The following is a 54,534-nucleotide window of genomic DNA, read 5'->3' as shown; positions in this document are numbered from 1 at the left end:
TAGAATTCTACCCTATCGACTTAAATTTCATTTTGACATACTATACATGGCGAGGCACTATCATATCTGCTGAATCAAAGAATGCTTTGAGGAAGTTGACAGATAGTTAGGAAAACACGAAAAGAGATGTCATACATCTAACGATTCGTTTCATCGTTTTCCATAATACCTCGTCTCCTAATTCGTTTACACACCAAAGGATTGGGATTTTTTTTCACATTTAGGACATCTAAGCCCTCGAGTCTCAGTACCGCATCTTTTGCAAAACGAATCAATGCCTACAACTTCTCTGGCACCCGTCTTTTTTGCCTTTACAACTAAGATGGCAACAATTAGTATTCCTACTACTATTCCAACCCATAATAATACCATGTAGACTAACTAACACTCCATTGTATATAGACTCTCAATGATCTGGGCTTAAATACAATTTTTGCAATATGGCTCATGGGAAATTTCATCGACAAATTCCTTGACTTTATTACATCTCTTTTAGGATAATTACAACAATCCAAATTTTCTTTTTTATTTTCTACGTCTTCTAGGGTTATTTTCATAGAATTTTTCTATATTTTCAATCCATTGTTTTGATTCGGAAAGTCTAGAGCGAGCATGTGGTCTTTTTCCATTTCTTGATAGAACGTCACTGTTATCCTCATAGAATCTATCAATCTCATTTACTAGAACATCCAAAAATTCTGAAGCATCTTTTGCCTCTTGGCTCTTTGGATCTCTGTGTCTGATAATTGAATTTGCCAGAGTATCAACTTTAGCAACTTTTAGTCTGAATTCACTTAGGACTCATGCTCAAAAGAAATCATAATCAAAAATCCTTTGAATCCACTAATGTATGTTCATATTGATTTCTCACAGAAATATCTAAATCACAACTATTCTTCAAGTAATTGACTTGGAATTACCTAGAGGAATGAAGGACTTTGAAGAGCAAGAGAATGCAAACATTGAGCATATTAGGTATCATTTCAAGAAACTATCAAATTTGTATGGCTTTTCATTTATGGATCCATCACCAATTGAATTACTATCAGTCCTGGAGACAAAGTCTGGCCCTGCAATCAAAGATGAGATTTATTATTTCAAAGACAAAGGAGACAGAGAAGTTGCACTTCGATTTGATTTTACAGTTGGATTAACAAGATATATCTCGTCGCAAAAATCAATGAAACTTCCTGCAAAGATTTCTAGTTTTGGAGGTGTATTTCGATATGATGAGCCACAAAAGGGTCGATACCGATACTTTCACCAATGGGATGTCGAAGTTTATGGCAAGGCAAATCTAGAATCAGAGGCTGAAATTATTGAATTGACATCTAGGCTGTTTGATTCACTATTGCTCAAAGATATTACAATTGATATCAATCACAGAAATCTTGTAGAGTCTTACATCAATCAACTATTTGATTCAAATGATTCACAACTAGTAGGGGATATTCTAAGGGCAGTAGACAAGATTGCAAAAAAATCAAAACAAGAAATTATTGATGAATTCAAAGACAGATACGATACTGAAAAGCTAGAAAAGATTCTAGAGTTCTCACAAATTAAGGGACCAATTGCAGAAGTTGAAAAACAATTTGATACATCAATACTTGCATCTTGGGATGAGCTAAAGAAATTATTTGAATCACTTGAGAATAGAGGAGTATCAAATGTTAGAATAAACTTTGGAATTGTAAGGGGACTTGATTATTATTCTGGAATGGTCTTTGAAGTATTTGATAAAAACTCAACACTTGGTGCACTTGCAGGGGGCGGTCGTTATGATTCGCTAACCAAAGCATTTGGTAGAGAAGACTTGGGTGCTACTGGTGTTGCAGGTGGAGTTGAAAGAATAATTCTTACAATGCAAGAGCAAAAAATTCTTGCAGAATCAAAACCAAACAGAGTTGCAGTTCTTTACATAAATGATGAAATGCAAAAAGTTGCAATGTCTATAGCATCGCTATTAAGACTAAACAACATTCCAACTGATATTGATTTGGTAGGACGTAACCTAAAAAAGCAAATGGAGATTGCAAATAATGCAAGAATATCTATCATAGTTGGACCACAAGAGCTCGAAGAAGGAAATGTTGTGATGCGAGATATGCAAAATGGAACTGAAGGAACTATATCATTAGAAAAACTAACTGAAGATCCAAATTCTGTTCTTAATTTAGAAAAGCTCTAGTTAACATCATAATCTCAGGACCAGTAGTCAATGATCCCACTACTACGCTGTGATTATTTACCAAAATTCCTGATGTAACATATGGAATTCCATTATTAATTGAACACTGTTCTATTTTTACGCCTAAAAGATTGGCAAATGTCTTCATATCTTCCTCATCAGCTTCAGGATGAATTGCAGCACCGGAGTTATTTGCAACCATTACCACTCCTGTCTGATTATATCCTGCAATTTTTTTTTGAATTACTTCTACTCCTAAAATATCTTTAACTGTTTGACAGTCCTGTGGTGATAACCAAGGTGATACTACTGCTCCTTTGTCATTTGCACAAATAATATTTCCAAGTGCAGATAGTTTAGAATCTAAAACTCCAACCTCCAAATCAGTTTCTTGTTTTAGAATTTCATACTCATTTTCATATGCTGTCTTTGGAAGTAAGATTCCTTTGTTGTTCATTACAGATAATGCACCAATCAATCTAGTGTTTGCCATTGATGTGTAAAGATAATCCACTTCAAGATATTTTGAAAGTTTTTCAGCTTTGGTTTTTGCAAAACCCATTGGAAGTAAAACTACACTATCGTTTACACTAAGATAAACTCCAAGGTTAGGTCCCCTATACACGTCATACTTGAAAATATCCATATCCACCAAATTGATCCTTGATCGTTATGAACGTAAGGAAATTTCTTGTTCCTATTTGATCCAAAAAACTACTTTATTCATAAATTATTCTATCTATCTTTAAATAAAGTCTGAGAGAAAGTGTCACCATGCCAATAGCAGAAAATTTCCCAGAAGGCCTAAAACCAATTGGGAAGATTATGAATGCCGATGGACAGTTCCATTTCATGTGGGGTCCAGGCAAAAAAACAAACACAGACGGCTCACAAGCCGAAGTGTTTGCAGATGCTGATGTTGTAGCTGCATATGCTGCAAGAGGCGAAGAACAAGTTCCTCTTGGTGTAAGTGGTACAATGGTTGCAGTTGACTGGGATTCTTGTGTTGCAGATGGTGCATGCATTGAGGCTTGTCCTGTACAAGTTTTCCAATGGTATAGAACCGAAAAAGACATTCCAGCAAAAGATGTTGTTGGTCAAACTTTTGAAGGTACAGGAAGCTCAGTAAAAGACGAACGAAAAGATCTTACAGACAAAGCAGATCCAATCAGAGAACATGATTGTATCTGGTGTATGGCATGTGTTTCTGTTTGTCCTCCTCAAGCAATCAAGGTTGATCAGTCAAACTTGGAAGCTCATGAAAAAGCAGCTGGAACTTACGTTAAGATGGAAGCTGGTTCTGAGAATCCTCACGCACACGATTAGAAAATTATTTTCTTTTCTTTATTTATTACAAATTTTTTGTTCCCAAACCCACGATCTGATTTTGTTTAGTCGCGACTAATTTTGTTTAGCTTTAAATATTATTTGAAACTAGTTTCATCATGCCAATAGATGAGAAATTTGTTGAAAATCTAGAAGTTGTTGGAAAAACAAGCCACAGTGACGGTGAAAATAAACACTTTATCTGGGGTAAAGGCAGAACCGATGGCAATGCATTTTCAAATGCTGAAGTAAAAGCAGCATATGAGGCACGCGGTGAAGAACAAGTTCCACTTGGAATTCACGGAACAACTGTCGCAGTTGACTGGGATGATTGTACCGCACAAGGTTCTTGCATGAGTGTTTGTCCAGTACAGACTTTCCAGTGGTATAGAACAGAAAAAGACATTCCAGCTGCAGACTGCTTGAATGCAACTTTTGATGGAACTGGTTTAACTGAACAAGACGAACGACTAGATTATACAGATAAGTCACAACCAATTAGAGAACACGATTGTACACAATGTATGGCTTGCCAAGAGGCATGTCCTGAAAAGGCAATCTTGATTGAACCATCTTACTTAGAGTACCACGAAAAAGCAGACGGTAGCTATGTAAAAATGGAATCTGGTTCTGCTAATCCACACGCACACGATTAAAGAAATTTTTTCTTTTTTCTTCTTTTTAATTTTTAATTTATGGAATCCTCAACAAATTTTAATCAGTTATCTTCAACAATTTTCGCAGAGGTCGCCTAGCTCGGTAGGGCGCGGGCCTTGAGAGCCTGTGTGCGCAAGCATACGGGGGTTCAAATCCCTCTCTCTGCGCTTTCACTTTTCTATTTTAGCTAATTCTGCTAACATTGCAGATAGTTGAATCTCTGAATTCGCTCCAACTAAAATTCTATAATCATACTTTGCAATTACTTCTAGAATATCTGCTAGTTTTTCATGCTTTGATTTGAAGACAGCAGAATTGATGTATTTGAGAAAATCAGATTCTGACATTCCATAAACTTTGATTAGCTCAATCATTTTCTCTCTAGCTTCTGGAACTTTTCCAGCTAGTGCAATCTTTAGGACTTCATCAACATCACTAGTTTTTGTAAGACCAGCTGATGCTTTGACATGCTCTTCTGTAACTGCACCAAGACTTGCGGTTGCTTGCAATAGGTTAATGGCATGTCTCAAATCCCCTTCTGAATAATCATAAATTGCCTTTAATCCTTTTTTGTCTGACTTTACTTTCTCTTTTTTTGCAATCTCTTCTAGTCTGGCAATAACATCCTCTTGAGGAATTGATGTAAACTTGAAGGTTGCACATCTACTCTGAATAGGATCGATGATTTTTGATATATTGTTAGCTATTAGGATAAACCTGCAAATCTTTGCAGTGTCTTCAATAATTCTTCTTAGCGCAGTCTGAGCATCTGCAGTCATCTCGTCGGCTTCATCTAAAATAATGATCTTAAATGGAACATCACCCATTCCTGCAAATCTTGAAAATTTCTTTACTTTTTCTCTGACCATCCCTATTCCTCTCTCATCAGATGCGTTTAGCTCAAGTGTGTAGTCCTTGGCATTCTCACCAAGAATCTGTCTTGAAATACAAATCGCTGCAGTTGTCTTTCCAACACCTGCTGATCCTGAAAACATTAGATGTGGCATGTCAGTTGGATCTTTAATCAAAGCTTCTAAACTTCCAATAATTTCTGTTTGATTAACGATCTCAGAAAGTTTTGTTGGTCGATACTTTTCTACCCACATACCTGTTGTAGACATGAGTACCTAAGGCTCAATCCCCATTAATAAATCCGAATTGGTTATTGTGCAATACCTAGTAGTACATAACAGAAATTATCATAATCTTATCAGCGATCAGCCTGAAATTAATTAGGATCAATTGATCTCACTAAATGGTTAATAGAATTGATCGATCCGATACTTGTGGATCTAATGGAAAAAAAGTGATCTCGAATGGAAATTGAAAAAGTAGAAAAAGTGCACTCTATAGGATACCGTCTAAAGGATGCTAAAGTCACCTTAAAACAAGATATCAAATTCAATGTGGCAGGAGTCAAGACTGAAGGAACCCAAGGTGAGGTAAATAATGTGCCTCAGTATGTAGGAAAAATTTTAGCTGATAATGATTTGGGAATTTTAGATTCACCTGATATGGTTACAGAACTAAAGCAAGCATTATCAAAAGAGAAGATGGTCGGAGAATATCAAATTTCAACACTTGATCCACACTTTTACATCAAGCTAAAAGAGTCAATAAGAGAATTACAGGGAAATGATTTTGATAAAGTAGAAAGCATGATGCTAGAATTATTTAGAATGAGAAGAGGAAAACTAGTAAAACTTGCAGACTCTATCAAACTAAATTCAGATTTATACAACAAACTAACAGTTGAAGAAGTAATTTTCTACAAAACAATTTATGAAAACAGTGAAGAGTTTGAAAAACAAATTAGAGGAGATCTAAATGAGTAGCGCACAAAAAAGTACCTTTACAGACTCGGCATTATCTGATAGAGTAAAGGATTTTCTTACTAGATTCAAAGACAAAGAAGGCGTCTACAAGTATGTAGAGGCAATCGATGAGATGATGCCAAAGAATGCAAAATTCATTAATGTTGATTACAATGACTTGGTAGTAGAGCCAGAAATTACAGTAATATTTGCAGAGAATCCTGATAGAATCTTTGATGCATTTGCTAGAGCAATCAAAGAAGCACTACAAACAAGATTCCCTGATTATGCAGAGAAAATCAAAGACGAAGTAAGAGTCAGGTTAGTTAATTTTCCTTTAGAGCGAAGTCTCAGACAAATCAACGCAGAAACAATTGGACATCTTACAAGCGTTTCAGGAATGGTAGTTAGAGCTTCAGAAGTAAAGCCACTTGCCAAAGAACTTGTCTTTGTTTGTCCTGATGAGCATCCAACAAAAGTAATTCAACTAAAAGGAATGGATGTGAAAATTCCAGTTGTATGTGATAATCCAAATTGTAAACACAGAGACTTTGAGTTAAAGCCTGAAGCTAGCAAGTTTATTGATTTTCAAATTCTAAGATTACAAGAATTACCTGAGGACTTGCCACCTGGCCAGCTTCCACACTATATTGATGTCACAATTAGGCAGGATTTGGTAGATAATGCAAGGCCAGGAGATAGAATTATCCTTACTGGCATTGTGAGAATTGAGCAAGAATCAGTTGCAGGAATACAGAGAGGTCATAGTGGATTATACCGATTAAGAATTGAAGGCAACAATATTGAATTTTTGGGTGGACGTGGAAACAAGTCTGATAGAAAAATTGAGAGAGAAGAAATTTCCCCCGATGAAGAAAAGATGATCAAAGCACTAGCTCAGACTTCAGATGTTTATCAGAGATTAATTGATTCATTTGCACCACATATTCAGGGTCAGTCATTAATCAAAGAGGCTATCTTGTTACTAATTGTTGGTTCAAACCAAAGATTACTTGGTGATGGAAGTAAGATTAGAGGAGACATCAACGTCTTTCTAGTTGGAGATCCTGGTACTGCAAAAAGTGAAATGCTAAAGTTCTGTGCAAGAATTGCACCAAGAGGTTTGTATACTTCTGGTAGAGGTTCTACTGCTGCAGGTTTGACTGCTGCTGTAGTTAGGGACAAGACAGGAATAATGATGCTCGAAGCAGGTGCTGTTGTTTTAGGTGATCAAGGATTGGTCAGTATTGACGAATTTGATAAGATGAAACCAGAAGATAGAAGTGCATTACACGAAGTCATGGAACAACAGTCTGCAAGTATTGCAAAAGGTGGTATTGTTGCAACACTAAACGCTAGAACATCAATCTTGGCTGCTGCAAACCCTATGTATGGAAAATATGATCCATTCAAAAACATTACAGAAAATGTTAACTTGCCAATTCCATTGCTTACAAGATTTGACTTGATATTTGTTGTAAGAGATATTCCAACTAAAGAAAAAGATGAAAAGATTGCAAGACACATCATTCAATTGCATACACCACAAGGAACCGACAAGCGTTCTGTAATTGATGTTGATTTGCTTACAAAATATCTTGCATATGCAAAGCGTTCAGCTCCGGATTTAACAAAAGAAGCTGAAGAGAAAATTCTAGCTTATTATCTTCAGATGAGAAATGTGGAATCTGAAGAAATGATTACAGTTACGCCTAGGCAATTAGAGGGAATCATCAGATTATCCACTGCCAGAGCAAGATTGCTCATGAAAGATAAGGTCGAAGAAGAAGATGCAGATCGTGCTATTTTCCTAATTGAGAGTATGCTCCAAGATGCTGGTGTTGATGTCAATACTGGTAAAGTCGATCTTGGAGTTCTTCAGGGAAGACCAAGAAGTGAGGTATCTAAGATGCAACTCTTCATGGATATACTCAAAGGATTAGAAGGTGACAACAAAGTTCCTGTAGAAGAGAAGGCATTTGTCAAAGAACTAGAAAAGACTGAGAAATTCACTGAAGAGGAGGCAAGAAACTACATCAGAAGAATGCTCAGAGAAGCATCTATTTATGAATCAAAACCCGGTCACTATAACCGAGTATGAAGATAGAGAAACTAAAACTTCCTGAATCAGCAATTGAATTTTTAAAATCTCAGGGTTTTGAAAAACTTTATCCACCACAAGAAGATAGTGTAAAGTCAGGATTACTAGATGGAAAAAGCATTCTAGTTTCTGCACCTACTGCAAGTGGCAAGACACTCATTGCAATGATTGGGATTCTAAGTTATTTATCAAAGAATGATGGTAAAGTAATCTATCTTAGCCCACTTCGAGCATTAGCTGCTGAAAAGTTTTCAGAATTTAAAAAATTAGAAAAGATTGCACTAGGAAAAAAGATCAAAGTTAGTATCTCTACAGGAGATTTTGAGAACATTGAAAAGAACCTAGAGAAAAGCGATGTCCTAGTTTTAACAAATGAAAAAATGGATTCAATTATTCGTCATGGATCTGAATGGGTTGATGAGATTGGCCTTGTGATTGCCGATGAAGTTCATTTGATTGGAGACGAAAGCCGTGGTCCAACACTAGAGATGATACTAACACAGCTAAAACTATTAGAATCAAAACCACAAATCGTTGGACTTTCTGCAACCATTACAAATTCTGATGAGATTGCAGATTGGCTTGGATGCAAACTAGTCAAAAATGACTGGCGACCTGTTCCACTTACTGAAGGAGTATGTGATGGCGGAGAGGTTACAATGAATAATGGAAAATCCTTTGAAGTTGAGCGTAGTTTGTGTGGAACGCCCATTGATTTAGGCGTGCAATCCGTAAAACAAGGAGGACAATCTCTAGTGTTTGCAGAAACTAGAACTCGCTCAAAATCTCTTGCAACAAAGGCTGCAGATGTTATCTCTCAAATGCTTCAAAAAAAAGAGATAACAGAGCTAGAAAAAACATCAAAAAAAATTTTATCAGAGAATGAACATACAGAACTAGTCAAGACATTAGCATTTTTAGTAAAAAAAGGAGTTGCATTTCATCATGCGGGACTTAATCAAAACTGTCGAGAAGCAGTTGAGACAGAATTTCGAAAGGGAACGATCAAACTATTGTCATCTACCCCAACATTAGCTGCAGGAGTTAATCTTCCAGCAAGACGAGTAGTCATATCTAACATCAACAGGTATAATGCCAAAGTTGGTGCAAACCGGCCAATCAGTATTCTAGAATACAAGCAACTATGCGGTAGAGCAGGAAGACCTCAATATGATGATTTTGGTGAATCAATAATTGTTGGTAATGGTAACACCGAAGAACTAACTGATTACTACATTAACGGAGAACCAGAACCAATCATATCAAAAATTACTGAAGACAAATCACTGAGAACTCATATACTATCTGTAATTGTAACGCATCCAGGAATTAAAAGAGAAGAGATACTTGAATTTTTTATGCAGACACTTGGTGGTTTACAATCACGAAAACTAACAGTAAAGTTTGCCTTAGATATCTCTCTGAGATTTTTATCAAGTGAATTTTTGATTGTAAAGAAAGGTGAGAGATACGCTGCAACAGAATTTGGTAAAAAGACATCAATGCTTTACATTGATCCACTAACTGCAACTTATTTTCGAGATGCAATTGAAAATGTTTCTCAAGACAGAATTCACACATTTGGGTTTTTACATCTAATCACAAACTGCGAAGAATTTTTTCCAAAGTTTGGAATGCGAAATAAGGATTACGAAACTGCAAGCTTGGAGATTGAAAATCATAAATCTGAACTACTAGAGCCGATTTCAGAGTATGATTGCTCTAGAAGCCTTTTGGCACTTCAGGCCTGGATTACTGAATCCTCAGAGTTGAGCCTATCTGATAGCCTCGGAATAGAGTCTGGTGACATGCATAGGATGGTAGAGAATGGAAACTGGTTGTGCTACTGCCTCAGGGAGATCTCGAAGCATGTGGAAAGGGCAGATTTACTAGAAGAACTGGATAATTTGGCAAGAAGAATTGTTTATGGAATTAGAGAAGAATTACTTGAACTTGTTAAAGTCAAGGGAATTGGTCGTGTCAGGGCAAGAGCTCTCTACAAACACAACATTAAGAATTTAGATGATTTGGCAAAGATTCCAGTGAATAAATTAGCAGAAATAGATAAAATTGGTTCAACCCTTGCAGATAACATAAAGTCTGAATTACGAAAGGTAAGATATTGATTGAATTAATAATTCCAGCAGTTGCATCATGCATTATTGCATTTGTTATTGTTTTTGCATTAACCCCCCCTTTGATAAAATATCTAGAAAAAAGAAATCTTGCAGTCAAAGATATGAACAAAAAAGAAGATGTTATGGTAGTTCGACCTGGTGGACCATCAATAATTATTGGAATCATTGCATCTGAGTTAGTTCTTTATGCATTTTTACAACTAAATGAAATACTTGCACTAGTCATTACAACTACTGCAGCATTTGTAATTGGATATGTAGATGATAGAAAAGTAATGGGAGGATGGTTTAAACCAGTTGCACTAGCAGTTGCAGCAATTCCAATTATTGCACTTGGTGCATATGATTCAGATTTGGCATTTCCGTTATTTGGAACTGTTCAAATTCCAGCATTATATCTTGCTTTGATAATTTTTATGATTCCAATTACCGGCAATACAATAAACTCAATTGATGTTCTAAATGGTGTTGCAAGCGGATTCATGGTAATTGCAAGCTTTTCACTATCAATTTGTTTATTCATTATACAAAATTATGAAATTGCAATTGTTAGTTTACCATTAGGGTTTGTTTCATTGGCATTTTACAAATACCATAAAATTCCAAGTAAAATATTTCCTGGAGACTCTGGTGCATTAACACTTGGTGCAATGTATGGGTGTATTGCAATTATTGGAGGAGTAGAAATTATTGCAGCAGTTGCATTATTGCCTGCAATTATCAATTCATTTTTGTTCCTATCCAGTGTCAAGAGAATTGTTGAGCATAGAGAGGTAAAAGGCAAGCCTGTAGACCATACTGAGGATTTCAAATTACAAGCTACAACTGATAAAACTGCACCTGTAACATTGGTGAGATTAATTCTTGCAGGAGGACCCATGTCAGAAAAACAAGTTGCATTTGCAATCTTCAAGTTAGCATTATTCTCAGGGGTTTTGGCAGTGATTACTGCGTTCATGATGGGAGTAAAGATATGAAGTCTGGTCTTTTCATATTCTTATTTGCAATGTGGCTTTTGATACTTGCAGGCGGTGCAATTGTTGTGACTATTTTAGGGCCTATCTCTGTTTCAGGTTATGGAGAACTTGATTGGTTTATCTCATCAGTAATTAAAGCAGTAATCGCAATAATTCTAGTTATTATTTGGATATTGATTTTATCAAAAGTAAAGAACTGGATTTTCAGAAAAGAAATTAGATCCTAACTTTCTTTCCATTCTCGTTGTTTCTTGTCGTACTCTTCTCTTGTATATCTGATAGTAGCAGGTGATCCAATAACTACTGTATTCTCAGGAACATCTCTAGTTACTACTGCACCCATTGCAACAACACTGTTCTTACCTACCGTGACTCCTGCCTTAATTACTGCACGTGCACCAATTATTGCATTATCTTCAATTGTTACTCCAATCATTTTATCACACATTGGATAAGGATCATTTGTTAATGCAGCTGCTGGTCCAATGAAAACATTTTTTCCAATTCTAGAAAGTGGTGGAATGTATGCTTGCCCTTCTATCTTTGTGTTCTCACCAATCTTTACATTATAATCAATATGTGCAAGGGATCCTATCTTGACATTATCGCCAATCTCTACATCATCTCCAACATATGTAAAATGCCAGATCTGAACGTTTTCACCAATTTTTGCTTTATCTGAAATATAGTTAGTAACCATTATCTCACAAATGCCATGGGTTTGCCTTTGTAATAATTTTTTCAGGAAGTTTGTCTTTGTTATTATTTAGAAATTCCATCTCTTGTTTTTTGTCTCTTAGCTCATCTGGAAGCATAATTGGTATCTCTTCAATAATTGGATAAAATCTAGAACATTTTGGGCAAAAAATTGCACCTTCAGAGACTATGCTGTCTTTTTGATTTATCTCAAATAATTCCAAAGGATGAGTTTTGTCAATTGGACAAGCCAAAATATCCATCATTGTTTTGTTCATTTTAGATCCAGATAGATTGGTATTCCTTTTTGACTAGATAAAAGTGCAGCTTCGGCAATCATTGTGACATTGACTGCCTGCTGAGATGTAACAATATGCTCATTTTTCCCTTCAATAGCTCCAAGAAAACTTTTGATCTCAAGTGATAATGGCTCTTCTTTTTCGTTTTGAACAGTTTGTGCATCATCATCTTTCTCAACAATAATTTCTTGTGTGATAAAGTCCGATGAGATTATTGCATCAGTGCACACTGCATTGAATTTTCTCACTCTTTTTGGAGTTATCCAGTTTGATGAGATGATTGCTATTTTATCATTTTTGTATCCAAGCATTATGCTTGCAAAATCTTCGTGTTCATGTCTAATTTTTCCCGCTCTTGCAAATACAACATTTGGCATCTCATCAAAAAGCCAATTAGCCGTATCAATGTCGTGAACTGAAGTATCATAAATTATGCCTACATCTTTGATATGAAGCGGCATTCTGTTTTCACGATGAAATTCAAGCATTACTAGTTCACCGTATTTTTTTTCTTTGACTAGATTTTTTACTACGCCTACTGCTGGATTGAATCTCTCAATGTATCCACATGTTAGAATTACCTTGTTTTTTTCTGCTAGTTTTGCAAGTGCTTGACCATCTTCAGATTTGTAAGTCATTGGTTTTTCTACAAAGACATGTTTTTTTGCTTGTAATAGTCTTGTTGCAATTTGCGCATGTGTTGATGTTGGAGTTACAACAAATGCTCCATCAAATTCTTCATTATTTAGTAATTCATCTAATGAATCATGATGATTGACAGAATATTTTTCTCCATATTCTTTGCTTTTCTGAGAATCAGCATCACAGACAGCAGTAAGTACGCCTAACTGTGATAGAATTCTGGTGTGGTTCTTACCCCAACCACCAGTTCCAATTTGCACAATTTTCATCTAATATACCTCAGTTAACCAATGAGAATAATCATTATTTTTCTTCATTACTATGTCTGTATACTCTTGCATCATCTTTTTAGTAATATCGCCAGGTTTACCATCACCGATCTTCTTTGAATCCATTGAAATTATTGGGGTAATCTCTGCTGCAGTTCCTGTAAGAAATATTTCTTCAGAACTTGTTAACTCACTTCTTGTGACCTCTCTTTCTACTACATCTAGATCCAAATCTTTTGCAATTCTAATTATTGCATCTCGTGTAATTCCTTCAAGGGCAGATGATGCTAATGATGGTGTAATTAGCTGACCATTTCTAACAATGAAAATATTCTCACCTGGTGCCTCACTTACATTTCCATTATGATCTAGCAAGATTGCCTCATCAAATCCATTTCTCTTAGCTTCCTGAGTTGCAATAATTGAATTCAGATAATTGCCACCCATTTTGGCTTGTGGAGGAGTAGACATATCTGAGAACTTTCTCCATGATACCACACCTGCACTGATACCATTTTTGTTAAACAAATCGCCAAAGGGAAAAGTAAAGATTGCAACACTTGTTGGAGCTTTTTCTGTAACATGAAGATTAATTCCATAATCTCCAATAAAATAAAATGGTCTGATGTAGCATGATTTTTTTAAATTATTTTTTTTACAAATTCCAGTAATTGCATTTGTAATTTCCTTGTCTGTAAAGTTTAGTGATATGTTGTAAAACTGACCAGATCTTCTAAACCGCTTTACGTGTTCATCTAGTCTAAATACATGGAGATTTTTTCCATTCCAGTATGCTCTAATTCCCTCAAAGATTGATGTTCCATAATGAATTGCATGAGTTGTAATTGGAACTTGTGCTTTCTCAGTTAGTACATACTTTCCATCAAACCAAACATATTTTGAGAGAGGAAGTTTCATAAGAAAATTCCAGCATGTGTGTATTAATTTATTTTCAATTCTGTATTTTAGCTAGTCTTATCAAAAACCAATTATTATTATGACCATCCTTCTTTGGGGAATTTCATTCCTGCAACCCTTGTAGTCAAATCCTCAGAATTTGCAAATTTCTCTACTGTTTTCCATTCATTTTGAATAATCTCAACTATGCTTTGCGGAACATCCTCCCTCCATGATGTTTCTTTTCCAAGTGCTGCATCATACAATTTCTCTTTGACTGCAGCAGCAGATATTTTCCTTCTTTGCCCTACCTTTGGTTTTAATCGATAAATCCTCAACATTATCCCTTCAGCTTTATCACCAGTGTATGAAAAATAATCTCCCTTGACCCCTCGTAGTACTTGTTTTCGCAACTCCCATGATTTTGGTGCCAATAAGGGAGGCATGTATTTTTTGAATGGAGCAAAGAATGCATAGTCTTCTGTAATTTGAATAGAATCTCCAAATACAGACTCTAACATTTTTTTTCTGATTTGAAAATTAAATGGAAAACTCTTACTATTGATCTCAGTATTTCCATCCTTGAAAACTACAGGCATGACTTTTACAATATCAGCTTCTTTTTGTAAATCTGAAATTATTTCCACATGAGCTTTAGTTACAGGATTTAGGTGTGCAAGATACAGTGCAGTAATCAATTAGATCATCTAGATAAATCTCATATTTCAATGATTGATTCTTGAAAAATTCTATCCGTATGATTCGTATTTGACTTCGAAGCTTCCATCTTCACGTTTGTCATGTTCTGTGACAAAGCCTTTTGGATTCAAAAAGTCCATAACACCATCAATTGTTCCTTGCCATCCACAAACATAGAATATGGTATTCTCCTTGGTAATTTTATCTCCAATTAGTTCTTCTAGTGGTGACAAACCATTTTCTCTTGGTCGTAGGAATGTTTCTACTCTTCCAACTTGACCTGACCAAGATCTGTTAAACCATTCTTGAGGTCTACTAATTGCTGCTCTATATCTGAAGTTCCATTCTTCTTTTCCTCTTTTAATACTCTCATTTTCAAGATTAGTTAGCAAGTCTTTGTAACTTAACTCATCAACATAACTGGCACCATGAAGTACAATTATCTCTCGTTTGTCTCCTGTATCATGAAGGTGCTGTGCAAAGCTTACAAATGGTGCAAGACCAGTACCGCCACCTATACAAACAATTCTTCTGTTGTCTTTTTGACCGTTAGGTAGTTCTTCATTAATTAGTAATGCACGACCTGTTGGCTTTAACCAAAGTATCTCATCGCCTTCTTTTGCGTTAAACAATTGCGTAGTTAATCTTCCTGGAAGTGGTTTTCTTACCCATCTAATTACAAGTTCAATGTAATCTCTATTTTCTGGATGGGAAGCAATAGAATAAGCTCTTCTTACAATCTTTCCCCCTTCTGCAGGATTTGGTAATCCTAATGTGATGAATTGACCAGCTTGATATTCTGGAACTGGACCATCTTTTGGAACTAATCTGATAATAACTAAATCCTCTTTTAGTAATTGAACATATGTCACTGTTGCCTTGTTATCTACTACCATAACGATTCAATCATATTTTTCACGGTTAAATATATTGTGTTAATTCTAATTTTGGATTACAATTTTACCGCTAAACGTTAATAACCAATTTGAAAAATGTTATTCAATCAGATTTCTGATAAATGGGCCGGTCGTCTAGCCTGGTAGGATAGGTGCATGGCATGCATCGGATCAAGGGTTCAAATCCCTTCCGGTCCACTATTTTTTATTTATCTTCAAGAGCAATCTTTCAATTTCAAGATCATTTTCTGTATTGATCTCTTGGATTTTTTCATCGGAAAGTGAAATGTTTAGGTCAATTATTGATTGCAATGCACTCTTTCTAACTTCTAAATTTGAATCAGAAAGTGACTGCAGAAAAATTTCTTCAGCCTCTTGTGCTCTAAGATGACCAAGTGCTCCAATTGCACAAGATCTAACCATAGAACTTTCATCATTTGCAAGTTTAATTATTTGAGGAATTGCAGATATTTCTTTTCTGTTTGCCAAAACAAGTGCAGCATATCCTCTAATGTTTTTACTTGTAGATTTCAAACTTTTAATTAACAAATTTGAAATTTCATTTTTGTTTAACACCAATGCGCTAAATGCCTCACCTCTAACCTGAATATCATCGTCATTTAATTTTGAAACTATTTTTTCTAAAATTTCTAAATTATCAACTCCATCTAGCGTTTCTAAAATTTTGATTTTTTCTTTGCTGTTTTGTGATTCTAAAATTTCAACTATGTTTTCCAACTTTGAATGAAATCGCCAATTCTTCTTAATAATGGTTAAAATTTTTCAAATTTTTTTATCTGATTCGAAAATAATCCTTTTAGCTTTAAATTATCCTTAAATAGCAATTTTCTCATGTCAAACGAAGCCAGAGACACCATATTCATCGGTAAGAAACCATTGATGGCATATGTTACATCAACATTGATTCAATTGGCAAACTTACCAGCTGTCAACATCAAAGCTAGAGGACTCAGCATAGGTCGTGCTGTAGATGTAGCTCAAATCATTGCACGAAAGACAGAAAATGCAGGATACTCTATCGGAAATATCAAAATTGGCTCAGAATCTTTAGAGTCACAAGACGGTAGAACCAGAAACGTTTCAACAATAGAAATTGAAGTAAAGAGAAACGCAGCATAACTGCGCTTTACTTGAAATTTTTTATTTTATTCTCTTTTAGAACTGCCGTACTTTTTTTCCATTTTTCTAAACTTGGAAAGTTCAACTAGTTCATTGAATTGATCAAAATTCACAACTTTTTGTTTTGATTTTTTGGTTGTTCCTGTCTTCTTTAGCTCATTTAAGATCTCCATTGTTGCAAACGTATTTGCAAACAATACTGATAGTGGATAAAGAACAATATTGAATCCCATCTTGTGCAAGGTATCAGCTGAACTAATTGGAGTAGCTCCACCTTCTATCATATTAGCTACAAGTGGGGCTTTGATTGCTTTTCCAATCTTTTTCATCTCATCAATTGATTTTGGTGCCTCAACAAATATTGCATCTGCACCTGTCTTTTTATTATCTAATCCGCGCTGAATTGCAGCATCTAATCCTTCAGTTGCCCTTGCATCTGTTCGTGCAACAATGATGAAATCTTTACTTTCTCTAGCATCAATTGCAGCTCCAAGTTTTTCAGTGTATTCTTCTTGTGAAATTACTTCTTTACCACTCATATGACCGCATCTCTTTGGCCATCTTTGATCTTCTAGAAATATCCCAGAAGCACCTGATGTCTCTAATTCTTTTACAAGCTTCCAAACACTTAGTGCATTTCCGTATCCAGTATCTGAATCAACAATTACTGGAACTGAAACTGCTCTGCAAATTCTTCTTGCATTATCTAGAGTTTCAGTTGCTCCGATGAATCCATAGTCTGGCATTCCAAATAGTGTTGCTGATGTCCCGTATCCTGTTTGAAACATTGCCTCAAATCCAACTTTTTCTGCAATCTTTGCACCAATTGCGTCATAAACTCCTGGAATGACCAGTGGTTTGTTTGATTTTAGCATACTATGCAAATTTTTCATGAATCTTCTCTTAATCTGAATTATTTATGATTTTAAATTTTCAACCATTTGTGTATCTGCATTAAAAAATTACTATCTTGATAGGTTCAAACATGCAATCTTTTTTAAAAAACTTTTTTTGAAAAAGCATGCCACAAACAGTCCGTTATAGACAAATATTTTTTTCATATTGACTAATTATGCAAACTGCTACCCAGTCCAAAACCGTCCAAATGTCATTCCTTCAATCAACCCTAGTTAGAAGAGAGAACCAAACCTCTCTTCCAACTGGTGTAAAATCTATTGACATGATTGGATTGACTTGGATTTTCCAAGAGGATGATTATTTTTGATAGAATTTTTTGAGCCTGCAATGAATTCACTTCAATACAAATTGTACTCAATAGTATCAAGGCTAAATTCTAGAAAAAAGAACAATTTGAATTTCAATGAGGAATTACTTGAGGCATTCAAGTAAGTTTGTGTGAACAATTCCACATATCCTTTAAGTACAGCAAAAAATGAAAAAATATGTTGAAAATTAATTTAATTGTGTTATTTACCATGTCCTTACTTTTGACTTCTGCAGTTACTGCTTCATCTTATGCAGATATTATTCCCCCAAACCAACAAAAGAAAATTGGAATATCTACTGAAGATATAGTATGTGAAAGTGGATTGTTCAAAGTAATTAGAGAAAAGACTAATTCTATTGCATGTGTTAAACCAAGTAGTGTTGCAAAGCTTGTATCCAATGGATGGGCAAAACAAATTGATGAAAAACTACTCTCTGATGCTCTAAATAGAAAAAATATAGAACTTGGAACAATTAACATATTAGAAAAAGTTCCTGTTAGAACTAATGTTGGAAAACTTGCAACTGGTGCACCAATTAATGGATATAATTTAATTTTTGAAGTATGTGCAACTATTCCAATATATGCTCCTGATGTTTTGATTCGATCAGATAGTGAATCCAAAAACTATGAGTTAATTGAAACTGTTAATGCTGGAACTTGTGTAATCAGTGCAAGTAAAATTAAAGCTGCTGATGCTAACACAATTACTGTAACATTACTAAACAAAGGAGATATTTCAGCTAAAGTACTATCACTTCAAAATGAGCTTGATTCATTAAAGAAACAACTTGCAGAAGTAAAATCTTCATTTGGAATTCCTGCATCTTCTGATGTTCAAAACCAAGGAATCAAAATTACTGAACTAAGAAAACAAGTAAATGACAAACGTGAAGAATTACATCGTATATTATTTACACTTCATTCTCCTCCAACAGTAAAAGCAAAACTTGACAAATTCACATTTACTGGTAAAGTAATTGAAGGAGAATCAACCACTATTCTTTCTGTTTTAGATTCACAGACTCCAGGGCAATTTGATGTAGTCTTTGAGGCATGTGCTGGAGAAAAAACAGTAAGATTACCTGTAGTTAATGTTATTTCTGATGAACAATCAACTACAGTAAAAATTGGAGACAAAATCTCCGCAAACAGCTGCCAAATGTCATTTGCAAAAATTAATGCAAAAGACAAATCAACAATCACTGTATCAAATGCAGAAAATGAATCCTCAGGAAAAGCAGCAGATCTTGAAGTACTTATTGTAAGCCTAGAGCATGAAATGGTTCAAGAAAAAGAACTCCTCAAAGAATTAATGCATAATCCAGCTAGGGCAGAAAACTTTGCTGAATTATTAGATGCACATGTAACAAAGATTACTGAACTTAGAAATCAGATTACAAGTGCAAAGGCAGAATATAGTAAAATTCTTTATTTGACATATAACTAAAATGAAAATAATCTTAATTGGTGCTCTAATTTCTATGCTTTTATCTACTAGCTTTGCCCCAAATTCATTTTCTCAGCAAGCAGTTCCTGATTGGGTAAAACAGACTGCTGGATGGTATTCCGACGGTCTTGTTTCAGAAAAAGAATTTTTGGATGCAATACGTTTTCTTGTTGAAAATAAAATAATTCTTTTAGAAGATAAAATCCTAGATGATCCGACTCTAAAAACTAGTGATGTATCCGTAACAAAACCAAAAATTAGACAATGTGAAGTCTTGTTTCAATCTTACAAAAATATTGGTGTAACTCAGTTTAAAATTAAATATTCTCACATAACTTATCTTGAAAGCTGTTTGAAATTATACTCAGATCCTATTTGGAAATATGAGGGTTCAGATAGATATGACAAACTCTCAGAAAAATTAACTAGTTTTAATGTTAAATCTGAGCCAAAAAAACCAAGTGATCCTTATACAACAATTTTATCTAAAACCAAAATAGGTGATGAGAAATATCTTGTAAAATTCAATATTTGTGCAGGTGATAAAATCATTGACAAGGCTAAAGTTCTTGTAAAATCACAAATTGAGGCTATTCAAGTAGGTTCAAACAAAGATGTTCCTGCAAACTCATGTAGAAACTATGAAACACAAATCTTTGCCAAAAACCCTGATAATATTTTTGTAGAAATTCTTGAGCAGGTCTTACAAAAATAATTCTAATTATTCTATTTTGATCTTCTTGCCTTTCTTTGCAGTACTTTCATCAATTTTTTTGAGTTCTTCTTCTAGGAATTTTCTATATTTTTGAGTTTCCTCGTCTGTCATCTTTGTAACATTTGAGCTGAGAATAGATCCCATTGTGAATATCTTCTCAAGCAAATCAATTGCAACAAATCTTCCTACGTTTCCTAATCTGAACAATACCTCTAACTGTTTTTTTACAATGTCATTTACCTTATCGACGTCTTGAGCTGTCTCTGCACCTTTTTTTGTTAGTTGATACTTGCCATCCTTTGTCTCATCGATTAATCCCTCATCAAGTAATCTTCCCAATAACGGATAGATCAAACCTGGAGATGGCTTCCAAATTCCATTGCTTTGCTCAACTGCATAATCGATAATCTCCTTTCCAGTATGAGCTTTGTTTTTGAGTAATTCCAAGATAAAATACCTTGAGAATCCTCTTGGAACCGAACTGCCCACTCTCTGAAACCATTCAGATATCATCACTAGTGATATCACTAGCGATATATTTTAATTTTGTGATCTTAGGCTGAATTACTACATATTTAACTCACCCCTAGCAAGTTTGTCTGAAAAATGGTAGATTCTCTTGAATACGATCTGATTATTTGCGGTTCTGGACTTGCTGGATTAAGGGCAGCAATTGCTGCAGCAAAAAAGGGACCTAACCTCAAAATCGGAATTGTATCCAAAGTACAAGTTATGCGTTCTCACTCAGTATCAGCAGAAGGTGGAACTGCAGCAGTTCTCTTTGAGGATGAAGGAGATACTATAGAATCCCACGTTTATGATACTGTAAAAGGCAGTGATTTTCTTGCAGACCAAGATGTAGCAGAAAGACTTTGTGTTGAGATGCCAAAAGAAATTCATCAACTTGATCATTGGGGAATGCCTTGGTCAAGACGAGATGATGGAAGAATTGATCAAAGAAATTTTGGAGGTTATAGTTTTCCTAGAGCAACTTATGCATCTGATAAAGTTGGCTTTTTTGAAATGCAAACATTGTATGACACATGTCAAAAATATGATAATATTGAATATCTTAACGAGTGGTTTGCAACTGCAATAATTCATGATGGTAAAAGATTCATGGGATTAACTGCAATCGAATTATCAACTGGAACATTTTACACAATCAAAGGAAAAGCACTAATCATTGCAACAGGTGGAGCTGGAAGATTATACAGCTTTTCAACTTATGCATTATCATCAACACCTGATGGTCTAGATATGGGATTAAGAGCTGGAATGGCTCTCAAGGATATGGAGTTTGTACAATTCCATCCAACAGGAATTTTACCATCTGGAATTTTAATTACAGAAGGAGCTCGCGGTGAAGGAGGTTATCTATTAAACAACAAAGGCGAGAGATTTATGAAAAAATATGCTGCAGGTAAAATGGAATTAGCTCCAAGAGATATTGTATCAAGAGCTATCATGACCGAGATTCAAGAAGGAAATGGATTCAAACATGAAACAGGTGTTAATTGCATGAAACTTGATCTGAGACATTTAGGTGATGAAAAAATAAAAGAAAAGTTAGGTGGAATTAGAGAGATTTCAATTAAATTTTCAGGACTTGATCCTGCAACTGATTTGTTAGATATTAGACCCGTATGTCACTATATGATGGGTGGACTTCATACCAATATTGATGGAGCAACTGAAATCATGGGAGTTTGGGCAGCAGGTGAGGCCGCATGCAATAGCGTTCATGGCTCAAACAGATTAGGGGCAAATTCAACCTCAGAGTGTATTGTTTGGGGCAAAATTACAGGTGAATTAGCAGTAGAGTATATCCAAAAAGGTATTCCATCAAATCCATGGCCACACCATTTGGTTTCAGCTGAAGAGAAGAGAATCTATGATGGAATCTTTAGAGGAAATGGCGATGCTAATCCATATGAAATTAGACAGGAACTAACTGACACAATGACTGAGAAGGCATATGTGTATAGAAATGAAACTGATCTAGTTGCAGGTCTCAAAAGAATTCGTGAACTAAAAACAATGACCTGGAAACATGTAGATGATAAAGCAAAAGAGTACAACACTAATTTTGCAAATGTGATGGAGCTTGATTCAATGTTTAGAGTTGCAGAGATTGTTTTACTAGGAGCAATTAATAGAAAAGAATCCCGTGGAGCACACTCTAGAACAGACTACACCAAACGTGATGATGCTAATTTCTTACATCATACACTTGCTTACTATGATCCAACTGAGCCAATCATGAAAACATTTCCAGTAACAATTACTAAGTATCAGCCAGTGGAGAGGAAGTATTAGATGGATAACGAGAATAGACGCGAGGGAATATTTGGAATGGCCAACCCAGGTCGCTTTGGAATTGAACGTGTTGCATATTGGTTAATGCGATTAAGTGGTTTAGGATTATTAGCATACTTTGTAGCTCACATTTATGAAACTAGTAATATTTTACGTGGAAGAGCTGGATGGGATGACTTTCTAGCGTTAACTCAAACCACTGAAGGACACATTGTTTTAGCAATTGTAATTGCAATGTGTGTATTTCACACTGTCAATGGAATTAGAGTAATGTTAGGACATGGTGGAATTGGTGTTGGAAAACCCGCAAGACCTGATTATCCATATGAACCAGCATCCCAAAATTACAGACACAAAATTGGAATCTACTCGGCTATTATTCTTGCAGCAATTGCAATGATGTATGGTCTAGCAGTTATGTTTGGTGAATGATATGAGAGAAAGCACAATAATGAAAATTCACTACGGGACTGCCTTAGCATCCGTAGCATTAGTGGCAGTGCATATTCTTATGCGTCTCACACAGGGATTTGCAGAATCACTTGAATTTGAGAGTGTTTTGGCAAATTACAAATTTCTTCCATATGCTCTAATGCTTGAATTAATTCTCATCTTACTTTCAATTCATGGATTCAATGGACTTCGTGTAATTTTGCTTGAGCTAAAACAAGGACCAACTTATGAAAAAGCAGTATCGTATGGTTGCGTTGCAGCTATGGTTGGATTAATAGCCTACGGCTCTAGAACAATTATTATGACTAACATGGGGATGGTATAGAAATGGCACAAGTATCAGGTATTGCAAACGAGCAAACATCAACACCACTATCATCACCAAAAACAATTCTTCTAAGAATCTCAAGATACAATCCAGAGCATGACGAATCAAATAGATTCATGGAGTTTAATGTTCCATATCAGAGATGGACAACTGTACTAGAAGCAATTCTTGAAGTTAAAAAACACTTTGATCATTCAGTTGCAGTAAGATATTCTTGCAGACAAGCAACTTGTGGTTCTTGTGGAATGATAATAAATGGAAAACCAAGACTTGCATGCTTTACTAAAATTAGCGAACTCAATTCTGAAGTCGTTACAGTTGAACCAATGAATAATTTCCCGGTTATTAGAGATTTAGCAGTAAAGTTTGAAAAATTATTTGAATCACATCAAAAAATCAAACCCTATTTGGTTAGAGATGATACTGAACTAGAAACAGATCAAAAAGAATTCTTACAATCACCTGAGGAAGTTGAACAGTACATACAGTTTGCAAACTGCATCAAGTGTGGTTTGTGTAATTCTGCATGTCCTACAATGGCAACTGATTCGTCTTTTGTTGGACCACAAGCCTTGGCTCAAGCCTATCGCTATGTTGCAGATAGCAGAGATAAGGGCAAGGATTCCAGATTAAAAATAATAGATGAATCTCACGGTATTTGGAGATGTCATTTTGCTGGCTCTTGTAGTCAGGTATGTCCAAAAGGAGTTGATCCTGCTATGGGAATTCAACTGCTTCGTGGATATTTACTAGGTTTTAGAAGTTAACCTGATTTTTTTGGATTTGGGCTATTGTTAACCTGATTGTTTATTTGCTCAGCCATAAAGTGATTTGAAACATTTACTTTAACATCATTTACGCCATCTACTTTTAGTAGGTTGTCATGAATATCTTGGCAAATTTTAAAACCAAATACTGCTGGACAAAATGGACTTGTAAGATGCAAATCGACTTTAACATCGCTGTTGCTAATATCAACTTCATCAATTAATTCTAATTCAACAATTGATGTGTTTATTTCTGGATCCACAATCTTTGATAATTCATCGAAGATTTTTACTCGAAGCTGTTTGATATCTTGGCTCATGTGGGCAAAAGCGTCGATGCTATATATAACCATTATAGAACCATTGGTGATGTATCGGTCACGTCTTGATACTGATTTGAGTGACATTACTTTAGATTATGTTTCATCAATAAATGATGATTCTCAAATTGCACTTTATGATATTATTGGCAGTCAAGCTCACACATTGATGCTTCATCAACAAAACATTATTACAAAAAATGATGCAAAAAAAATTTTATCCTCACTTGAGAAGTTGAAAAAACAAAAATTTGATAGCTCATCAGGCGCAGAAGACATTCATGAATTAATTGAATCACTAGTAATCAAAAATGCAGGTATGGCAAGTGGAGGAAAAATGCATACTGCAAGATCAAGAAATGATCAAGTTGTATTAGATATTAGAATGAAGATTAGAGATGACATTAACATAACTTGTAATTGTCTGCTTGACACCATCGAAGCACTAGTTTCTGTGGCTAAAAACCATCAAAAAACCATCATGCCTCTGTATACTCACCTTCAGCAAGCTCAAGCGGGACTGTTTTCTCACTATTTACTTGCACATGCAGATGTCTTATTTCGTGATTTTCAAAGACTCTACCAAACATATGATAGAGTTAATCAAAGTCCATTAGGAGCTGGACCTGTTGGGGGAACAAGTATTCCAATAAATCGAGACACTACTGCAAAGCTTTTAGGTTTTGATTCACTAGTTGAGAATTCAATTGATGCAACAAGTACACGTGATTTTGTAGCAGAATACGTATCTGTAATTGCAATTTTGATGACTAATCTAAGTAAGATAGCAGAAGACTTTGTAATATGGTCTACTTCGGAATTTTCCTTTATTGAACTTGCAGATGAATTTACATCTCCTTCAAGTGTAATGCCACAAAAGAAAAATCCAGATATTTTAGAATTAACTAGAGGAAAAACTGCTGAAGTTATTGGAACACTTACTGCAATACTTACTACTGTCAAAGGTTTAGCATCTGGTTATGGAAGAGATCTACAACAAATAAAATCTTCAATCTGGACTACTTCAAAAACATCTATCAGCGCACTAGTAATTTTAAAATCTATTTTACTAACACTCAAAGTAAATGAAAAGCAAATGAAAAAAGTTACAGAATCTAGTAATCTTATTGCACTAGATATTGCTGAGAAATTAGTTCAACAAGGAATTCCATTTAGAGTCACTCATAAAATTTCAGGAGTTTTAGTTCAATTAGCACATCAATCAAAAAAACCCATCTCAAAACTAACTACTGTAGATATTAAAAAATCTGTGAATGGAACAAATGTGGACCCTAAATTAGTCTCAAAAATTATCAGTACTACTACTGTAAATTCTTCTCTAAAAGATAGAAAATCTCTTGGATCCTCAGGCTATGATGAGCAAAAACGAATGATTTTAGATAGAATCCAAATGATAAACAACTATAGAATTGATATCTCATCACGAGAAAATAAAATTAATTCATCAATTGATGAAATGACAAAACAAATTCAGATGATCATAAAATAGTTAATAAAAAGAGTAGCGGGTCTAGAGGGATTCGGACCCTCGACAACCGGATTAAAAGTCCGGTGCGCTACCTGGCTGCGCCATAGACCCCTGATCAAAAATGCTTTTCGTGTATAATTTAGTCTTTTACAAAATTTTTTGTTGTGACAGAAACTTTTAATCTGGCAATTTGATTCAAACAACTTGTGCCCTTGTAGTATAGCCCGGTCTAGAATTCGGCCCTGTCACGGCTGAGACGCGTGTTCAAATCCCGCCGAGGGCGCCATTATTTCTTCATTGAAAATGATTTTTTAACCGATCAATACATGATAGATTTCTTAGTTACTGAAATTGAAATTATGATATAATTACTTACGAGAATATTAAAATTCAGGCAATTTTAGTAAAAATTGATGTCTGAGGAGAAAAAAGAATCTGAAATTAAATCAGAGGATAAATCAGCATCAGAAAAAGTTTCTGCACAAGAAAATGCAGAAATCAAAGCTAAAACTGCAGAAAAGGCCAAAGATGTTGTAGAAGAAAAAGCAACAAAAACAACCGAAGCAGCTGAAGATGCCGCAGAAAAAGCTAAAACTGCTGAAAAGGCTGCAGAGGCTACCAAAGCTGCAGATGAAGCAAAAATTGCCGCTGAAGCAGCAGCAAAGGCAATGGCTGCAGCAAAGGCTGCTGAAGAAGCAGAGACTGCTGCAAAAGAAGCAATTGCAAAGGCACAAGCAGCAAAGGAGGCTGCAGAAAAAGCAGCTGAAGAAGAATACAAAGCAATTACTGCTGAAGTTAAAGCAGATACAACAAAACCTGTTGATTATACGTTTAAGCGACAAGGCGAAGAGATCTTCCGCCGTGATATGGGTGAGCCAGAATTTTTCTTAGATAAAAAAGACAGATTCCCACGTCCAATATTATCGCAAGAACAACAAGAATCACTTACAAGACAAGCAGAAACTCCACAGGATCAAACTCCAAAATATAATCCAGAACATGTACTTAGTCCTGAATTTGGCGGTTTATCAAACTATGAACGTGGTGTTGATTCCTTTTTAGCAGAGGCAAAAGCAAATCTTGCAAAATTAAAATCTGATCCAGAATCATCATTGAAACAAATTCGAGATGCAGAAAATGATATTAAATATTTGGAATCTATTCACGAAAATTATTTTATTGGTATGAATGTATTTAGAACAGCAAAAGGCGGACGAAGTAAACTAAAGGCATAATGAGTGATGAAAATGGGTAAGATAAGTTTTGATGTAATGAATACAAGAGTCACATTCAAAAACATACCACTCCATACATTATCAAAATTCACTTTCAAAGATGTTGCAGCTGCATGTCAAGAATTCAAAAAAATTCCAAATGTGGATGAATGCATAATTATTCAAACCGCAAGTAGAGTTGAAATCTTTACTGTTAGTAATGTGGAAACTGATGATTCACCAGATGCACGACGTCCTGAAGGAAAAGGATTGGTATTAAATCAAATTAAAGACACTTGGATTTCATTGTCTTCATTAGAACAAATTGACATTGATCATTTTGATCAAACATTAGAAGTTTACAAGGGTGATGATGTTTACCGTAATCTATTAAGATTAGCAGCGGGATTGGACTCAGTTGTTGTAGGCAAAAAAGAAATTTTTAATGAAGTTTCCCAGTCATTGGTTACTGCAAGGACTGCAGGTACCTCTGGAGATATCCTCAACAAATTATTTGATAGTGTAATTAGATTAGCCGAGAAAATGAGGGCAACTACTGGAATTGAAAAGAATGTAATCTCAATAGGGGATGTTGCAGTAAAACTAGTAGATGAGAAAGCAGGACTAGATGATAAAAAGAAAGTATTGTTAATTGGAACTGGTGAATCAGCTGCTCGAGTTGCAAAAACTCTGAATAAAAGAGGAATTAAATTTGATGTGACAAGTAGAACTATTGATCGTGCTACAGGTTTTTCAGTAATTTTAGGTGGAACGCCTGTTGACTTTAATGATGTATTGGCTGGATTTGACAAGTATGATATTGTCTTTGTTGCAACCACTGCAGATTATTTCTTAATTACATTTGATAGAATTCATTTGGTAATGGAGGATAAGAAGAAAGGTACGCTGATTCTAGATTTATCAGAACCAAGAGCCGTTGAAGAAGGAATAACTGCATTACCTGGAATAAAATTACTATTCAAAGATCAAATTGCAGAAATTTATGAGGAAAATGTTAGAGCAAGAGTAGGTATTGTTCCTGCTGTTGAGAAAATTATTGAAAAAGAATTACCTGTTTTATCTGCAAGAATGACAATACTGGAAGCTTAATTTTTCTTAAAGACCCTGTTTTCTTAATAGGAATTGCATAATGGCCTCTTTTGAATAATCAATTCCGTGTTCTTCTTCTGTATGATTTCTAAAATTTTCAATTATTTCTTCCATCTCGCCTTCGGCAATAAAATCACATTCAAAACCATAATCAATGCACTTGAGATTTGCCATGATTTGATGAAAAATAATCAATATAAAAATCCACAGGTATAATCCGTAATAGAGACGATGATCTTATTCGTAAATTAGATTCTCTAGTTGTTAAAATTGTTATTCATTAATTGAAAAATTCTCTCAAAAAATCTTTCAAACTTGTATTAAAACCATCAGAATGATTTAGTCTGATAATTTCTACGAATCCTTCTTAAGCAATTTTCTATTTCTGAGTTTAATGACTAAACTACTGTATGCCTCAATCATTGCTTCTATAATTTTGATGTCTGTTTTTAGTGCAGATGCCTTTGCACAGTCAAATTTTAAAAAAATTGAAGGTAAGGAAATACAAAATAATCCTGTTTCACAAGACATTCTTGCAAAAATAGAATTATCAAAAAAACAATTCCTTCAAGCAAAAGAGATTGAACAAAAGCGTGATGCCCAACAAAAATTCATTGAAGAGCAAAGAATTCTAGTACAAAAATCTCTAAAACAAGATCTCCAAAGAATGGAAAAAAACTATGAAGAATTCACACCAAGAAACGCATTTTCAAAATATGTTTCAAATCTTAATGTAACAGATCACGGAATATTCTGGGATCAGTTTGATTATCTTCAAGCAAAAATTTCTCTAGCTCGAGATGCAAGAGATTCTGTTCTTAAACAGGGGGGAACATTTTCGGATGCCATGAAGCAATATGTTCAATTTGCTAAGATGCCAAAAATTGAAATGCAAAATATTGTGCGTGAACTTAACATAAAACACAATCTTGCACAAGAAGATATCCAGTCCAATTTTGACATTAATGGAAAATTGCCAAGATATGAAAATGATCTTGATGCTCCATGTTATGGATGTACTACAAAAATTTCCAAAGTTCAAATTGACTCAAATCAATCAGTTCCTATAACTAGAATTGCATATGAGCCAAAAACCACTCAAATTACTGAACTTCAAGACTCTCTTTCAGACCTCCAAAAACAATTCCTAGAATCAAAAAATATCATAGCTCAGAAAAAAATGGTATTTGAGATGAATGAAATCATAAAACAAATTCAAATTCTCAAATAATCTTTTTCTCTTTTTATCTAAAATTTTGATTTATTTAGAATTTCCCCCCTTACTGAAATCCTTTATCAGAAATTAACTTGGTATGATCACATTTTTTATAGATTCTTCCTAGTATGTCATAATGTATGTACTCAACAAGTTTGTAACATCTGATTAATGGATAACCATGGGAAAATCTTAAACAATCTAGTTGTGAAAAATAATATCTTAGATGAAGAAATTACAATGTTTAGTTTTATTCCCAAGAATAAAGGAATTGTGATGATTACTCCTTTGTCTGACCAGTAATTTATGCCTGGAATTATTTTTAAAATATTTTATCCGTAAGACTCAAACTTGATTGCAAAACTACCGTCAGGCTTTTTCTCATGTTCGGTTACAAAGCCTTTAGGTCCTAGGTACTCTATCACTCCATCAATGGTTCCTTGGTAGCCACAAATGTAGATAATTGTATTATCTGGTGTGATTTCTTCTCCGACCATCTCCTCGACTGGTGACAGACCTGTTTTTTTATCCGGCTTGAAAAATGATTCAACTCTGCCTACGTGTCCATTCCATGATCTGTTAAAGAATTCTTTTGGTCTGCTAATTGCTGCTCTATATCTAAAGTTCCACTGGTCTCTTCCTCTCTTTTCACTTTCATTTTCTAAATCAGTTAACAGTCTCTTGTAGCTTAGCTCATCAACATAACTTGCACCATGTAAAACAATTATCTCTCGTTTATCATTAGTGTCATGGAAATGTTTTGCAAATGCAATAAATGGTGCAAGACCAGTACCACCACCAACACAAATTACCCTACGATTATCTTTTTTCCCATTAGGTAATGTATCGCTAATTTGTAAAGCAGCACCTGTTGGTTCTCCAAGATAAACTTCATCACCAACGTTTGCATAAAATAATTCAGTAGTAACTCTTCCAGGAAGTGGTTTTCTTACCCATCTAATTACAAATTCATAATAATCTCTGTTTTCTGGATGTGATGCAATTGAATATGCTCTTCGTACAACTTTTTTCTCAGAAGGAATTGGTAGACCGATTGTTAGAAATTGACCCGTTTTGTATTGAGGCATTCCAGTTTCTGGGACCAATCGTATAATTACAAGATCTTCTTTTAATAATTCCATATATGTTACTTTTGCCTTGGTCTCAGTTACCATACAGGATCTTTTTTCGTTACTTTGGATAAATATATTTCTCTTAAAAATTGATTAAAATTTCAAATTCTATTCTAAAACATAAAAATTAGTTTGAAATCAATCAAAAAGATTGATTTTTCATCTAATCAACACTGTCTGTGATATGTGACATTATTTCATCAAGAATTTCTTGATTTGAAGCTGCGATAAAAGAAACTCTAGTTTCATAACTTAGATCTGCATCAAGTGGTTTCAAGTTTGCATCCAATAGCAATCCTCCTGCCTCTTTTACAATTAGATATCCTGCTGCAATGTCTTGAATTCTAATTTTGTCTCTTAAATCAATAAAAATGTCCATATGTCCTCTCGCAAACAATGCCATCTCAAGTGCGTTTGCACCAAAATGCCTAGTATGATGATTATGACTCTCAAAAATTGCATCCATTCTCCTCATCAATTCCTTTGATGCGCCTGATGTGTTAATCCCAATTATTTTGTAAATTGGATCTTTGTTATGTACTTGAATTTTATCGCCATTAAAAAATGAGCCCTTATTTTTTGATGCCCAATATGTCTCCCCATTTGCTAAATTAGTAATGACCCCATCAGTAATTGAACTAAGTTTATCTTCAGTTGCAAATGCTAACGAACTGCAAAAAAACGGAACACCTCTTACTGCATTTGCAGAACCATCAATTGCATCCATAATGACATACCCCTTTGGATTCTTAGATAGCTCCACCCTTCCACACTCTTCTCCTAAAACTATACATTCAAAATTAATTTCTTTAAGATAATCAAGTACTGTTTTTTCTGCAACCATGTCAATATTTCTTGAAACATCTCCACCTGCACCAATCCCAAAATCGCCTGCAGCATGCTCTGTTCCTGCAAGATGTTTTACATTTTCATAAATTCTATCTGATGCTTCTCTTAGAATTTGAATTATTTCCATATTCAATATTTTTTGCTTCGTAATTTAAGTGAAGAATATTATTTCATTTGAAAGCATAAATAACAATAAAGAAGCTAACGTTTGTGAGTGGTAAAGATCAGTCTGTTGTAAGTAAAGAAGCTCTGATGAGCACAAAACCTGGAAAACAAATTATGAAACAGGGATTGTTCAAATCTAAAGGCTATAAATTATTTAACAAATACAAGGAGGAAACTGAAAATGAATTCCCAAACTTTGCTCAAAGATTTGCCGAAGGATTGTTGCATGAAATAAAATCTGATACAAATCCAAATGCGACTCAACAAGCATTTGGTAATGAAGTAGGATCCACTGAAATAATTCTTAATGCCTCTGAAATTGAGCCTATAAAATCAAAATTAGAAAGTCCTGATGTCCTAAAAGATAGAGTATTGAGAATTTTAAATTCTAATTTTGTTAAAATGACTTTTCCTGTATTTAATGCACTATTTGATGGAGCCGCAGAATATTCTGGAAAAAATGATCCTCAGTTAAGACAAGATATGGTTGAAGGTCATATCCTAGCAATTGATCTTAGTGAGCCCATGGATAGAATTGTAGATAAAGATGAAGATTTGGATTATTTGGATGATTACAAATTGATGAATCCATACATTTTGAAATTAGCTAGAGACAAGATTGCAAAAGGAGGAGATCAAGTTCTCAAAGAATTTGAAGATGGATTCAAAGATGCACGAGTTGGGCAATACCTTGATGAGAAATTAAAATCAAAACCTACAACAATTACTGAAGAAGAAATGACGCTATCTTACAAAAAATATCGAGCCGTTATGGGAACTGCAGGAAGAAACATGGCCTTAGCTGAAAGACCACTTGGCGAGATCTTCTATTTGGGTATGGCAAGAGCTGCAGAAGGTGTAGGGTGTGGAAATGAAATTGAGGATTCTATTAAAAATGGATTCGTAAAGATCCCATCATGGCCATTGTATTATTCACTCTTGGCAAATGATGTGAAAAAAGGATTTGAGTTAACACTTGAGAAAAGTAATCTGTATCTAAAAGATGCAAGACTTGCGTTAGAACTTTTGCCAGAAGAATTTACTCACAAGGAATTCTTAGAATTCTTGTTTTTGACAGTTGAGCACTATAACCAATATTGGTACAATCAATTACAGAAAGCCAATAAATGGTCGGAGTTTGAATCAAAACTTCCTAGGTGATTAAATTGATGTGGTCAGAAAAATACCGACCTCAGATTATTTCTGACATGGTTGGAAACGAAGAATCTCGTGCAGCAATTATGGAATGGTTTGCAAAGTGGAAGAAAGGAACAAAGCCTTTGCTTCTAGTTGGTCCACCTGGAATTGGAAAAACAACTATCGCATATCTTGTAGCAAAACAATTCGGTTATGACATGATTGGCCTTAATGCAAGTGATGTTCGAAGTAAATCCAGAATTAACGAAATTCTCACGCCTGTATTGGCTAATGATACCGTAATGGGGACTCCAATGATCTTTGTCGATGAGGTCGATGGCATTCATGGACGCGGAGATTATGGTGGGGCATCTGCCCTTATTGATATTCTAAAAGAGCCAACAGTTCCAATTATTCTTGCAGCTAATGATGACTCTTCAGATAAAATGAAAAGCATAAAAAAAGTTGTAAAAACAATTTCATTTAAAAAAATTCCACCACGATTACTTCGAATTTATCTAGAAAATATTCTGAAAAAAGAAAGTACAAAACTTAGTCCAGGATCACTTATCAAAGTAATTGACAAATCTCGCGGAGATATCCGTTCTATGATAAATCTAGCACAATCACAAGTTACAGGATTTAATCCACAAACAGAAACTACATTTGAGAATATCAATGTGGAATATGGAGTTAATGCATTTTTTAAAGCAAATTCAATTGAAGAGGCTAGAGTAATTTTATATTCAATGCAAATTGATCCTAGGGAAAAAATTAATGCATTCTATTCTAGTATTATTACAAGTAATCTTGATAATGAAACACTTGCAAAATATTTAGAAATCATTTCAAATGCAGACATGCTTTATGGAAAAATCATGAGATATCAAAACTGGCGTTTATTGCGCTATCTTAATGACATTTTGATTAATCTATATCAAAATGACGATAGAATTAGGTATTCACAATACAATCTTTCATGGCCCTTGCTTAATAGAATTCGTTGGGATGGTGCAAAAATAAAATCATTGTCATCTGTCATGGCAAAAAAATTACATCTATCATCAAGTGCATTTGTAACTATCTGTCTTCCGTTTGTTTTATTTTGCATTAAAAATAATACATTGGAGTTAGATCTTCAGGAAACGTATGGTGATATAATTGAAAAGGAGATTGAGCATATATGAGCTGGCGAAAAATTCCAATGAAATTTCCAGGTACCTGTATTGTTTGTAATGAAAAAATCGAAATCAATGAAATTGGTTTGTGGGCCAAAGGAATTGGAGTAAAGCACGAAAAATGTGCTCAAATCAATGAATTACAATGTGTAGTTTGTGGCGGCCCTGCAGGATGTCAAATTTGTGAATTTCAAGAGATATGTGATATTCAAAATGTCTCTCAATTGTGCATATGCAAGAGTTGCAGCGAGCAAAAAGATGCATATCTAACATATGTCAAATCTGCAAAAAAGAAATTTACAATTCTTAACTCTTGATTTTCTAAAATAACCAATGATCCGTGATTTTTTATAAAATATTGATAAAGTAATCCATTTCAAACTAAATTAATATAGGAAACCATCTTGCTTTAGATCACTGTTATGCACTCTGAAAAGATTGAAGGATATACTAAAAGAATTAACACTGCATTACAGGGTGGCGGTCAAGATCGAATCAAGGCCCAACATGATAAGGGTAAATTAACTGCCAGAGAAAGAATCGATCTATTACTGGATGAAGGAACTTTTACTGAAATTGACCCATTAACAACTCATCACTATCATGAATACGACATGCAGAAGAAAAAATTCTTCACAGATGGTGTGGTTGGTGGATATGGTAATGTAAACGGTAGACAAATCTTTGTCTTTGCATATGACTTTACAGTTTTAGGAGGAACCCTAAGTCAAATGGGAGCCAAAAAAATTACTAAATTAATGGATCATGCAGTTAGAACAGGTTGTCCAGTAATTGGCATAATGGATTCTGGTGGTGCTAGAATTCAAGAAGGAATTATGAGTCTTGATGGATTTGCAGATATATTTTATCATAATCAATTAGCTTCTGGTGTAATTCCACAAATTACTGCAAGCATTGGACCATCAGCAGGTGGATCTGTTTACTCACCGGCAATGACTGACTTTGTAATTATGGTAGAAAAAGTTGGAACAATGTTTGTTACAGGTCCTGATGTAGTCAAAACTGTTCTTGGAGAAGAGATTTCATTTGATGAACTTGGTGGTGCAATGACTCATGGAACTAAAAGCGGGGTTGCACATTTTGTTGCACAAAACGAATACGAATGCATGGATTACATTAAAAAATTAATCTCTTATCTTCCCCAAAATAATACAGAATCTCCACCTAAAATCAAAACTGATGATGATCCAAACAGATTAGATCATAACTTGATCAACATTATTCCTGAAAACCCTCTGCAACCATATGATATGAAAGAAATTATTAATTCAATTGTAGATAATCACGAATTCTTTGAAGTACATGAACTCTTTGCACCGAATGTTGTAGTAGGTTATGGTAGAATGGATGGCCAAGTTGTGGGAATTGTAGCAAACCAACCAATTCATCTTGCAGGTGCACTTGACATTGACTCTTCAAATAAAGCAGCACGATTCATCAGATTCTGCGATTCATTTAACATTCCAATTATCACCCTAGTTGATACTCCAGGATACATGCCAGGTTCTAACCAAGAACATAACGGCATCATTAGACATGGAAGTAAATTACTTTATGCATATTGTGAGGCAACAGTTCCGAGAATTACTTTGGTAATTGGAAAAGCATATGGTGGTGCTTACATTGCAATGGGAAGTAAAAATCTTAGAACTGATATTAATTATGCTTGGCCAACTGCAAGATGTGCAGTTTTGGGAGGAGAGGCAGCAGTCAAAATCATGTATAGAAAAGAACTTGATGGCTCAGATGATGCTGAGGGACTAAAAAAGAAATTAATCGATGAATTTGCCGAAAAATTTGAGAATCCATACGTTGCAGCATCTCATGGAACTGTGGATAATGTTATTGATCCAGCTGAAACAAGACCTATGCTTATCAAAGCACTACAAATGCTTGCAAACAAACGTGAAAAACAACTTCCAAGAAAACATGGAAACATTAACCTGTGATTTGATATGATTGAAAAAGTACTAATTGCAAACAGAGGAGAGATTGCTTTACGTGTCATTAGAACATGTAAGAGACTTGGAATTAAAACAGTTGCAGTTTATTCTGATGAAGATTATAACTCTCTTCACGTAAAACAAGCAACAGAGGCTTATCATATTGGAGAAGCCGCACCTGCAAAATCATATCTTAATCAAGAAAAAATTCTTGAAGTGATGTTGTCTGCAGGTGCTGATGCAGTTCATCCAGGTTATGGTTTTCTTTCAGAAAATGATGATTTTGCAAGATTGTGTGAGAAAAATAAAATTAATTTTATTGGGCCAACTGCTGATTCAATGAATCTCTGTGGAGATAAAATGAGATGCAAATCTGCAATGCTGAAAGCTAAAGTTCCAACAGTTCCAGGAAGTCCAGATTTAGTAAAGGATATGGAAGAAGCAGAAAAAATTGCAAATGATATTGGATATCCTGTTTTACTAAAATCAGTTTATGGTGGTGGAGGTCGTGGTATTAGACTTGTGACAAATGATAAAGAACTACGTGAAGGTTTTCAAACAGTTACAAGTGAATCTATTTCCGCAGTTGGTAAATCTGCAATAATTGTTGAAAAATTCCTTGAAAAGACTAGACACATAGAATATCAAATGTGTAGAGACAAACACGGTAATGCTGTTCATCTCTTTGAACGAGAATGTTCAATTCAAAGACGTAATCAAAAACTAATTGAACAGACACCTTCTCCAGTAGTTGATCAAGAAACAAGAGACAGAATTGGTGAATTAGTTGTTAAAGCAGCTGAAGCCGTTGATTATACTAATTTAGGAACTGCAGAATTTCTAAGGGCTGATAATGGAGAATTTTATTTTATTGAAATCAATGCGAGGCTGCAAGTAGAGCATCCAATCTCTGAAATGGTTTCAGGCTTGGATTTTGTTAAACTTCAACTAGATATTGCTAATGGTGAAGAATTACCATTTAAACAAAAAGATCTAAAAATGAACGGATATGCAATTGAATGTAGAATTAACGCTGAAGATACATTCTTAGATTTTGCTCCTTCTACTGGACCTGTACCTGATGTAACAATTCCTTCAGGACCAAGTGTAAGATGTGATACCTATCTTTATCCTGGCTGTACTGTTTCTCCATTTTATGACTCTTTAATGGCTAAACTTTGTACATGGGGTCAGACATTTGAAGAATCTAGAACTAGAATGCTTACAGCATTAAATGATTTCTATATTCAGGGAGTAGAAACATCAATTCCACTATACAAAACAATTCTAAATTCTCCAGAATACATTAGTGGAGATCTTTCAACTGATTTCTTAAAAAGATACGGAATGATTGATAAATTAACTGAGGATCTTAAGAAAGAAAAAGATGAGAAGAGTGAAGCTGCAATTGCTGCTGCAATTGTTCATTCTGAATACTTTAAGAGCCGTATACAAAATGAACCTTCTGCAAGTTCTAATTGGAAAAACAAATTGGATTGATGATTGATGGATTATAAAATACCCGAAATTGAAAAAACATTTGAAGGAAAGATTGTACAAAATCAAGGAAATAATGATTATGTAATTAAAATAAATGATAATGAACACCAACTAAAAATAATTAGCATGAATTCTCGCGGAATTGAATTCATCTTAGATCAAAAGTATCACAAGGCAAAATATCTTGAACAATCAACTAATGAAATGAATATTGTAATTGATAATGTTCCAATTGTAATTAATCGTCATACTCACTTTGATGAAGTTGTATACAAGCACTCTGGAGGTGCTGGTGCAAGCAATGCACAACTGTCGTTGAAGAGCCAAATTCCTGGCAAAGTAGTTTCAATTGCAATAGCCGAAGGTGATACAGTAAAGAAAGGTGATGTTATTTGCACTTTAGAGTCGATGAAGATGCAAGTCTCTGTAAAGGCTCACAAAGATGGAGTTGTAAAATCAATTAAAATTAAAGAAACAGCAACTGTTGCCAAAGGCGACGCAATTGCTGATATAGAATAAAAAAATTATTTTTCCGATTTCAGGAAATTTTTAATTTCTTCATAGTTTGGTTCCTTTAATGGATCTTCTGAAACCCATTTGTAACCAATTTTTCCATCTTCATTAATTACAAAGACAGAACGTTTTGCTGCATTGTAGCCTTTGATATGCAGTAAATCTGGCATTAGAATTCCGTAATCACGAATTGTCTTACTACTATAATCTCCCAATAATGGAAAATTAAAGTGGTTTTTTTCTGCAAATGCTTTGTTTGCAAATGGACCATCATTACTGATTGCTACTACTTTTGCACCTAAATCTGAAATTTCTTTCCAAGAGTCTCTAAAATTGCACAGTTCAGTTTCACAAACTGGGGAACTTGCAGCAACTATGAATGACAAAACGATTTTTCCGCCTTTAAAATCATCCAAAGTCCGCAGCTTCAACTCTGTGTCTGGAAGCTCAAAGTTAGGAGCACTATCTCCAATATTCAATGACATGATCGCTATTTTATAATGTCCTATAAAGTACTTTAGAAAAATTTCTTTTTGAAAAAATTGATCGAAAAAAAGGAAGAATACCTTTTTATACAAAAATCAGAGTCAGAAGATAAATTGGTCGGGGAATTAGCGGGCAATTATAGTACCGTGGTGTTAATGTTTGGTTTTGCAGTAGTAGCAATGGCACCTGCGTTGCTTATTTCACGAATGATCTCTCCTCGAAGAAAAAGTAATCCAGTAAAGTTCTTGCCGATGGAATGTGGTCAAGTTCCAACAGGTGAAGGAAGAACTCACTTTATGATGCAGTATTATCCGTATATTCTGATGTTTGTAATATTTGATGTAATGGCTATTTTCTTGTATGCATGGGGAAGTGCACTATTAGAACTTCCAAAGAGTGCAACATTACCTATGATGGGATTTCTAGCAATAATGTTTGGTGCAATGGCATTTGCACTATATCAATCAGGGAGACGGAACATATGGTAGTTATTTATACAAATTACATTTATGGGGATAGGGGATAAGATTGCTCAAAGACTTAGTAACACCAGAAAATGCAAATGTCTTCATCGGTAAGTTAGGAGATATTTTAGAAAAAGCAATCGACAAACCATTGGGCTATGCCATCAATTGGGGTAGAATTTGGTCACTCTGGCCTGTCCACATTGAAACAGCTTGTTGCAGTGTAGAATTTGGCGCAGCATCAAGTCCTAGATATGATGTTGAAAGATTTGGTATCATCGAAGCATTTGGATCACTACGACAATGTGATCTAATTGTAGTTCAAGGAACTATTACAAGAAAAATGGCACCACGTCTCAGATTAGTTTATGATCAAATGCCAGAACCAAAGTATGTGATTGCTATGGGTGCTTGTGCAATTACCGGAGGATTGTATTTTGATTCATACAATGTACTTCCAGGAATTGACGGAGTAATTCCAGTTGATGTCTATGTTCCAGGTTGCCCACCTAGACCTGAAACTCTCATACAAGGTTGTATGTTATTGCAAGAAAAAATCAAGAGAATGAAGGCTAGGAAGTTTGTATAATGAGTTCCGATTCTGAAAAACCTGCTGCAGAAGCAAAACCTGAAACTAAACCAACTCCACCAGCAGCTAAACCTGCAGCTAAACCGCCACCAAAACCAGCTGCAAAAAAACAAGAAGAAAAACCAATTCCTGCATTTGAGAAAGGAATCTCTGATAAAATAGTAGAAAAGTTTGGCGATAAAGTCAAAGTTACATTTGTTAAAGAAGATCGAGTTGGAATTAATGCCCCTAAAGAGAATGTACATGAAGTAGCAGAATTTGTTCGTGATGCACTAAACTATGATCATGTAGAGTCTGTTTCAGGAGTAGATTATCCTGCAGATAATGAGATTGAGGTTGTTTATCATATTGGCTCTTATTCTGATACTGCCTTAGCAAGACAAGTTCTTGAATTAACAACTAGGGCACCTAGAGAATCAAATCCTATTCCTGGAAATGATGCAACTAAACTTCCAAGTCTTAGAGATATATTTTACAGCGTAGAATTTCATGAAAGAGAGATTTTTGAAATGCTAGGTGTTTACTTTGAAGGACATCCTGATAACAGACGATTACTTTTGCCAGAAGATTGGGCAGATTTACCACCACTTCGAAAGGACTTTGCAATAAAGGGAAGATAGAGATGACTGCAGAACTACCACCAGGATTAGCACTCCAAAAAGTCGACGAGAGAATAATGACTCTCAATGTAGGACCACAACATCCTGGTTCTGGACATATGAGAATTATTGTACAAATTGATGGTGACTATATTGTTGCATGTGATCCTGATCCTGGATATGTACACCGCGGAGAAGAAAAGATGGCAGAGTATAGAAATTACATTACAAATATTCCACACTTAGAAAGACCAGTAATTCATGATTCATGCAATGTTTTGTATCCATATGTTTTGGGTGCAGAAGAACTACTAGGAATTGAAGTTCCAGAACGAGCAAAATATGTCCGAGTTATTGCATCTGAACTAAATCGATGTATCTATACAATGTACTGGCTTGCAATTTACGGAATTTTCCTAGGACACTCTACAATGTTTATGTGGCCAGCAGGTGATCGTGAGCTCTTAATTGATTTAATGGAGAAGATGACTGGTGCAAGAGTAACACATGCACACTTTGTTCCAGGTGGAGTTAGAAATGACTTACCACCAAACTTTGAGGATGTTTGTCTACGCCAAGTAAATTATTTTGAAAAGCGTATCAAAGAATATGCAGCAATTTTTTATGATAATCCAATTTTGATCTCAAGAACTAAAGATACTGGTGTTTTATCACGTCAAGATGCAATTAGACTTGGAACAACTGGTTCTGTTCTTCGTGCAAGTGGAGTTGATTATGATCTTAGAAAGAAAGAACCTTATGATGTCTACGATGAACTAGACTTCCAAACAAATGTCATGAAAGAAGGAGATTCTTATGCAAGATCCAGAGTTCCATGGCTTGACATGATGGAGAGTTGCAATATTATTCGTCAAGCATTACAAAAGATGCCAAAATCTGGCTCCGTTAGAGTAAAACTAAAACCAAATCCAAAAGGAATTGTCGGCTCTGTTTACAAACGTGTAGAATCTGGTAGAGGTTCACTTGGTTGTTACATAGTATCTGATGGAAAACCCGAACCATACAGAGTAAAGATGAGTGTTGGGTCCTTTAGAAATCTAATTGCATTACCATACCTTCTCAAAGGAGAAAAACTCGGTAACATGCCATCAGTTTACTGGAGTCTAAATTATTGGCCAGTGGAGGCAGACCGATAGATGTCAGTTATTGCACCAAATTTCAAACTTAGTGAGTTTATCAAGTCATTACTTGATAATGCATTCTGGGCAGTTCTTCTATTAGTTATAGTTGGTATTCCTGCAGTTCAGATTGTTTTATTCTTCATTGAGATGCCAGTTATTGATGGTGAGTTATTAACACCATTTCTTGCATTTACTTGGTTAGCAGATCCGTCACGTCTTCTTCCAATAGTTCATGCGTTTATGGCAACTGATATGTTCAGAGTTATGGCATTTCCTGGATTTGGTTTTGCCGCATTGCTTGCTGCTGGAACAATTTTTGTTGAAAGAAAGATGCTTGCAAAATTACAATTAAGAGTTGGTCCATTTTACTGTGGAAAAATTGAAGGTATTTTACAATTAATGGGAGATGGATTGAAGTTAATCTCAAAAGAAATTATTATTCCAGCAAAAGCTGATAAACCTATTTTCTGGGCAGCACCGGTATTGTTTGTCGGAGCTGCTGCTGCATTTGTAGCACTTATTCCAGTTGCACCTGGTTGGGTTGTAGCCGATGTTGATCTTGGATTAATTGGTGTATTTGCTGTAATTGGATTCTTCCCAATCATTACAATTCTTTCTGCATGGTCTGCAAACAGCAAATTCCCATTCATTGGTGGAATCAGAGCATTGTTCCAAATGGTTTCATTTGAAATTCCATTAATCTTATCATTACTTGGTGTTGTAATCTTAACTGGTACTCTTAATCTCTCAGAGATTGCAGCAAGTCAATCAAGTTTTCCATGGATTGTTTTCTTACCTGTTGGTGCAATTGTATTCTTTATTACAATGCTAGCTGAACTTGAAAGAATTCCATTTGATCTTCCAGAAGCAGAGTCTGAAATTGTTGCCGGTTGGTTAACAGAACTCTCTGGAATGATGTACGGTCTTGTTCAATTGGGTACATATCTGAAACTTTATGCATTTGCAGCTTTGTTTGTTGTTCTATTTCTTGGTGGATGGAATGGTCCAATGGTTGTTCCTCCATTCCCAGCAGAAATTATTACTGATGGAATTGAATTAGGTCCAGTTACTGCAAAGATTCCAGGATTACCACTATTCACTCAAGAGATGCTCAATGGAACATTATGGTTTGTTCTCAAGACCGTTGGTGTGATATTCTTTATACTATTACCAAGAGGTGTTTTCCCAAGAATTAGAATTGATATGTTGCTAAGTCTTGGATGGACTAAATTAATTGGTCTTGCCTTTGTTAACATCTTTATTGCACTAGGCTTGCTTTACGCTGGCGTGTTGGGTCCAGGAGGCTTACAATAATGGGAACTGCAACCGGAATTATCCGTGCTTTAAACTCTGGAATTAAACACTTAGCAATAAAGCGATTTACACTTCGTTATCCTGAAGAGAAACTAAAGTTTGTAGGAGATGGATATCAATTTGATCCATCAACAGGTGTTGGAATTGCAGGACTAAAAGGACGCCATATGCTGTTTCATGATCACTGTACAGGATGTCAATTATGTTCAATTGCATGTGAGGGTGTTGCAGAAGCTATTGCAATGGTAAAGGTTCCAGAAGAACAAAAACAAAACAAGAAATCAATCATGCCTCAAATTGATTATGGTAAATGTGTATTTTGTGGTCTTTGTGTTGATGCATGTCCATTTTATGCTCTATACATGACAAACGATTATGAATTATCTTCATTTTCTAAAGAAGGATTAATCTATACTCCTGCACAACTTGCAGTAAAGCCATACGTTACACAAGACAGTGAAATCCAAATTACTGATAGAGGTGCAACACATGGCTGATGCAGTATTTCTTGCATTATCTGTAATTACTATTGGTTCTGCAATTGCAGCCCTAGAACTTCGTTCCTTAATTTATGGCTCTATTGCTTTGATGGGAACCCTTGGTGGAATTGCAGGTTTCTTTTTCTTATTAGATTCACCATTTGTTGCATTATTCCAACTTGCAGTTTATGTTGGCTCCATTGCAGTACTGATTCTATTTACTGTCATGCTAGTAAAACGTGAATTAATTTTTAAAAATATTGAGGATAAGAGAAGAAAATTTGCAGGATTTGGATTGATGTTAGTTGTTATGGTGGCACTAGGTGCTGTCTTTTTAGATTCGGGAATTAAGAGTATCAATACAGACGAGCCAGCCGTTGACTTTAGGGATATTGGTACTGACTTTGTAACATACTATTGGCCAGCATTAATTTTGATGGCCTTAATTTTAGCAGGCTCTGTAACTGGAGCACTAGTTTTAGCCAAACGAGAGGATGTGGAGAATGACCAGCGAACTAATTGACTTTACATTAGTTTCAGTTGCCCTATTGGGAATAGGAATTTACGGACTTGCCGTTAAACGAAATTTCATTCGTATGCTATTTGCAGTTGAGATAATTATCAATGCTGCAAACTTGAATCTTGTTGCATTTGGAAGATTCATTCCTGACAGTGGTGGTCAAACATTAGCATTGTTCTCCATTGCTATTGCTGCAGCAGAAGTTGGAGTTGGATTATCATTAATCATTGTTGCATACAGAATGTATCAGAATGTCGATATTGCAGACTTTAGGAGCTTGAAGGGTTAATGGAGTATGCATTATTACAGGCAGTTTTCTTGCCATTATTGTTATCACCAGTAGCCTATATTATCGGAAGAAAAGCTGGTCCAACTCCCGCAATGTGGTTTACATTTGCAATTTTACTATACACAACAATCCTGGTAATTACATCGGCACTTTCTGGAACTGTCGAAGAACATTATCCATGGACTGATATGTTTGGTGAGTTTGGATTTGTCTTAGATGGATTAGCATCACCATTTGCAATCATCATCTATGTCCTATCTACAATCTTAGTTCTCTACTCCAAACCATACATGATTCATAAATTCCATGAGCAGTTTGAAGAAGAACAAAACATCAACAATTCCGGTAGTGGACAGACCTCAGTTGTTGAATCATCATCTCTTTCTAATTATGTAAATGCAAAGTCTGGACTTTACTTTGCACTATATCTTGTCTTTGCAATGGGAATGCTTGGAACTGTACTTGCAACAAATCTGATTGAATTTTATATCTTCTTTGAGGTAATGTTGATTCCAGGTTTCTTCCTAGTTGCACTATGGGGAGATGGTCCACGAAGAAAGATTGGTCTGATGTTCTTGTTTTGGACTCACGCAGGAGCAGTAGTCTTACTCTTAGGATTCTTGATGATTGGCCTGACAATAGGCAGCTTTGACTTTGCAGACATTAATGAATCAGAAATTCCTGCAGATATTGCGTTAATTTCTGCAGTTGCTATTGCAATTGGACTTGGGGTAAAACTTGCAGTCTTTATGTTCCATGTGTGGCTTCCATATGTCCACGGTTCAGCACCAACACCAATTAGTGCACTGTTGTCACCTGCAATGATTGGAATTGGAGCATATGGTATCTTTAGATTGATTGTTGAATTTTTGCCATTAACGTTTGCAGAACTTTCAATTTGGTTCCACATTTGGGGATTGGTTACAATGATTTATGGTGGTGCAATGGCTTTGATACAAGATGATCTAAAACGTCTACTTGCTTATTCTAGCATCAGTCAAATGGGATATCTCTTATTTGGAATTGGATCATTTTCTGTTCTTGGTTTATCGGGAGCTGAGATGATGTATGTAACTCACGGTATTGGTAAAGGAATTCTCTTTATGATGGCCGGAGTAATTATTGTTAAAGTTGGAACTCGAAGTATCTCTAAACTTGGCGGCTTAGCTGGTAAGATGCCAATCACTGCAACATGTGCAGTTATTGGTGCACTAACTATCATGGGTGTTCCACCAACAAGTGGATTTATGGGAGAATGGATTCTATTTTACGGTGCATTGGAAACTGCAATTGAAGAAGGTTCCACATTAAGAGCAATAACATTTGGTTTAGGTCTTGTTGCAACTGCACTGACAATGGCTTACATGTTATGGATGCTTAAGCGTGTCTTCTTTGGAAAAACTCCAGAGCATCTTGAGAAAGTAAAAGAAGGAAGTTGGTACATGACAGCACCAATGATGGTATTGGCAGGATTTACAATTGTTGTTGGAATTTATCCAGACATTTTCTTAAAGACAATTATTCCGTACATGAATGGAGTGTTAGGAGTCTAGGTTATGGCAACAGAAGCTATTGGATTACCATTTGAAGTAGGGGCAGCAAGTGCCTGGTTAGTTTGGATTTTACCCTTTATTGCAGCCCTAATCATGCCTGGAATCGGCAAGGTATCAAAGAGAGCAACTGGATATGTGGCAGTTGGATTTGCTTTGATGAGTGCATTATCTGCTGCGACAATGCTTCCAATGGCCCTTGAAGCACATGAGATTCATGATCAAATTATGTGGATTGAAGCAATTGGATTAAAGGGAGGAGTATTAGCTGATCCTCTCTCAATAATTATGACCAATGTTGTTGGTTGGATTTCATTCCTCATTATGATTTACAGTACTGGATACATGAAAGGCGATAAAGATATTACAAGATTCTGGTTTTGGATGATGTTCTTTATTGGTTCAATGCAGCTTATTGTTTTATCTGATAACTTACTCCAAGTTTTCTTTGGATGGGAAGGAGTAGGACTTGCATCATATGCATTGATCAGCTTTTGGTATCGTGACAAAAAGAAAGATCATGTTGGTACAGAAGGAAGAACAGTTCTTGGAATGCTAGATTACTATGCACCAACTCATGCTGGTATGAAGGCTTTCATCATGACCAAAGTAGGTGATGTGATGATGATTGCAGGAATGCTGTTGATATTTTTGTTTGCTGGAACATTTGGATTTAAAGAATTGATGGGAGATACAGATTGGGCAACTACTATGGCTGCTCAAGGATTGCTAGTTCCTGCATTTGTTTTGCTGTTTGGTGGAGCTGTAGGAAAATCCGCACAATTCCCACTCAACGAGTGGCTCTTAGAGGCAATGACTGGTCCAACTGCAGTCTCTGCATTGATTCACGCTGCAACAATGGTAAAGGCAGGTGTCTTCTTGGTGGCAAGAATTGGTCCTTTGGTATTTGCATTAGGTGCTGCCGGAATTCTAGCAGATCAGTTCTTTGAGATTGTTGCATGGGTTGGAGCAATTACTGCATTACTTCTTGCAACGCAAGGTATGGTTAATCCCGAAATTAAGAAAGTCCTTGCATATTCTACAGGCTCACAAATTGGTTACATGATGATGGCTCTAGGAGTAGCTGGATTATCTCATCAATATGTTGATGGATATACTGCAGGATTCTTCCATTTGATTTCTCATGCAATGTTTAAGGCTTCATTATTTATGGCAGCAGGATCTCTGTTGCATATTGTTGGTTCTAGATTTATGACAGATATGGGTGGTCTGCGAAAACAGATGAAGAAAACATATGCCTTCATGTGGGCTGCAGGTCTTGGATTAATGGGTGCACCATTTATCACAACAGGTTTCTGGAGTAAAGATGCAATCTTTGCAGCAGTCTATGAATCAGGAAATGAATGGGCATTACCATTGTACTCTATTGCAGTCATAACTGCAGTGATTACAGCATTCTATACAACAAGAATGATTGGAATGGTCTTCTTTGGAAAGAAGAGCAAACACATTGAAAAGATGGAAGAAGAAGGTCATCACATTCATGAAGCATCACTATCCATGTGGGTGCCTTATGGAATTTTAGCTGTGTTGACTATTGGAATTGGATTAATTGGATTATCAACAGAGGAAGGACTACATCACTTGTTTACTGAATATCTAGAACACTCATTTGGAATTCACACTGAACATTTGGCAGCAGAAGCATCAATACTTCCAGAGTTCTTACAAGGACTTAACCCAGTTGCACTAGGATCATCCCTTGCAGCATTTGCAATTGGAATTGCACTGGGATACATATTCTATATTGGCAGATGGGTGGATCCTGTCAAATTTGTAAATTCAAATCTATTCTTTTATGGAATTCACAAACTTTTCTTAAACAGATGGTATCTTAATGCCATAATCTATTGGTGCTTTGTTGTGGCACCACTATGGTTAGCAAGAGGCATATTCAGATACTTTGAAAAGACCGCTATTGATTATGGTATGAATGATGGAGTCCAGAAAGCAGTTGGATGGAGCGCTAGAGTCGTCCAAGGAACTCAAACTGGTGTATCTCAGTCATACTTATTCGTATTTGGAGCAGGGCTACTATTCGTAGTTCTGATATTGTTGATTTAGGAGATTTGATGAAATGTTAGAGATTACTTCCACACCATTGGTACTAATTGCAATACTGGGAACAGTTGGTGTAGTATTACCAATAATTAGTATTGCCAGAAAAGAAAGCGGCTCTAATTCATTTTATGCCGTAATTGCATTTGCAGCGCTAATTGTATCGATGGGATATGTTGGCTATCAATTCATTTCTGATAATGTGTCACCATCTGCACTATTTTCTGAAGATGTAATTGTAGATGATGCATTTGGTGGATTCTTTGCAATTGCAATGCTAATTGTTGCTTTGTTCACTACTGTTGGCTCTTTTAATTATATGAGAAAGCATAACGCTCCTGCTGTCTACTATTCTCTAATTTTGCTTGCAACAATTGGTATGATTCTTGTTGCATATTCGACTGATTTGGTAATGTTATTTGTTGCATGGGAGCTAATGAGTATTCCAACATATGTCCTCGTTGGATTTATGAAAAAGAATCCAAGCTCCAATGAGGCAGCACTCAAGTACTTCTTGTTTGGTGCACTCTCTTCAGCAATTATTGTCTATGGAATTTCTATCTCATATGGATTAACAGGTTCTACTAACATTGGTGAAGTAATTCAAGGATATTCAACACTTGATCCATCATTACTGCCACTTGCATTGCTTTCAGTTGGAATGTTTATTGCAGGATTTGGTTTCAAGATGGGACTTGTTCCATTCCATCAGTGGCTACCCGATACTTACGAGGGAGCTCCACCAACAATTACAGCATTACTAGCTGCTGCCACAAAGAAAGCAGGATTTGCAGCAACAATTAGAATTGTAATTTTGGGAATGGTTGTACTTAATCTGGATTGGACACTTGCATTAGGAATCTTAGCTGTAATGACTATGACTGTTGGTAACGTTGCAGCAATCATGCAAAAGAATCTCTCAAGAATGCTTGCATACTCTAGTATTGCACACGCAGGATACATACTGATTGGGTTGGCAGTTGCACCTCATACCTCACTTGGATTACAAGGCTCTCTGTATCAGATTATGAATCATGCAGTTATGAAAGGAGCCGCATTCATTGCAGTTGCAGGAATTGTAACAACTTTGGCAGTTACTCATATTGACAAACTAAAGGGATTAGGACGTAGAATGCCAATTACAGCCTTGGGATTAGTAATTGCATTATTTGCATTAGCAGGAGTTCCACCACTTTCAGGATTTTGGAGTAAATTGATGTTGTTTGGAAGTGCACTTGATGCAAGCTCTGCATTATGGTGGGCCCCATGGCTTGCTATTGCAGGAGTTCTCAACAGCGCATTATCACTAGCTTACTATGGTTGGATTACAAGAAAGATGTACTTTGAAGGAGAAACAGAGAAGAGAGTTTCAGAACCAAAATCCGTTATTGGTGTTGTAATCTTTTCAATAATCTTCTTGGTAGGATTTGGTGTTTATCCAGATCCACTAATCAAGTTTGTAGAACTTGCATCACCAGTAATTAGTTTAGGTATTATGCCTTAAACGAAGTAAATTTAATTAAATTCTCTAAATTATTTTTGGCATCATTTTCTGGAATCTTTCTTAATCCCACCCTTGCTTTTTCTGAATACTCTTTTAGTAACTCTTCCATTTTGTTAAAGACATCTCTTGGATCAGAACTCTTCTTAATTAGTAAATTGAAAAGCTTGTCTTCATTTTTCCAATCAAGTAAGTCATCTCTAATTTGATATGCAATTCCAATATTTTTTCCATATTCAGTTAATGCCTCTATTTGTTCTTCAGTTCCATTTGCAATAATTGCTCCTGTTCTAGCTGCTACTTCAAATGCAGTTGCAGTTTTGTATTCTATTACTTTTAGATAGTCATCAAATGTGACATCTTCACTAGTTTCTAACCTACTCTCAATCATTTCACCCTCACTCATCAGCATTGCAGTTGTAGCCAAGTCTTTAGTGATTCTTGGATTATTGAGCCTTGAGCAAATGGCAAGAATTAATCCCAAAACAAAATCGCCAGTAAGGACACTAGTGTTGTATCCATATTTGATATGGAAAGGATCCTTTTGCCTTCTCATTGTTTCATTGTCAATAATGTCATCATGGATAATTGACTCCATATGAAGAAATTCAACAGCACAAGATGCTGATAAAGTATTTTCGTCGATTTTACCTACACTCTCAGCAGAAAGAGTCAAAATAATAGGTCTAATTCGTTTTCCACCATCTAGAGAATATTTCAGCGGTTCGATAAATTCTGATTCAGAATAAAGAGCAAGTTCCTTCTCTAAGGCATGGTCTATCTTTTCAATATACTTACCATAGGTTTCAAGTAAAGGATTAATCTCGATGTTTTTCCTGTCCAAGATGCCTGATCAAAAAATTTTCTCATTAGTAATTAAATCTTGGTGCTCCAGCCGGGATTTTCATCGATTGATTTTGAACCCGGGATCACTGCCTTGAAAGGGCAGTATGCTTGACCGGTCTACACCACTGGAACCCATGAAAATTCAGTATTTTGACCATAAAATCTTTTGTAAACCACAAAGATTTTTTTATTGGCAGCTTTGGAGATGAATTATGAATATTATAAAACAAATTGATCAAATGATAGAAGAGAGAAGTTTACTAAAACATCCATTTTACCAAATGTGGTCTGATGGAAAATTAACAAAGGAATCTTTAGCAGGTTATTCAAAAGAATATTTCCAACTTGTAAAAGCAGTTCCATCGTTTATGACTCCAATTATAGAAAAAGCATCAGATAATCATGTAGAAGAATTAATTGAAAATCAAAAAGAAGAATCTGATCATATCAAACCATGGATTTCATTTGCAGGAGAGTTAGGCATATCTGAAGAAGAACTTGTTCAATACACTGGATTGTCAAAAACCCAACAAGCAGTATCTGATTTGAATGAATTAATGACTACTTTTGAAGGTGGTGCATGTGCAATGTATGCATTTGAAAAAGAAATTCCAAAAATCAGTCAAACAAAACTTGATGGATTAGCACATTTTTATGGAATGTCAAATGATGAAGCAACTCAATACTTTAAGCTCCACACTGAAGCAGACATTAGACATGCTGCATCTTGGCAAAATATTCTAGAAAAGTCATCAACTGATCCAGCAAAATTAATTGAAATTGCAGAGAAATCTATCACTGCACAAAACTTGTTGCTTGATAGTTGTTATGAAGCATATTGCTAATCTAATAACATTTTTTAGCCTAGGAAAAATTCATCTGCTTAGGGCCCGTAACTCAGCTTGGTAGAGTAACCGGCTCATAACCGGTGAGCCAAGGGATCGAAGCCCTTCGGGCCCATATCTTTTCCATTAGTTTTAAAATAAGCAACTTCAAAATTTACTGGCTGCAATGAAGAATCAGAGTTATATCTGAATGATGATTGGAAGGCATTTGACTGAGCTGCCAATACTTATTTTCCTAATTGATTTTTCACTTTATCTAAAATACCCTGATCCACTAGATTCTGCTCATACAGTGCTTCAGTTATTTGTAATATGTTCAACATTGAATGCATCTTTACTCCCAATTCAGCTAAAGCCTCATCTGCGCCTTCCATTCTATTAACAATAACATATGCATCTGATATCGAAATGTTTACTTCTTTTAGAGACTTTATTGCATTGACTACTGAGCCACCTGTTGTAGCAACATCATCAATCATTACTACTTTCATTCCATCATGGATTAGTCCTTCAACTGATTTTGAAGTGCCATAGTCTTTTGGTTTACTTCTAACATAGATTAACGGTTTGACTGTTTCAATTGCAAGAGCTGATGCAATTACTAATCCTCCTGTTGGGACCGACACAATAGAATCAAACTTATCTAATCCAATTTCTTGTGCAATTTGATTCTCAAGATATTTCACCATTTTTCTGAATTCGTGTGGATAGCTAGGAACTAACCTCAAATCTACATAGTAGGAACTCTTTTTTCCACTAGCAAGCGTAAAATCCCCAAACTTGATTATGCCTTTTTTGTGCAAAAATGTTGCAAACTCTTTCACAAACTCCATACCAAAATTAACTACACTGGATTTATTTTGGTTTGTATTATGTATCTATTATGCCTGAAATCTGGTTAAATTATGGGATTACAGACGTAGTTTTAGATATTAGAGCAGAGAATTTGGAGCAAAAAATTGATTCTGATGGCAAAATTTTAGAGGATTCTACAATTACTGAAAAACTTGGAACTTTGGATTTATCAAAACCCATGGAGCTAGTTGTATTACATAATTCTAAATCGATTCAAAAAATCATCTCCACACTCTTTAGTTTATGTGAGCAAAAATCAAAACCATTTCCAAAAATTTTAACTGATAAAAGAATACTAAATCAGGTCAAAGCTGGTTTGCCTGAAGGAACCTCGATTAATGAATTTGATGATGTGGGAATTTCAAACTCTAATCTTGTTTTTATGGGTGAAATGGAGTTTGATGGACTATTTGGATATGAGACAATTTCTACAAGACTAATCAAAAAGTTTGGACAAGATTCTATGTTATCTGCATATGCCAAAAGAGCAGGAAATCTTCCAACTCCTGGTCAGTATCCAGAAAGTTTAGGTGAGGCAAAAAAATTCTCAGATAATTTTGAAATCCAAGGAATAGAAATAATTGCAAATTCTCAGGGAATAGTTGATTTTTCTATAGGGCATCCCTCTCAAACAATGTCATCAACTAAAATTTTAGAATCTCAATCAATCAAAGATGTTGGTCAACATAAGACCATGATAATTAGTTCGGGAAAGGATTCAAGTAATGATAATTTGGGAAAATCACTCTCATCTTTATGGAATTGTGCAAATGCAATCAAAAAGGATGGACTTGCAATTTTAGTTGCAGAATGCAAAGGTGGTCTTGGTTCTGATGCATTGCAGCAATACATTGAGGATCGATTATCATTAGAGCAACTAAAAAATCCAACAAAATACATTAGTGGAATGGAGGACTTATTGTTTCTATCAGAAATACAAAAGAATTTCCAAATAGGATTGGTATCTATTCTTCCAGAGTTTTATGCAAAGAAACTAAACATGTTATCAATGCAGGGGATAAAATATTCTATGGATTATATTTTAAAGACACAAGGTGCACGACAAAAAGTTGCAGTTGTTACTGATGGCGCTAGATTACTCTTAAGGTAAAAAGAAAGGCATAAAGTCTGATGGGAGTGGTGCACACAATATTGCTAGTCCAATAATTCCAATGTATGCAAGTTTTCTATTCCTTGAAAGTGGAGATATGTCATCAAGTGGAGTTGCACCAGAATTTCTAGAACTCATAACTAGAATAAGCAATGCCATAATCCAATAATTAAGCAAAACAAGAATTGCCATACTGCCATATGTTGCATATCTGTGAAGTTTTGCACCAAGTAGTGTTCTTGCCATATGTCCACCGTCTAACTGCCATGCAGGCAATAAATTCAAAAAAGTGATCAAAAATCCTATCCATGCTGCAAACATTACAGGAGTCATAATCACTTCATGTCCGCCTCCTCCTTTTCCAAACAAAGCTAGACTTGCAGTCATGAGTAATGGCTCACCTTGATTCCATTCGATCAGTCTTGATTCGGCAAACAATCCTGCAGCTACGTCTTGATCTAAAATTGGGGCAGTGTATGCAGCAAAAATTGAAACAATTATTGCAATTACTAGTCCTGCAATTGGACCTGCAATTGCTACATCAAATAAAATCTCCCTGTTGATTGTTAGTCCTTTTGATTGGATAAACGCACCAAATGTTGGAATTCCTACTACTGGTAATCCTGGAATAAAATATGGCCATGTCGTTTTCAGTCTATGAAGTTTTGCTGCAATAATATGCCCTAACTCGTGGACTCCCAAGATTCCAAGCAATGATAGCGTATAGACTGCTGCCATCTCTAGTGGATCACCTATATCAATTATGGAATTAGTTCCAGAGGTTCTATAGTATCCATCAATCATTACAAATGAAACTACAACTGCAAACAAAATTCTTGGAGTCCATGATGTGTTTAACCACTTTCGTTGTTTCTTTGGAGCAAATTTCTGAATGATTATGTATTTTCCATCATCCATCTGTTCTAATTTGCATACGTAACTCATATGCTCTAATTTTCTTGCCAACTGTTCAAATTTTTCCTTAAATTCTAAATCATCAATTTTAAACTCTAACGAAAATTCGGCCTTTGTGAAATCACTGACAGTAAATATGGAATTGACTATGTCTATAATTTCTTCTTTAGAAGGATCGTCCATATCTAGGGCTGTTTTATTTCCATTAATGGTCTTTTGGTTTAAAATTAAATATTGATACTTTTATCGTATAACATGCAGGTAATTCTAAGACAATTAGGAGACTGTAATATTCGAAGAGCAGAGCCAAGCGATCTTATACCTGTAATGGAGATTAATCTTAAAACACTTCCAGAACACTATTCAGATTATTTTTATGAAAGCCTACTTGCAGAACTCCCTGAGGCATTTATTGTAGCAGAAATTGGTGGAAAACATGTGGGTTACATCATGTGTAAAACAGAATATGGATTCTCAAACTTTAAGAAATTAGGATTTGTCAAAAAAGGACATGTTGTCTCAATTGCGGTTCTAGAAGAATACAGAAGACGTGGAATTGGAAATGTTCTAGTTGAAGAATCTGTAAAAGGTGTAAAATCACGAAAATGTGATGAATTCTACTTGGAAGTTAGATGCAGCAATAATGAGGCAGTTAGATTATACGAAAAACTTGGATTTGTAATAAGACAGCAACTCAATGCCTATTATCGTGATGGTGAGGATGCATATCTTATGGCAATTGAGTTAGATTAGCTAAAAGCAATAAATAACTCACAAAAAATTCTTGGCCATGGATAAACGCAAAGGAATGGGCGTGACTATTTTTGTTCTCTGTATTGGTGCCTTTTTCCTTTATGCATATTTGTTGATGTTATCTGAGTGGAGTCCTATCGTATTACAATTATCTGTTTTAATGATTGCAGGTGGAATCTTAGGAGTAATTGCATGGATTGGATATGTAATGGCAACAACAAAGCCAACAACTGCATCAATCACATCTGATGATTAGTTTATTTTGAAATTCTAACATCAACTACTGTTTGATAATATCTGGGTCCTACAGGTCTGACAATTTTTGAACCAAGTATTTCTGATTTAACAGGAGTTACTTTGAGATAATGCTCTTCAGATAGTCTTCCTGCATCTGATTTTTTATCCGC

63 protein-coding genes and 6 tRNA genes (1 of these 69 running past the window's edge) are annotated in these 54,534 nt (G+C 35.3%); 45 read left to right on the top strand and 24 right to left on the bottom strand.

All coding sequences use genetic code 11. The features are described from left to right. Positions 1 to 186: 186 nt before the first annotated feature. Both ACX119_RS08735 and ACX119_RS08730 read right to left on the bottom strand, forming a co-directional pair. Positions 187 to 372, bottom strand: a complete 186-nt coding sequence (locus ACX119_RS08735; protein ID WP_459350868.1) for a hypothetical protein — start codon at positions 370 to 372, stop codon at positions 187 to 189. Positions 373 to 525: 153 nt separating this feature from the next. Continuing rightward, the gene (locus ACX119_RS08730; protein WP_459350867.1) at positions 526 to 693 is read right to left on the bottom strand and encodes a hypothetical protein; all 168 of its coding nucleotides are present in this window, start codon (positions 691 to 693) and stop codon (positions 526 to 528) included. 217 nt (positions 694 to 910) lie between these two features. Between ACX119_RS08730 and hisS the strand changes: the two genes are divergently transcribed. Then, positions 911 to 2,191 carry a histidine--tRNA ligase gene (gene hisS, locus ACX119_RS08725; RefSeq protein WP_459350866.1) on the top strand — a complete coding sequence of 427 codons (1,281 nt, stop codon included), beginning with the start codon at positions 911 to 913 and terminating at the stop codon, positions 2,189 to 2,191. On the opposite strand, the gene ACX119_RS08720 is transcribed toward hisS, so the two are convergent. Beyond that, positions 2,172 to 2,837: a translation initiation factor IF-6 gene (locus ACX119_RS08720; protein WP_459350865.1), complete on the bottom strand. Its 666-nt coding sequence runs from the start codon at positions 2,835 to 2,837 to the stop codon at positions 2,172 to 2,174. The two genes, hisS and ACX119_RS08720, sit on opposite strands and share 20 nt — an antisense overlap. A gap of 128 nt (positions 2,838 to 2,965) precedes the next feature. Between ACX119_RS08720 and ACX119_RS08715 the strand changes: the two genes are divergently transcribed. The 3 genes from ACX119_RS08715 to ACX119_RS08705 all read left to right on the top strand — a co-directional run bounded on the left by ACX119_RS08715 (position 2,966) and on the right by ACX119_RS08705 (position 4,341). Continuing rightward, on the top strand, positions 2,966 to 3,517 hold the full coding sequence (locus tag ACX119_RS08715; protein ID WP_459350864.1) for a 4Fe-4S dicluster domain-containing protein: 552 nt from the start codon (positions 2,966 to 2,968) through the stop codon (positions 3,515 to 3,517). A 119-nt stretch (positions 3,518 to 3,636) separates the two neighbouring features. After that, positions 3,637 to 4,173 (top strand): 4Fe-4S dicluster domain-containing protein, encoded by a 537-nt coding sequence (locus ACX119_RS08710; RefSeq protein ID WP_459350863.1) that lies wholly within the window; start codon positions 3,637 to 3,639, stop codon positions 4,171 to 4,173. A gap of 84 nt (positions 4,174 to 4,257) precedes the next feature. Then, positions 4,258 to 4,341 (top strand) — tRNA-Ser (locus ACX119_RS08705). Positions 4,342 to 4,344: 3 nt separating this feature from the next. On the opposite strand, the gene ACX119_RS08700 is transcribed toward ACX119_RS08705, so the two are convergent. Next, entirely contained in the window at positions 4,345 to 5,295 is a 951-nt protein-coding gene (locus tag ACX119_RS08700; protein ID WP_459350862.1) for a replication factor C small subunit, read from the bottom strand. Positions 5,296 to 5,490: 195 nt separating this feature from the next. Between ACX119_RS08700 and ACX119_RS08695 the strand changes: the two genes are divergently transcribed. Genes ACX119_RS08695 through ACX119_RS08675 form a run of 5 tightly spaced genes read left to right on the top strand, consistent with a single transcriptional unit; the run spans position 5,491 to position 11,431 of the window. Beyond that, positions 5,491 to 6,009 (top strand): hypothetical protein, encoded by a 519-nt coding sequence (locus ACX119_RS08695; RefSeq protein ID WP_459350861.1) that lies wholly within the window; start codon positions 5,491 to 5,493, stop codon positions 6,007 to 6,009. After that, positions 6,002 to 8,089 (top strand): minichromosome maintenance protein MCM, encoded by a 2,088-nt coding sequence (locus ACX119_RS08690; RefSeq protein ID WP_459350860.1) that lies wholly within the window; start codon positions 6,002 to 6,004, stop codon positions 8,087 to 8,089. Before ACX119_RS08695 ends, ACX119_RS08690 begins: the two co-directional genes overlap by 8 nt. Further along, on the top strand, positions 8,086 to 10,215 hold the full coding sequence (locus tag ACX119_RS08685; RefSeq protein WP_459350859.1) for a DEAD/DEAH box helicase: 2,130 nt from the start codon (positions 8,086 to 8,088) through the stop codon (positions 10,213 to 10,215). Before ACX119_RS08690 ends, ACX119_RS08685 begins: the two co-directional genes overlap by 4 nt. Continuing rightward, positions 10,212 to 11,204 carry an MraY family glycosyltransferase gene (locus tag ACX119_RS08680; RefSeq protein WP_459350858.1) on the top strand — a complete coding sequence of 331 codons (993 nt, stop codon included), beginning with the start codon at positions 10,212 to 10,214 and terminating at the stop codon, positions 11,202 to 11,204. The genes ACX119_RS08685 and ACX119_RS08680 overlap by 4 nt, the downstream gene beginning before the upstream one ends. Beyond that, entirely contained in the window at positions 11,201 to 11,431 is a 231-nt protein-coding gene (locus ACX119_RS08675) for a hypothetical protein (protein WP_459350857.1), read from the top strand. Before ACX119_RS08680 ends, ACX119_RS08675 begins: the two co-directional genes overlap by 4 nt. Here the strand turns inward: ACX119_RS08675 and ACX119_RS08670 are convergent. The 6 genes from ACX119_RS08670 to ACX119_RS08645 all read right to left on the bottom strand — a co-directional run bounded on the left by ACX119_RS08670 (position 11,428) and on the right by ACX119_RS08645 (position 15,602). After that, positions 11,428 to 11,904, bottom strand: a complete 477-nt coding sequence (locus ACX119_RS08670; RefSeq protein WP_459350856.1) for an acyltransferase — start codon at positions 11,902 to 11,904, stop codon at positions 11,428 to 11,430. The genes ACX119_RS08675 and ACX119_RS08670 overlap by 4 nt on opposite strands. Positions 11,905 to 11,908: 4 nt before the next feature. Further along, positions 11,909 to 12,178: a Trm112 family protein gene (locus tag ACX119_RS08665; RefSeq protein WP_459350855.1), complete on the bottom strand. Its 270-nt coding sequence runs from the start codon at positions 12,176 to 12,178 to the stop codon at positions 11,909 to 11,911. Continuing rightward, positions 12,175 to 13,110, bottom strand: coding sequence for a Gfo/Idh/MocA family protein (locus ACX119_RS08660; protein WP_459350854.1), 936 nt, complete (start codon positions 13,108 to 13,110; stop codon positions 12,175 to 12,177). The genes ACX119_RS08665 and ACX119_RS08660 overlap by 4 nt, the downstream gene beginning before the upstream one ends. Next, positions 13,111 to 14,028 carry a branched-chain amino acid transaminase gene (locus ACX119_RS08655; RefSeq protein ID WP_459350853.1) on the bottom strand — a complete coding sequence of 306 codons (918 nt, stop codon included), beginning with the start codon at positions 14,026 to 14,028 and terminating at the stop codon, positions 13,111 to 13,113. Positions 14,029 to 14,105: 77 nt separating this feature from the next. Then, positions 14,106 to 14,705: a hypothetical protein gene (locus tag ACX119_RS08650; protein ID WP_459350852.1), complete on the bottom strand. Its 600-nt coding sequence runs from the start codon at positions 14,703 to 14,705 to the stop codon at positions 14,106 to 14,108. Positions 14,706 to 14,756: 51 nt separating this feature from the next. Beyond that, positions 14,757 to 15,602 carry a ferredoxin--NADP reductase gene (locus ACX119_RS08645; protein ID WP_459350851.1) on the bottom strand — a complete coding sequence of 282 codons (846 nt, stop codon included), beginning with the start codon at positions 15,600 to 15,602 and terminating at the stop codon, positions 14,757 to 14,759. Positions 15,603 to 15,726: 124 nt separating this feature from the next. On the opposite strand from ACX119_RS08645, the gene ACX119_RS08640 reads away from it, so the two are divergent. Further along, positions 15,727 to 15,800, top strand: a tRNA-Ala gene (locus ACX119_RS08640). Here the strand turns inward: ACX119_RS08640 and ACX119_RS08635 are convergent. Next, positions 15,801 to 16,340 (bottom strand): HEAT repeat domain-containing protein, encoded by a 540-nt coding sequence (locus tag ACX119_RS08635; RefSeq protein ID WP_459350850.1) that lies wholly within the window; start codon positions 16,338 to 16,340, stop codon positions 15,801 to 15,803. A 114-nt stretch (positions 16,341 to 16,454) separates the two neighbouring features. On the opposite strand from ACX119_RS08635, the gene ACX119_RS08630 reads away from it, so the two are divergent. Continuing rightward, complete coding sequence (locus tag ACX119_RS08630; protein ID WP_297593808.1) at positions 16,455 to 16,742, top strand: AlbA family DNA/RNA-binding protein; 288 nt, start codon at positions 16,455 to 16,457, stop codon at positions 16,740 to 16,742. Between the two features lie 26 nt (positions 16,743 to 16,768). On the opposite strand, the gene ACX119_RS08625 is transcribed toward ACX119_RS08630, so the two are convergent. Beyond that, on the bottom strand, positions 16,769 to 17,617 hold the full coding sequence (locus ACX119_RS08625) for an isocitrate lyase/PEP mutase family protein (RefSeq protein ID WP_459352024.1): 849 nt from the start codon (positions 17,615 to 17,617) through the stop codon (positions 16,769 to 16,771). Positions 17,618 to 17,814: 197 nt separating this feature from the next. On the opposite strand from ACX119_RS08625, the gene ACX119_RS08620 reads away from it, so the two are divergent. The 3 genes from ACX119_RS08620 to ACX119_RS08610 all read left to right on the top strand — a co-directional run bounded on the left by ACX119_RS08620 (position 17,815) and on the right by ACX119_RS08610 (position 20,135). Beyond that, positions 17,815 to 17,967 (top strand): hypothetical protein, encoded by a 153-nt coding sequence (locus ACX119_RS08620; RefSeq protein WP_459350849.1) that lies wholly within the window; start codon positions 17,815 to 17,817, stop codon positions 17,965 to 17,967. Between the two features lie 211 nt (positions 17,968 to 18,178). Continuing rightward, positions 18,179 to 19,420, top strand: coding sequence for a hypothetical protein (locus tag ACX119_RS08615; RefSeq protein WP_459350848.1), 1,242 nt, complete (start codon positions 18,179 to 18,181; stop codon positions 19,418 to 19,420). Between the two features lies 1 nt (position 19,421). Beyond that, positions 19,422 to 20,135: a plastocyanin gene (locus tag ACX119_RS08610; RefSeq protein ID WP_459350847.1), complete on the top strand. Its 714-nt coding sequence runs from the start codon at positions 19,422 to 19,424 to the stop codon at positions 20,133 to 20,135. Positions 20,136 to 20,141: 6 nt separating this feature from the next. Here the strand turns inward: ACX119_RS08610 and ACX119_RS08605 are convergent, their stop codons facing one another. Further along, positions 20,142 to 20,648, bottom strand: a complete 507-nt coding sequence (locus tag ACX119_RS08605; RefSeq protein ID WP_459352023.1) for a PadR family transcriptional regulator — start codon at positions 20,646 to 20,648, stop codon at positions 20,142 to 20,144. A gap of 93 nt (positions 20,649 to 20,741) precedes the next feature. Between ACX119_RS08605 and ACX119_RS08600 the strand changes: the two genes are divergently transcribed. From ACX119_RS08600 to ACX119_RS08585, 4 genes are read left to right on the top strand one after another with little or no spacing between them, the layout of a single operon-like run. Next, a complete protein-coding gene (locus ACX119_RS08600; RefSeq protein ID WP_459350846.1) occupies positions 20,742 to 22,454 on the top strand; it encodes an FAD-binding protein in 1,713 nt (570 codons plus the stop codon). Further along, on the top strand, positions 22,455 to 22,886 hold the full coding sequence (locus ACX119_RS08595; RefSeq protein WP_459350845.1) for a succinate dehydrogenase/fumarate reductase transmembrane subunit: 432 nt from the start codon (positions 22,455 to 22,457) through the stop codon (positions 22,884 to 22,886). It begins immediately after the preceding gene. Position 22,887: 1 nt separating this feature from the next. After that, a complete protein-coding gene (locus ACX119_RS08590; RefSeq protein ID WP_459352022.1) occupies positions 22,888 to 23,232 on the top strand; it encodes a succinate dehydrogenase/fumarate reductase transmembrane subunit in 345 nt (114 codons plus the stop codon). Between the two features lie 2 nt (positions 23,233 to 23,234). Further along, entirely contained in the window at positions 23,235 to 24,002 is a 768-nt protein-coding gene (locus ACX119_RS08585; protein ID WP_459350844.1) for a succinate dehydrogenase/fumarate reductase iron-sulfur subunit, read from the top strand. Here the strand turns inward: ACX119_RS08585 and ACX119_RS08580 are convergent. Beyond that, positions 23,999 to 24,322, bottom strand: coding sequence for a metal-sulfur cluster assembly factor (locus ACX119_RS08580; RefSeq protein WP_459350843.1), 324 nt, complete (start codon positions 24,320 to 24,322; stop codon positions 23,999 to 24,001). The genes ACX119_RS08585 and ACX119_RS08580 overlap by 4 nt on opposite strands. A gap of 49 nt (positions 24,323 to 24,371) precedes the next feature. On the opposite strand from ACX119_RS08580, the gene argH reads away from it, so the two are divergent. Further along, positions 24,372 to 25,832, top strand: a complete 1,461-nt coding sequence (argH, locus tag ACX119_RS08575) for an argininosuccinate lyase (RefSeq protein WP_459350842.1) — start codon at positions 24,372 to 24,374, stop codon at positions 25,830 to 25,832. A 16-nt stretch (positions 25,833 to 25,848) separates the two neighbouring features. Here the strand turns inward: argH and ACX119_RS08570 are convergent. Continuing rightward, positions 25,849 to 25,922: transfer RNA gene (locus ACX119_RS08570), tRNA-Lys, on the bottom strand. Positions 25,923 to 26,019: 97 nt separating this feature from the next. Here ACX119_RS08570 and ACX119_RS08565 point away from each other — a divergent pair. The 3 genes from ACX119_RS08565 to ACX119_RS08555 all read left to right on the top strand — a co-directional run bounded on the left by ACX119_RS08565 (position 26,020) and on the right by ACX119_RS08555 (position 28,135). Then, positions 26,020 to 26,097: transfer RNA gene (locus ACX119_RS08565), tRNA-Asp, on the top strand. Between the two features lie 127 nt (positions 26,098 to 26,224). Then, entirely contained in the window at positions 26,225 to 27,046 is an 822-nt protein-coding gene (locus tag ACX119_RS08560; RefSeq protein WP_459350841.1) for a hypothetical protein, read from the top strand. A gap of 12 nt (positions 27,047 to 27,058) precedes the next feature. After that, positions 27,059 to 28,135: a glutamyl-tRNA reductase gene (locus ACX119_RS08555; RefSeq protein ID WP_459350840.1), complete on the top strand. Its 1,077-nt coding sequence runs from the start codon at positions 27,059 to 27,061 to the stop codon at positions 28,133 to 28,135. A gap of 6 nt (positions 28,136 to 28,141) precedes the next feature. Here ACX119_RS08555 and ACX119_RS08550 read toward each other — a convergent pair whose 3' ends face one another. Further along, positions 28,142 to 28,309: a DUF1059 domain-containing protein gene (locus tag ACX119_RS08550; protein WP_459350839.1), complete on the bottom strand. Its 168-nt coding sequence runs from the start codon at positions 28,307 to 28,309 to the stop codon at positions 28,142 to 28,144. Between the two features lie 220 nt (positions 28,310 to 28,529). Between ACX119_RS08550 and ACX119_RS08545 the strand changes: the two genes are divergently transcribed. After that, a complete protein-coding gene (locus tag ACX119_RS08545; protein WP_459350838.1) occupies positions 28,530 to 29,366 on the top strand; it encodes a hypothetical protein in 837 nt (278 codons plus the stop codon). 317 nt (positions 29,367 to 29,683) lie between these two features. On the opposite strand, the gene ACX119_RS08540 is transcribed toward ACX119_RS08545, so the two are convergent. After that, entirely contained in the window at positions 29,684 to 30,526 is an 843-nt protein-coding gene (locus ACX119_RS08540; RefSeq protein WP_459350837.1) for an FAD-binding oxidoreductase, read from the bottom strand. A 121-nt stretch (positions 30,527 to 30,647) separates the two neighbouring features. Then, the gene (locus ACX119_RS08535) at positions 30,648 to 31,460 is read right to left on the bottom strand and encodes an inositol monophosphatase family protein (protein WP_459350836.1); all 813 of its coding nucleotides are present in this window, start codon (positions 31,458 to 31,460) and stop codon (positions 30,648 to 30,650) included. An 83-nt stretch (positions 31,461 to 31,543) separates the two neighbouring features. On the opposite strand from ACX119_RS08535, the gene ACX119_RS08530 reads away from it, so the two are divergent. The 6 genes from ACX119_RS08530 (at position 31,544) to ACX119_RS08505 (ending at position 37,796) form a co-directional block, all read left to right on the top strand. Next, positions 31,544 to 32,659: a hypothetical protein gene (locus tag ACX119_RS08530; protein WP_459350835.1), complete on the top strand. Its 1,116-nt coding sequence runs from the start codon at positions 31,544 to 31,546 to the stop codon at positions 32,657 to 32,659. Between the two features lie 8 nt (positions 32,660 to 32,667). Continuing rightward, positions 32,668 to 33,822 (top strand): AAA family ATPase, encoded by a 1,155-nt coding sequence (locus ACX119_RS08525; RefSeq protein WP_459350834.1) that lies wholly within the window; start codon positions 32,668 to 32,670, stop codon positions 33,820 to 33,822. Continuing rightward, positions 33,819 to 34,130 carry a hypothetical protein gene (locus ACX119_RS08520; RefSeq protein ID WP_459350833.1) on the top strand — a complete coding sequence of 104 codons (312 nt, stop codon included), beginning with the start codon at positions 33,819 to 33,821 and terminating at the stop codon, positions 34,128 to 34,130. Before ACX119_RS08525 ends, ACX119_RS08520 begins: the two co-directional genes overlap by 4 nt. Positions 34,131 to 34,235: 105 nt before the next feature. Further along, on the top strand, positions 34,236 to 35,783 hold the full coding sequence (locus tag ACX119_RS08515) for an acyl-CoA carboxylase subunit beta (RefSeq protein WP_459350832.1): 1,548 nt from the start codon (positions 34,236 to 34,238) through the stop codon (positions 35,781 to 35,783). A 6-nt stretch (positions 35,784 to 35,789) separates the two neighbouring features. Next, entirely contained in the window at positions 35,790 to 37,277 is a 1,488-nt protein-coding gene (locus tag ACX119_RS08510; protein ID WP_459350831.1) for an acetyl-CoA carboxylase biotin carboxylase subunit, read from the top strand. Between the two features lie 6 nt (positions 37,278 to 37,283). Further along, positions 37,284 to 37,796 carry an acyl-CoA carboxylase biotin carboxyl carrier protein subunit gene (locus ACX119_RS08505; protein WP_459350830.1) on the top strand — a complete coding sequence of 171 codons (513 nt, stop codon included), beginning with the start codon at positions 37,284 to 37,286 and terminating at the stop codon, positions 37,794 to 37,796. 5 nt (positions 37,797 to 37,801) lie between these two features. Here ACX119_RS08505 and ACX119_RS08500 read toward each other — a convergent pair whose 3' ends face one another. Continuing rightward, entirely contained in the window at positions 37,802 to 38,275 is a 474-nt protein-coding gene (locus tag ACX119_RS08500) for a redoxin domain-containing protein (RefSeq protein ID WP_459350829.1), read from the bottom strand. A 48-nt stretch (positions 38,276 to 38,323) separates the two neighbouring features. On the opposite strand from ACX119_RS08500, the gene ACX119_RS08495 reads away from it, so the two are divergent. Genes ACX119_RS08495 through ACX119_RS08445 form a run of 11 tightly spaced genes read left to right on the top strand, consistent with a single transcriptional unit; the run spans position 38,324 to position 48,805 of the window. Next, positions 38,324 to 38,764, top strand: a complete 441-nt coding sequence (locus ACX119_RS08495) for an NADH-quinone oxidoreductase subunit A (protein ID WP_459350828.1) — start codon at positions 38,324 to 38,326, stop codon at positions 38,762 to 38,764. Between the two features lie 40 nt (positions 38,765 to 38,804). Then, positions 38,805 to 39,329 (top strand): NADH-quinone oxidoreductase subunit B, encoded by a 525-nt coding sequence (locus ACX119_RS08490; protein ID WP_297593855.1) that lies wholly within the window; start codon positions 38,805 to 38,807, stop codon positions 39,327 to 39,329. Next, positions 39,329 to 39,949: an NADH-quinone oxidoreductase subunit C gene (locus ACX119_RS08485; protein WP_459350827.1), complete on the top strand. Its 621-nt coding sequence runs from the start codon at positions 39,329 to 39,331 to the stop codon at positions 39,947 to 39,949. The genes ACX119_RS08490 and ACX119_RS08485 overlap by 1 nt, the downstream gene beginning before the upstream one ends. 2 nt (positions 39,950 to 39,951) lie before the next feature. Beyond that, positions 39,952 to 41,085, top strand: coding sequence for an NADH-quinone oxidoreductase subunit D (locus ACX119_RS08480; protein ID WP_297593859.1), 1,134 nt, complete (start codon positions 39,952 to 39,954; stop codon positions 41,083 to 41,085). Then, positions 41,086 to 42,384, top strand: a complete 1,299-nt coding sequence (gene nuoH / locus ACX119_RS08475) for an NADH-quinone oxidoreductase subunit NuoH (protein WP_459350826.1) — start codon at positions 41,086 to 41,088, stop codon at positions 42,382 to 42,384. Beyond that, on the top strand, positions 42,384 to 42,881 hold the full coding sequence (locus ACX119_RS08470) for a 4Fe-4S binding protein (protein ID WP_459350825.1): 498 nt from the start codon (positions 42,384 to 42,386) through the stop codon (positions 42,879 to 42,881). The genes nuoH and ACX119_RS08470 overlap by 1 nt, the downstream gene beginning before the upstream one ends. Further along, positions 42,874 to 43,386: an NADH-quinone oxidoreductase subunit J family protein gene (locus ACX119_RS08465; RefSeq protein WP_459350824.1), complete on the top strand. Its 513-nt coding sequence runs from the start codon at positions 42,874 to 42,876 to the stop codon at positions 43,384 to 43,386. Before ACX119_RS08470 ends, ACX119_RS08465 begins: the two co-directional genes overlap by 8 nt. Then, a complete protein-coding gene (nuoK, locus tag ACX119_RS08460; protein ID WP_459350823.1) occupies positions 43,367 to 43,672 on the top strand; it encodes an NADH-quinone oxidoreductase subunit NuoK in 306 nt (101 codons plus the stop codon). The genes ACX119_RS08465 and nuoK overlap by 20 nt, the downstream gene beginning before the upstream one ends. Next, entirely contained in the window at positions 43,672 to 45,225 is a 1,554-nt protein-coding gene (locus tag ACX119_RS08455) for a complex I subunit 4 family protein (RefSeq protein ID WP_459350822.1), read from the top strand. Before nuoK ends, ACX119_RS08455 begins: the two co-directional genes overlap by 1 nt. Before the next feature lie 3 nt (positions 45,226 to 45,228). Continuing rightward, positions 45,229 to 47,307, top strand: a complete 2,079-nt coding sequence (locus ACX119_RS08450; RefSeq protein WP_459350821.1) for an NADH-quinone oxidoreductase subunit 5 family protein — start codon at positions 45,229 to 45,231, stop codon at positions 47,305 to 47,307. A 13-nt stretch (positions 47,308 to 47,320) separates the two neighbouring features. After that, positions 47,321 to 48,805, top strand: coding sequence for an NADH-quinone oxidoreductase subunit N (locus tag ACX119_RS08445; RefSeq protein ID WP_459350820.1), 1,485 nt, complete (start codon positions 47,321 to 47,323; stop codon positions 48,803 to 48,805). Here ACX119_RS08445 and ACX119_RS08440 read toward each other — a convergent pair. Then, entirely contained in the window at positions 48,795 to 49,646 is an 852-nt protein-coding gene (locus ACX119_RS08440; protein ID WP_459350819.1) for a polyprenyl synthetase family protein, read from the bottom strand. The genes ACX119_RS08445 and ACX119_RS08440 overlap by 11 nt on opposite strands. A gap of 40 nt (positions 49,647 to 49,686) precedes the next feature. Further along, positions 49,687 to 49,780 (bottom strand) — tRNA-Glu (locus tag ACX119_RS08435). An 80-nt stretch (positions 49,781 to 49,860) separates the two neighbouring features. Here ACX119_RS08435 and ACX119_RS08430 point away from each other — a divergent pair. After that, positions 49,861 to 50,493 (top strand): TenA family transcriptional regulator, encoded by a 633-nt coding sequence (locus tag ACX119_RS08430; protein ID WP_459350818.1) that lies wholly within the window; start codon positions 49,861 to 49,863, stop codon positions 50,491 to 50,493. 41 nt (positions 50,494 to 50,534) lie between these two features. Beyond that, positions 50,535 to 50,608: transfer RNA gene (locus ACX119_RS08425), tRNA-Ile, on the top strand. Positions 50,609 to 50,720: 112 nt separating this feature from the next. On the opposite strand, the gene pyrE is transcribed toward ACX119_RS08425, so the two are convergent. Further along, positions 50,721 to 51,326 carry an orotate phosphoribosyltransferase gene (gene pyrE, locus ACX119_RS08420; RefSeq protein WP_459350817.1) on the bottom strand — a complete coding sequence of 202 codons (606 nt, stop codon included), beginning with the start codon at positions 51,324 to 51,326 and terminating at the stop codon, positions 50,721 to 50,723. A 50-nt stretch (positions 51,327 to 51,376) separates the two neighbouring features. Here pyrE and ACX119_RS08415 point away from each other — a divergent pair, with 50 nt between their 5' ends. After that, on the top strand, positions 51,377 to 52,459 hold the full coding sequence (locus ACX119_RS08415; RefSeq protein WP_459350816.1) for a transcriptional regulator: 1,083 nt from the start codon (positions 51,377 to 51,379) through the stop codon (positions 52,457 to 52,459). On the opposite strand, the gene ACX119_RS08410 is transcribed toward ACX119_RS08415, so the two are convergent. Continuing rightward, positions 52,451 to 53,557 carry a site-2 protease family protein gene (locus tag ACX119_RS08410; protein WP_459350815.1) on the bottom strand — a complete coding sequence of 369 codons (1,107 nt, stop codon included), beginning with the start codon at positions 53,555 to 53,557 and terminating at the stop codon, positions 52,451 to 52,453. The genes ACX119_RS08415 and ACX119_RS08410 overlap by 9 nt on opposite strands. 72 nt (positions 53,558 to 53,629) lie before the next feature. Here ACX119_RS08410 and rimI point away from each other — a divergent pair, with 72 nt between their 5' ends. Both rimI and ACX119_RS08400 read left to right on the top strand, forming a co-directional pair. Next, positions 53,630 to 54,127, top strand: coding sequence for a ribosomal protein S18-alanine N-acetyltransferase (gene rimI, locus ACX119_RS08405; RefSeq protein ID WP_459350814.1), 498 nt, complete (start codon positions 53,630 to 53,632; stop codon positions 54,125 to 54,127). Positions 54,128 to 54,164: 37 nt separating this feature from the next. Beyond that, positions 54,165 to 54,383 (top strand): transcriptional regulator, encoded by a 219-nt coding sequence (locus ACX119_RS08400; protein ID WP_459350813.1) that lies wholly within the window; start codon positions 54,165 to 54,167, stop codon positions 54,381 to 54,383. 1 nt (position 54,384) lies between these two features. On the opposite strand, the gene ACX119_RS08395 is transcribed toward ACX119_RS08400, so the two are convergent. Further along, positions 54,385 to 54,534, bottom strand: the end of a protein-coding gene (locus tag ACX119_RS08395; RefSeq protein ID WP_459352021.1) for a class I SAM-dependent methyltransferase. Its footprint extends 678 nt past the window's final position; 150 of the gene's 828 nt are visible here — the last part of the coding sequence; the start codon falls outside the window, past its right edge; its stop codon occupies positions 54,385 to 54,387.

The sequence above is a fragment of the Nitrosopumilus sp. S4 genome (assembly GCF_054515835.1).
Note: the sequence above shows the minus strand (reverse complement) of the source record. Positions and strands in the feature narration are given on the sequence as shown.

What these genes read in the sequence shown, in the direction of transcription:
- ACX119_RS08585 (WP_459350844.1), top strand. Translation starts at nt 23,235, where the DNA reads ATGGCACAAGTATCAGGTATTGCAAACGAGCAAACATCAACACCACTA.
- ACX119_RS08660 (WP_459350854.1), bottom strand. Translation starts at nt 13,110, where the DNA reads ATGAAAATTGTGCAAATTGGAACTGGTGGTTGGGGTAAGAACCACACC.
- ACX119_RS08470 (WP_459350825.1), top strand. Translation starts at nt 42,384, where the DNA reads ATGGGAACTGCAACCGGAATTATCCGTGCTTTAAACTCTGGAATTAAA.
- ACX119_RS08630 (WP_297593808.1), top strand. Translation starts at nt 16,455, where the DNA reads ATGTCAAACGAAGCCAGAGACACCATATTCATCGGTAAGAAACCATTG.
- ACX119_RS08545 (WP_459350838.1), top strand. Translation starts at nt 28,530, where the DNA reads ATGACTAAACTACTGTATGCCTCAATCATTGCTTCTATAATTTTGATG.
- ACX119_RS08615 (WP_459350848.1), top strand. Translation starts at nt 18,179, where the DNA reads ATGTCCTTACTTTTGACTTCTGCAGTTACTGCTTCATCTTATGCAGAT.
- ACX119_RS08590 (WP_459352022.1), top strand. Translation starts at nt 22,888, where the DNA reads ATGAGAGAAAGCACAATAATGAAAATTCACTACGGGACTGCCTTAGCA.
- ACX119_RS08735 (WP_459350868.1), bottom strand. Translation starts at nt 372, where the DNA reads ATGGTATTATTATGGGTTGGAATAGTAGTAGGAATACTAATTGTTGCC.
- ACX119_RS08655 (WP_459350853.1), bottom strand. Translation starts at nt 14,028, where the DNA reads ATGAAACTTCCTCTCTCAAAATATGTTTGGTTTGATGGAAAGTATGTA.
- ACX119_RS08645 (WP_459350851.1), bottom strand. Translation starts at nt 15,602, where the DNA reads ATGGTAGTAGATAACAAGGCAACAGTGACATATGTTCAATTACTAAAA.
- ACX119_RS08525 (WP_459350834.1), top strand. Translation starts at nt 32,668, where the DNA reads ATGTGGTCAGAAAAATACCGACCTCAGATTATTTCTGACATGGTTGGA.
- ACX119_RS08675 (WP_459350857.1), top strand. Translation starts at nt 11,201, where the DNA reads ATGAAGTCTGGTCTTTTCATATTCTTATTTGCAATGTGGCTTTTGATA.
- nuoH (WP_459350826.1), top strand. Translation starts at nt 41,086, where the DNA reads ATGTCAGTTATTGCACCAAATTTCAAACTTAGTGAGTTTATCAAGTCA.
- ACX119_RS08715 (WP_459350864.1), top strand. Translation starts at nt 2,966, where the DNA reads ATGCCAATAGCAGAAAATTTCCCAGAAGGCCTAAAACCAATTGGGAAG.
- ACX119_RS08605 (WP_459352023.1), bottom strand. Translation starts at nt 20,648, where the DNA reads ATGATATCTGAATGGTTTCAGAGAGTGGGCAGTTCGGTTCCAAGAGGA.
- ACX119_RS08555 (WP_459350840.1), top strand. Translation starts at nt 27,059, where the DNA reads ATGGGTAAGATAAGTTTTGATGTAATGAATACAAGAGTCACATTCAAA.
- ACX119_RS08625 (WP_459352024.1), bottom strand. Translation starts at nt 17,617, where the DNA reads ATGCTAAAATCAAACAAACCACTGGTCATTCCAGGAGTTTATGACGCA.
- ACX119_RS08510 (WP_459350831.1), top strand. Translation starts at nt 35,790, where the DNA reads ATGATTGAAAAAGTACTAATTGCAAACAGAGGAGAGATTGCTTTACGT.
- ACX119_RS08515 (WP_459350832.1), top strand. Translation starts at nt 34,236, where the DNA reads ATGCACTCTGAAAAGATTGAAGGATATACTAAAAGAATTAACACTGCA.
- ACX119_RS08465 (WP_459350824.1), top strand. Translation starts at nt 42,874, where the DNA reads ATGGCTGATGCAGTATTTCTTGCATTATCTGTAATTACTATTGGTTCT.
- ACX119_RS08445 (WP_459350820.1), top strand. Translation starts at nt 47,321, where the DNA reads ATGTTAGAGATTACTTCCACACCATTGGTACTAATTGCAATACTGGGA.
- ACX119_RS08535 (WP_459350836.1), bottom strand. Translation starts at nt 31,460, where the DNA reads ATGGAAATAATTCAAATTCTAAGAGAAGCATCAGATAGAATTTATGAA.
- ACX119_RS08685 (WP_459350859.1), top strand. Translation starts at nt 8,086, where the DNA reads ATGAAGATAGAGAAACTAAAACTTCCTGAATCAGCAATTGAATTTTTA.
- ACX119_RS08695 (WP_459350861.1), top strand. Translation starts at nt 5,491, where the DNA reads ATGGAAATTGAAAAAGTAGAAAAAGTGCACTCTATAGGATACCGTCTA.
- ACX119_RS08610 (WP_459350847.1), top strand. Translation starts at nt 19,422, where the DNA reads ATGAAAATAATCTTAATTGGTGCTCTAATTTCTATGCTTTTATCTACT.
- ACX119_RS08400 (WP_459350813.1), top strand. Translation starts at nt 54,165, where the DNA reads ATGGATAAACGCAAAGGAATGGGCGTGACTATTTTTGTTCTCTGTATT.
- ACX119_RS08480 (WP_297593859.1), top strand. Translation starts at nt 39,952, where the DNA reads ATGACTGCAGAACTACCACCAGGATTAGCACTCCAAAAAGTCGACGAG.
- ACX119_RS08700 (WP_459350862.1), bottom strand. Translation starts at nt 5,295, where the DNA reads ATGTCTACAACAGGTATGTGGGTAGAAAAGTATCGACCAACAAAACTT.
- ACX119_RS08690 (WP_459350860.1), top strand. Translation starts at nt 6,002, where the DNA reads ATGAGTAGCGCACAAAAAAGTACCTTTACAGACTCGGCATTATCTGAT.
- ACX119_RS08665 (WP_459350855.1), bottom strand. Translation starts at nt 12,178, where the DNA reads ATGAACAAAACAATGATGGATATTTTGGCTTGTCCAATTGACAAAACT.
- ACX119_RS08670 (WP_459350856.1), bottom strand. Translation starts at nt 11,904, where the DNA reads ATGGTTACTAACTATATTTCAGATAAAGCAAAAATTGGTGAAAACGTT.
- ACX119_RS08550 (WP_459350839.1), bottom strand. Translation starts at nt 28,309, where the DNA reads ATGGCAAATCTCAAGTGCATTGATTATGGTTTTGAATGTGATTTTATT.
- ACX119_RS08540 (WP_459350837.1), bottom strand. Translation starts at nt 30,526, where the DNA reads ATGGTAACTGAGACCAAGGCAAAAGTAACATATATGGAATTATTAAAA.
- ACX119_RS08595 (WP_459350845.1), top strand. Translation starts at nt 22,455, where the DNA reads ATGGATAACGAGAATAGACGCGAGGGAATATTTGGAATGGCCAACCCA.
- ACX119_RS08505 (WP_459350830.1), top strand. Translation starts at nt 37,284, where the DNA reads ATGGATTATAAAATACCCGAAATTGAAAAAACATTTGAAGGAAAGATT.
- pyrE (WP_459350817.1), bottom strand. Translation starts at nt 51,326, where the DNA reads ATGGAGTTTGTGAAAGAGTTTGCAACATTTTTGCACAAAAAAGGCATA.
- ACX119_RS08520 (WP_459350833.1), top strand. Translation starts at nt 33,819, where the DNA reads ATGAGCTGGCGAAAAATTCCAATGAAATTTCCAGGTACCTGTATTGTT.
- nuoK (WP_459350823.1), top strand. Translation starts at nt 43,367, where the DNA reads ATGACCAGCGAACTAATTGACTTTACATTAGTTTCAGTTGCCCTATTG.
- ACX119_RS08720 (WP_459350865.1), bottom strand. Translation starts at nt 2,837, where the DNA reads ATGGATATTTTCAAGTATGACGTGTATAGGGGACCTAACCTTGGAGTT.
- argH (WP_459350842.1), top strand. Translation starts at nt 24,372, where the DNA reads ATGTATCGGTCACGTCTTGATACTGATTTGAGTGACATTACTTTAGAT.
- ACX119_RS08580 (WP_459350843.1), bottom strand. Translation starts at nt 24,322, where the DNA reads ATGAGCCAAGATATCAAACAGCTTCGAGTAAAAATCTTCGATGAATTA.
- ACX119_RS08450 (WP_459350821.1), top strand. Translation starts at nt 45,229, where the DNA reads ATGGCAACAGAAGCTATTGGATTACCATTTGAAGTAGGGGCAGCAAGT.
- ACX119_RS08415 (WP_459350816.1), top strand. Translation starts at nt 51,377, where the DNA reads ATGCCTGAAATCTGGTTAAATTATGGGATTACAGACGTAGTTTTAGAT.
- rimI (WP_459350814.1), top strand. Translation starts at nt 53,630, where the DNA reads ATGCAGGTAATTCTAAGACAATTAGGAGACTGTAATATTCGAAGAGCA.
- ACX119_RS08560 (WP_459350841.1), top strand. Translation starts at nt 26,225, where the DNA reads ATGTCTGAGGAGAAAAAAGAATCTGAAATTAAATCAGAGGATAAATCA.
- ACX119_RS08410 (WP_459350815.1), bottom strand. Translation starts at nt 53,557, where the DNA reads ATGGACGATCCTTCTAAAGAAGAAATTATAGACATAGTCAATTCCATA.
- ACX119_RS08600 (WP_459350846.1), top strand. Translation starts at nt 20,742, where the DNA reads ATGGTAGATTCTCTTGAATACGATCTGATTATTTGCGGTTCTGGACTT.
- ACX119_RS08485 (WP_459350827.1), top strand. Translation starts at nt 39,329, where the DNA reads ATGAGTTCCGATTCTGAAAAACCTGCTGCAGAAGCAAAACCTGAAACT.
- ACX119_RS08500 (WP_459350829.1), bottom strand. Translation starts at nt 38,275, where the DNA reads ATGTCATTGAATATTGGAGATAGTGCTCCTAACTTTGAGCTTCCAGAC.
- ACX119_RS08620 (WP_459350849.1), top strand. Translation starts at nt 17,815, where the DNA reads ATGCAAACTGCTACCCAGTCCAAAACCGTCCAAATGTCATTCCTTCAA.
- ACX119_RS08710 (WP_459350863.1), top strand. Translation starts at nt 3,637, where the DNA reads ATGCCAATAGATGAGAAATTTGTTGAAAATCTAGAAGTTGTTGGAAAA.
- ACX119_RS08455 (WP_459350822.1), top strand. Translation starts at nt 43,672, where the DNA reads ATGGAGTATGCATTATTACAGGCAGTTTTCTTGCCATTATTGTTATCA.
- ACX119_RS08430 (WP_459350818.1), top strand. Translation starts at nt 49,861, where the DNA reads ATGAATATTATAAAACAAATTGATCAAATGATAGAAGAGAGAAGTTTA.